This window comes from Streptococcus sp. A23, from assembly GCF_043674155.1.
In the GTDB taxonomy this organism is placed as follows: domain Bacteria; phylum Bacillota; class Bacilli; order Lactobacillales; family Streptococcaceae; genus Streptococcus; species Streptococcus suis_V.
In genome coordinates, this window is record NZ_JBIMJP010000011.1 from 1 (window position 1) to 57,671 (window position 57,671).

Consider the following 57,671-nt stretch of genomic DNA (forward strand, 5'->3'; position numbering starts at 1 on the left):
GCCGAACACAGCAGTTAAGCCCTAGAACGCCTGAAGTAGTTGGGGGTTGCCCCCTGTTAGATACGGTAGTCGCTTAGCAAGTTGGAGAGAAATCTCCAAATGGGAGTTTAGCTCACTGGGAGAGCTGAAACAATCTAGTGATTGTTTCAGGTTGTGGATGAAGAAAGCGTAGCTTTCCACACTACAGATGCTCGACCGTTGAGTTGAATGACCAGAAGGGGAGTTTAGCTCAGCTGGGAGAGCATCTGCCTTACAAGCAGAGGGTCAGCGGTTCGATCCCGTTAACTCCCATTATATGCGGGTGTAGTTTAGTGGTAAAACTACAGCCTTCCAAGCTGTTGTCGCGAGTTCGATTCTCGTCACCCGCTTTGAACTTATTGTTCATTTTACCAAACTTAGGTTTGGGCGCGTAGCTCAGATGGTTAGAGCGCACGCCTGATAAGCGTGAGGTCGGTGGTTCGATTCCACTCGTGCCCATATATGGTCCGTTGGTCAAGGGGTTAAGACACCGCCTTTTCACGGCGGTAACACGGGTTCGAATCCCGTACGGACTATATTTTATGGAGGATTACCCAAGTCCGGCTGAAGGGAACGGTCTTGAAAACCGTCAGGCGTGTAAAAGCGTGCGTGGGTTCGAATCCCACATCCTCCTTTTTATTGTCGCGGGATGGAGCAGCTAGGTAGCTCGTCGGGCTCATAACCCGAAGGTCGTAGGTTCAAATCCTGCTCCCGCAATTTTGGCTCGGTAGCTCAGTTGGTAGAGCAATGGATTGAAGCTCCATGTGTCGGCGGTTCGATTCCGTCTCGCGCCATTAACTTAATATTTTGGAGAGATAGCGAAGAGGCTAAACGCGGCGGACTGTAAATCCGCTCCTTCGGGTTCGGGGGTTCGAATCCCTCTCTCTCCATACCTTTACGGGCATAGTTTAAAGGTAGAACTAAGGTCTCCAAAACCTTCAGTGTGGGTTCAATTCCTACTGCCCGTGTTCTATGGCGGGTGTGGTGAAGTGGTTAACACATCAGATTGTGGCTCTGACATTCGGGGGTTCGATTCCCCTCACTCGCCTATTTTAATATTGGGGTATCGCCAAGCGGTAAGGCAAGGGACTTTGACTCCCTCATGCGTTGGTTCGAATCCAGCTACCCCAGTTATAACTATATGCCGGCGTGGCGGAATTGGCAGACGCGCTGGACTCAAAATCCAGTGTCCGCAAGGACGTGCCGGTTCGACCCCGGCCGCCGGTATAGTTGTGAAAGGAACGTTGATTTGTCGACGTTCCTTTTTGTGATAGGATCGTTGTCAACTGTAGTGGGTAGACGAAAGCTATATTCTTGAGAGGACCAGCTTAATCGTAACCGCCCAATAACGGAGTATTGTTTCAGCTTCCCTATTATCCAGTATACTGTTAGAGAAAACGGAACTGGAGGATTTTTTATGTCACACCCCATCGTCCCATTGACTGTTCCCAAATCTTGTCGCTTTGAGAAGAAAGGCAGAAATTTTGTCTTTTATTCCGAGAAAATTTGTGATACTATCCCCGCTTTATTCTTTCTTGGCTCGGGGATAAACAGTCACTTCCCTGACTGTTTATCTATTCCATATGATTCCTTTCTAATGATGGTTTAGTCGCTTTTCATTATAGGTCATATGGGACTTTTTTGATACTCAAAAAGGCTCCATAATCTCCACAGGGGATTTACCAACTACAGTCTTATAGAGCTCGAAAAGCTATATTCTTGAGAGGACCAGCTTAATCTTCTCGTTTTTAATGTTTGCCGCTGTTGAAATTTCTTTTACAAAGTTTTGTTCTATTTACAATCCATATTCCCCGAATTTTCTGAAAATTTTTGGTATAATAGTAAAAAATAATCTTTAGATAGGAAATACTATGACTGCAACAAAAATGAACGCTCAAGAGATCATCCAATTTATCGCCAATGCTGAGAAGAAAACGGCTGTGAAAGTGACCTTTGAAGGTCAGTTGGTGGCAGAAGTTCCGGCAACTGTCATCAAGCTGGGCAATGTCCTCTTTGGTGACTGGAAGGATGTGGAGCCGCTTTTGGCTGGCTTGACGGAAAATGTGGATTATGTGGTGGAAAATGACGCTCGCAACTCAGCTGTGCCATTGCTTGACAAGCGCGCTATCAACGCTCGTATCGAGCCGGGGGCTATTATCCGTGACCAAGTCGCTATCGGTGATAATGCGGTCATCATGATGGGTGCCGTTATCAACATCGGTGCGGAAATCGGTGCAGGGACTATGATTGACATGGGTGCCGTTCTTGGTGGTCGTGCGACGGTCGGTAAAAATAGCCATATCGGTGCAGGTGCAGTGCTTGCAGGCGTGATTGAGCCAGCATCAGCAGACCCAGTTCACGTCGGCGATAATGTCTTGGTCGGTGCTAATGCCGTTGTCATTGAAGGCGTGCAAATCGGTAGCGGTTCCGTCGTTGCGGCAGGTGCCATCGTGACTCAAGACGTGCCTGAAAATGTGGTAGTAGCAGGTGTTCCAGCCCGCATTATCAAAGAAATCGACGCTCAAACCCAACAAAAAACAGCCTTGGAAGAGGCTCTCCGTACACTCTAAGAGGTAGTTCATGCTCGATTTAATTGCGACTAGGCGTGCCCTCCACCAAATTCCTGAAATTGGGATGGAAGAGTTCAAGACCCATGCCTATTTGATGGACGTCATTGGTCAGCTACTGGAAAATTGTGATTTTGCTCAAGTTCGGACCTGGAAAACGGGTATTTTGGTCCATCTGACAGGTTCTGCGCCGGAAAAAACCATCGGTTGGCGGACAGATATTGACGGCTTGCCTATCGTTGAGGAAACGGGGCTGGATTTCAAATCTCTCCATCCTGAACGTATGCATGCCTGTGGACATGATTTTCACATGACCATTGCCTTGGGGCTTTTGGAGAAAATGGCAGAGCAGCAACCCAAGCATAATCTGCTCTTCCTCTTTCAGCCTGCAGAGGAAAATCTGGCTGGCGGCATGCTCATATATGAGGCAGGTGCCTTTGGTGAGTGGTTGCCAGATGAATTTTATGGGCTCCATGTCCGGCCAGACCTCAAAGTTGGTCAAATGGCCACCAATCGTGCGACCCTTTTTGCGGGCACTTGCGAAGTCAAGATACGGTTTACTGGAAAAGGTGGCCACGCAGCATTTCCCCATACCGCAAATGACGCCCTTGTGGCGGCCAGCTATTTTGTGACCCAAGTCCAGTCGGTGGTTAGCCGCAATGTGGACCCGATAGAGGGGGCAGTGGTAACCTTTGGGCACATGCAGGCGGGCACGACCAATAACGTCATAGCCGAAACGGCCTTTTTGCACGGCACCATTCGGGCCTTAACGCAAGACATGAGCCTTTTAGTGCAAAAACGTGTCCGTGAGGTGGCTGAAGGTATTGCCAAATCTTTTGGTGTAGAGCTAGACATCGTGCTCAACCCAAGCGGCTATCTGCCTGTGGAAAACAATCCGAAACTAGCAGATGAATTCATGACTTACTTTGATGGTGTGGAGGGAGTTGAGATGATTGACTGCCCACCTGCCATGACGGGTGAGGACTTTGGTTATCTGCTCAACAAGGTACCGGGGGTCATGTTCTGGTTAGGAGTGGAGACGCCTTATCCCCTCCACAATCCCCGTCTCAATCCCAATGAGGCTGCTCTTCCCTTGGCTGTGGATAAGTTGAGTGGATTTTTGAAAATGAAAGTGAACTAAGGTTGGTTTTCCAGCCTTTTTTCTGAAAAGGAGAATATTCTTTGGATAAAAAAATCATTCGTAAGGAAATGTTGGCTCAATTGAAGTTCTTGTCCTCGAGTCAGCGGGAGAAGAGCAGTCAGACCATGACTGATTTGTTGGTAGAGACAGAGGCTTACAAGTCTGCAACCTCTCTTGCCACCTATCTTTCCATGCCACATGAGTGGAATACGCGTTATCTGATTGAGCAGGCACAGGCGGATGGTAAGCAGATTTTCATCCCTAAGACCTATTCACAAGGGCGGATGGATTTTGTAGAATATAATCCAAATGATTTGGTCAAGTCGGCTTTTGGTGTCTGGGAACCGGGAACTTATTCACAACCTGTGGATAAGTCTGTGATTAACTTGATTCATGTGCCCGGTTTGGCTTGGAATGAGGCCGGTTTTCGGATTGGATATGGTGGCGGATTTTATGATCGCTACCTAGCTGATTTTCATGGGCAGACGGTGTCGACTTTGGCAGATTTTCAGCTACTGGCTATTGAGCCGGAGATATTTGACCAAGCAGTAAAGGAGTTAGTGATTGTTGAGACAGATGTTTGATAGACGGTACCCTGTGACCAATGGCTTGTTGGCTGTGACGACGGCTGTATTCTTGCTCATCCAAATCTTGCGTTTTGGGCAGACGACCGCGGCCTATACGATTTTTGAATTTGGCGGTATGTATGGAGAGGCGGTACGCCAGGATCCTAGTCAGCTGTGGCGCCTGATTTCGCCGATTTTTGTTCATATCGGCTGGGAGCATTTTTTGTTTAACAGTATCACCTTGATTGGGCTGGGTTACCAGCTGGAAGGACTGTTTGGTCCGCGCCGCTTCTTTTTGCTCTATATGCTGTCGGGAATGATGGGCAATCTTTTTGTTCTCTTTTTCACTCCAGGAGTGGTCGGAGCGGGAGCGTCGACCTCCTTGTTTGGCCTCTTTGCGGCTATGGCTCTCCTGAGAAAATTTAGTCGCAGTCGCTATTTACAGGTTCTTGGGCAACGCTACATGATGCTTTTGGGGATGAACTTGTTGCTCGGGCTTTTCACACCTTCGATCTCTATGGCAGGTCATATCGGTGGCGCGGTCGGCGGTGCCCTAGTCGTCATTTTTCTTCCACCGCTTGTGGAAAAAAATCTGTTTTCTGGTAAGCAAATCTTTTACAGTTTTATTAGTTATTTAGCTATATTCATTCTCTTGTTGGGCATCTTTTATCTGGTATAAGAAAAAACTAGCGATTTGCTAGTTTTTCTTTGTTTTCTCTAATGATTTACCAAGGTCAATCAAATATTGTTTCAAATCGTCTCTGACCTGTGGGTGTTGTAGGGCGTAGTCAATGGAAGTTTTCATGAAACCAAACTTATCACCGACATCATAACGAGCGCCCTTGAATTCACGAGCGAACACGCGTTGGGTTTTGTTGAGGGTATCAATGGCATCGGTCAATTGGATTTCGTTGCCGGAACCTGGTTTTTGATTTTCAAGAATTTCAAAAATTTCCGGTGTGAGAAGATAGCGACCGATAATGGCCAAGTCAGATGGAGCATCTTCAGGTTTTGGTTTTTCCACAAATGTATCGACACTGTAAAGGCCATTGACACCTTCGCCATGAGGTGCAATGACACCGTAGGCTGACACCTCTTCGTGGGGAACCGGCATAACAGCAATGGTTGAAGCATGTGTTTTTTCAAAATCGTTCATCAATTGCTTGGTCAATGGGACAGCTTTTTTATTGGTAATATCCATGAGGTCGTCACCCAACATGACAACGAAAGGCTCATTGCCGACAAAGGCCTTGGCTTGCAAGACCGCATCGCCCAAGCCACGCGGATGACTCTGACGAATGAAATGCAGGCGGATACCAGTTGTTTCATCGACCAGTTTGAGCAATTCATTCTTACCTTTTTCTTTTAAGTTGTATTCCAATTCAAAGTTTGAATCGAAGTGGTCCTCAATAGAACGTTTTGATTTACCAGTAACCACCAAAATGTCTTCAATGCCAGATGCAAGGGCTTCTTCAACGATAAATTGGATGGTCGGCTTGTCTACGATTGGCAACATTTCTTTAGCGAGAGCCTTTGTTGCAGGCAAGAAACGTGTTCCTAAACCAGCAGCAGGGATGACGGCTTTTCTAACTTTTTTCATACATTTTTCCTTTGTATTTATTGATGATTAACAATTTTATTAGTGCCATTCATTTTCATGACGGAATTCGCCGGACATGATTTCTTGGATGGCATCTTTGATTTGGGCACCCTGGTAGATGACCTTGTAAATGGCTTGGGTAATTGGCATGTAGACCCCGAGTTCTTGGGCCAATTCGTAGGCAGCCTTGGTCGTGGAAATTCCTTCGATGACCATGCCCATATTGGTTTCGATGTCTTCCAGTTTCTCGCCCTTACCAAGCAGGTCTCCAGCCCGCCAGTTGCGGGAATGAACTGATGTACCGGTGACAATCAAATCACCGACGCCAGACAGTCCACTGTATGTCAAGGGATTGGCACCCATGGCGACACCGAGGCGAGTGATTTCTGTCAAGCCACGAGCGATGATAGCAGCCTTGGCATTGTCACCATAGCCCAGACCATGCAAGGCCCCGGCTCCGACTGCGATAATATTTTTAAGAGCGCCAGCTGTTTCTACACCGATTACGTCGTTGTTAGTATAGAGACGGAAGTAGCGATTGCTGAAGAGATTTTGGACATAGGTTGCAGTTTCCAAATCTTTAGATGCGGCAGAAATCAAGGTCAAGTCGCGGACGATGGTTTCTTCAGCGTGGCTAGGACCGGAGACAACAACGACTTCTGAACGCAAGTCAGCAGGAATTTCTTCTTCCAAGACTTCTGACAAACGTTTATGAGTTTCTGGCTCAAGGCCCTTAGATGCGTGCATGACCACGACCTTGTGCTTGAGGGTCTCGGCAACCTGCTTGGCTACCAGACGGGTAACTTTTGTCGGAACAACGAAGAGTACAGCGTCGACCCCATCTAGCGTTTCAGCCAAATCCTTGTAGGCAACAATCTTCTCGTCTAGAACAATGTCCCTGAAATAGCGCGTGTTAGTATGTTTTTCATTGATTTCATCAATCTGCTCCGGGATATTTCCCCAGATACGGACACTATGCCCGTTATCATTGAGCACCTGAGCTAGGGCTGTTCCCCATGAGCCAGGTCCCAAGATAGCAATGGTTTGCTTTTCCATAATGCTTCCTCTGAATTCATGTTTTTACCATTATATCATATATAAAATTTTTTTGAAAATAGCAGAGCGAAAAAGGCGGCTTGCAGGAAAAGGACAGGTCGGTTTTTACAAAATGAAAAAATCTATGAAAACAAAGAAAATGTTTCATTTTGCTTGACAATAGTTCTCTAGAAAACTATAATGGTTCTCATGGTCATTAATTAACAATGAAAGGAGTTTCGATGGGAGATTTTTTAGCAGAATTTCGTTCCCTACTCAATCAGGTGGAACAGATTGGTGACAAGATTGCCAAGGAACATGGTGTAGAGCATCTCGCTGGTCCTCAGGGATGGGCCTTGCTTTATCTAGCTAAGTGTTCTGACAAGGAAGTCTTTGTTAAGGACATTGAAAAAGAAATGAAAATTTCTAAATCAGTTGCTAGTAATCTGGTCAAACGAATGGAGAAAAATGATTTTATTCAAGTCATTCCATCCAAGCAGGATAAGCGCTACAAGCAGATTATCCTGACGGCGAATGGGCAGGAAAAAGTTAGTCGCCTAGATGACTTCCATCAGGAACTGCACCAATCATTGTTTAATAAGATTACAAAAGAAGATTTTCAATTGGTGGAGCAGTGGGCCCATCAATTAACTGAAAATATTAAGGAATATAAGGAGAAGCACAATGTTTAAAGAAGCGATACTGCGTTATAAGTGGTATGCCTTGGCCTCGGTTTTATTAACTGCAACGGTCGTGACAACTGCTCTGCTACAGCCGAGCTACTTGAAGGATGTCTTGACAGCTGTCTTGACCAACGATAAGACAGAGATTGTTGAAGTCGGTAAACTCTTGCTGGTTATTGCTGGGATTGGACTTTTGGCTGGTTTAGCTAATACTATCGTGGCAGCGAAGATTTCCCAAGGGGTTTCGGCGGATATCCGCGAAAAAACTTTTAGGAAAATCCAAAGTTTTTCTTATGCAAATGTGGAAGAGTTTAATGCGGGGAATTTGGTCGTTCGGATGACCAATGATGTCACTCAGATTCAAAACCTGGTTATGATGCTCTTTACCATCCTCATGCGGGTTCCTATGTTGTTTGTCGGGGCCTTCATCATGGCGGTTCGGACCTTGCCTGAATTGTGGTGGGTCATCGTTCTGATGGTTATTTTGATCATGGCGATTATGGCTGTGGTTATGGGGGTTATGGGTCCACGATTTGGGAAATTCCAGACACTGATGGACCGCATGAACGGCATTGCCAAGGAAAATCTGCGCGGTATCCGTGTGGTCAAGTCCTTTGTACAGGAAAAAAATCAATACGACAAGTTCAAGTCTGTGTCTAATGAACTCTTGGACCTCAACCTCTTTATCGGTTATGGTTTTTCAATCCTGCAACCCTTGATGATGTTTATTTCTTTCATGGCTATTTTCTTGTCCCTCTACCTGGTATCTGGGATGGTGGATACGAATTTTGAGGCGATTGGTGGCTTTACTTCCTTCATGAGCTACCTTATGCAGATTATGTTTGCTATTATCATGGCCTCTTTCATGGGCATGCAGGCATCTCGCGCAGCTATTTCCATCAAACGGATCAGCGAGGTCTTGGATACGGAGCCTGCTATGACCTTCAAGGATGTGGCGGATGAAGAATTGACTGGTAAGATTGTCTTTGACAATGTCAGCTTTACCTATCCGCATGACACGGAGCCGACTCTGAAAAATATTTCCTTTGAGATTGAGCCAGGCCAAATGGTCGGTGTGGTTGGAGCGACGGGCGCTGGTAAATCAACGCTTGCCCAACTCATTCCGCGTCTCTTTGACCCGCAGGAGGGAACGGTATCTATCGGGGGTCGTGACTTGAAAGAAGTCAATCAAAATACTCTTCGTAACACGGTTTCTATCGTCTTGCAGAAGGCCATTCTCTTCTCGGGTACTATTGCAGACAACCTGCGTCAGGGCGCGCCTGGGGCGGACTTGACACGCTTGGAGCGGGCCGCAGGTATTGCCCAGGCAAAGGAATTTATCGACCGTTTGGATGATAACTATGAAAGCCAGGTCGAGGAGCGGGGAAATAACTTCTCCGGTGGTCAGAAGCAACGGATGTCTATTGCCCGTGGTGTGATTTCTGAGCCAAAAGTCTTGGTACTAGATGATTCGACTTCAGCCCTTGATGCCAAGTCTGAGAAATTGGTACAAGAGGCCCTCAATCATGATTTGAAGGGGACAACGACGGTTATCGTTGCCCAGAAGATTTCTTCTGTTGTCAAAGCTGATAAGATTTTGGTACTTGATGAAGGTCATCTGATCGGCCAAGGTACCCACGCCGAGCTGGTAGCTACGAACGATGTCTACCGTGAAATCTACGAAACGCAGAAAGGGAGAGAAGAATAAATGAAGACTTTACGTTTCTTTTGGTTTTATTTTAAACGTTATAAACTGTCCTTTGCTATGATTTTTGTGGCTATTGTTGCGGCGACTTATTTGCAGGTGAAGACACCGGTTTTACTGGGGAATGCCATTACAGAATTGGGAAAAATTGGTCAGGCTTATTTTGCGGCGAAGCAAATGGGACAGACTGGTTTTAAGCCGGACATAGCTGATTTTAACGGGGTTATGCTCAACCTTCTCATGGCCTATGTGGTGACAGTTGTGTCGACCTTGATTTACACGCTCTTGTTCACTCGGATTGTGGCGCATTCGACCAACCGTATGCGTAAGGGACTTTTCGGTAAGCTGGAGCGTTTGACGGTTGCCTTTTTCGATAAGCATAAGGATGGAGATATTCTGTCACGCTTTACATCGGATTTGGACAATATTCAAAATGCCTTTAACCAGTCGCTGACCCAGGTTGTGACCAATATTGCCCTCTATATCGGTATGGTCTGGATGATGTTCCGTCAGGATGTCCGTCTGGCCTTGGTGACCGTTGCATCAACACCGATTGCCCTACTTGCTTTGGTGATTATTATCCGTCTGTCTCGTAAATACACGGATTTGCAGCAGGCAGCCGTTTCTAAGCTCAATGCCTATATGGACGAGAAAATTTCTGGTCAGAAGGCCATTATCGTCCAAGGGGTGCAGGAAGAAACGATCGATGGCTTTATGGAGCTCAATGAAGAAGTGCGTCGGACGACCTTCAAAGGGCGTCTCTTCAGTGGGGTGCTTTTCCCCTTCATGAACGGGATGAGCCTGGTTAATACGGCCATCGTTATCTTTGCAGGCTCCAGCATAGTACTCAATGATTCTTCCTTGGAAACAGCAGCAGCTCTTGGTTTGGTGGTGATTTTTGTTCAGTATTCGCAACAATACTACCAGCCAATCATGCAGATTGCAGCCAGCTGGGCGGAGTTGCAACTGGCTTTCACGGGTGCTCACCGTATCCAGGAAATGTTTGACGAACCTGAAGAAGTTCGCCCTGAAAATGCACCGCATTTCACCGAACTCAAAGAAGGAGTGGAAATCAAGAACATTGACTTTGGCTACCTGCCAGGTCAGAAGGTTTTGGACAAGGTGACTATCTCTGCTCCTAAGGGCAAAATGGTGGCGGTCGTTGGGCCGACGGGATCTGGTAAGACTACCATTATGAACCTGATTAACCGTTTCTACGATGTCAATGGGGGTAGCGTGGCATTTGACGGTCGCGATATCCGTGAATACGACTTGGATAGTCTGCGTGATAAGGTTGGTATCGTCTTGCAGGAATCTGTCCTCTTCTCTGGTACCATTGCGGACAATATTCGCTTTGGCGATGAGACTATTTCGCAGGAAATGGTGGAAACAGCGGCGCGTGCCACCCATATCCACGACTTTATCATGAGTCTGCCAGAGGGCTATGAGACATATGTGACTGATGATGAAAATGTCTTTTCAACTGGTCAGAAACAGCTGATTTCCATTGCCCGTACCCTTTTGACAGACCCTCAAGTCCTGATTTTGGACGAAGCAACCTCAAACGTGGACACGGTAACGGAAGCCAAAATTCAAAAGGCTATGGAGGCCATTATCGCAGGACGGACCAGCTTCGTCATTGCCCACCGCCTCAAGACTATCTTGAATGCGGATGAAATCATCGTCCTCAAAGACGGTAAGGTCATCGAGCAGGGCAACCACAGCCAACTTCTCAAACTCAACGGCTTCTACGCCGAACTCTACCACAACCAGTTTGTGTTTGAATAAAGTTGAAAACCCCAGCCACTAGGTTGGAGTTTTGCTTTACCCTGTATTTCCTGTATAATAGACCTATGAAAAGACAGAGTGTTCGAGTTGAACTGTTTCCCCTAAAAAAAGAAGAAATCCTTGCCTACTTAGATGACAAGGGTGTTTTAGTGAATGACTATTTCAAGACCTACCTAGCTCATCCTGCTTATCAAGAAGTGGTGGAGAAACAGAAGTGTTTAGTTGAGATTGTCAGCCTAGCCGACATGGGATTTGATAGGGAAGCAACTGCTCCTCAGATAGAGGAGAGAGCCGTGGAGATGGGTTATCAACTACCACCAGCTCATCTGGGAGTTTATCTTCGGTTGGCTTTGTTGGAACAGGAAGTTAGTCAAGATGCCATACTCTCCCAAGGAAAATCACCAGATGGAGCCATTTGCCTGCTGTCGCCTCAGTTGGAGAAAGAGTTTAACTTCCCCCGTAGTGTCTATCTTCGCAAGGTTGACCAAGACTTGTGGCTACGTGCAGCCCGCTTTGATGACGAGTATGCTTTCCCCTTAACAACACTTTTTGCATTTGTGACGAAAAATGCGAATGAATACAATGAATAAAAAGAAGAAAATGATGTAAGGAGTTCTTATGAAAATCCGTGGTTTTGAACTGGTCAGCCAGTTTACTGATGAAAATTTATTGCCAAAACGTGAGACGGCCCACGCAGCAGGCTACGACCTGAAGGCTGCAGAAACCGTCAGCTTGGAGCCAGGCGAGATTAAGCTGGTGCCAACGGGTGTCAAGGCCTATATGCAGGCCAACGAGGTTCTCTATCTTTATGACCGCTCGTCCAATCCTCGCAAGAAAGGCTTGGTCCTGATTAACTCGGTTGGGGTTATTGACGGCGACTACTACGGCAATCCAGCCAATGAAGGTCATATCTTTGCCCAGATGCGAAACATCACAGAAGAAACCGTTGTGGTGGAAGCTGGCGAACGCATTGTGCAAGCCGTTTTTGCCCCCTTCCTACTAGCAGATGGCGACCAGGCCGACGGTGTGCGGACAGGTGGATTTGGGAGTACGGGGAAATAGGAGGAGATTACCATAGCTAAGAAAAAAACAACCTTCATTTGTCAGAACTGCGAGTATCATTCGCCCAAGTACCTGGGGCGCTGTCCTAACTGTGGTTCTTGGTCTAGCTTTGTTGAAGAAGTCGAAGTGGCGGAGGTCAAAAATGCCCGCGTCAGCCTGACTGGTGAGAAAACCCGACCAATGAAGCTCAATGAAGTTTCGTCTATTCAAGTCGCTCGCACCAAGACCAATATGGAAGAGTTCAACCGCGTCCTCGGTGGCGGCGTGGTGCCGGGCAGTCTAGTTCTCATTGGAGGCGATCCAGGGATTGGCAAGTCCACCCTGCTCTTGCAGGTTTCGACCCAGCTTTCCACCATCGGCACCGTTCTCTATGTATCGGGGGAAGAGTCTGCCCAGCAGATTAAGCTCCGTGCCGAGCGTTTGGGCGACATTGACAGCGAGTTCTATCTCTATGCGGAGACCAATATGCAGAGCATTCGGACCGAGATTGAGAAAATCAAGCCAGATTTCCTGATTATCGACTCTATTCAGACCATTATGAGCCCTGACATCTCCAGCGTGCAAGGTTCTGTCAGTCAGGTCCGTGAAGTGACCAATGAGCTTATGCAGATTGCCAAGACCAACAATATTGCAACATTTATAGTCGGCCACATGACCAAGGAAGGGACCCTGGCTGGACCGCGGACCTTGGAGCACATGGTAGACACCGTTCTCTATTTTGAGGGCGAGCGGCAACACACCTTTCGTATCTTGCGGGCGGTCAAAAACCGTTTTGGCTCTACCAATGAGATCGGCATTTTTGAAATGCAGTCGCAGGGCTTGGTCGAAGTTCTCAATCCAAGTGAGGTCTTTCTGGAAGAGCGTTTGGACGGGGCGACAGGCTCTGCTATTGTCGTGACCATGGAGGGCACCCGCCCTATCCTTGCCGAAGTGCAGGCCCTGGTGACTCCGACCATGTTTGGCAATGCCAAGCGGACCACGACAGGACTGGATTTCAACCGTGCCAGCTTGATTATGGCGGTTTTGGAAAAACGGGCAGGCCTGCTCCTCCAAAACCAAGATGCCTACCTTAAGTCAGCAGGCGGTGTCAAACTGGATGAGCCAGCCATTGACCTAGCGGTCGCAGTTGCTCTTGCCTCCAGTTACAAGGACAAGCCAACCAACCCACAAGAGTGCTTTATAGGCGAAATTGGCCTGACAGGTGAAATCCGCCGCGTCAATCGGATTGAACAACGGATTAACGAAGCCGCCAAATTGGGCTTTACCAAGGTCTATGCCCCTAAAAATTCCCTGACAGGAATCAAGGTACCAAAGGAAATCACGGTTATCGGTGTGACAACCATTGGCGAAGTCCTGCAGAAGGTGTTTGGGTGATATAGGCGTATGACCTGTATCAATCAATATGATAAGAATTAGTATTATAGAAGAGTTTGGCGTTTTCCAAACTCTTTTAATCTTTACTATCTGACAAATTTAGCTGGTATTATGTTTATTAGTTATTCTTGAGCCCAGTCTGAATTTGATTTCAAGAGAAGTAAATTGGGCTCAAATTGGGTAGAAATTATTTTTGAAAGGGTTTACAATGTTGTTAAGGAGGAACTTATGATTGATAATCGTACACTTGCAATCCTCATGGAATTATTTGCTACTAGTCAAATGAACCTATATGAATTAAGTATTCAGACGGGAATCGACAAAGGCACACTTCAATCCAGTATCGAAATTGTCAATCAGTTATTAAAAGAGCAGTCATTAGACTCTATAGATTTTAATGAGGAATACTATAGTGTTCCAGACTCGTTATTAAAGAGTAAGGATCAAATATTTCAGTTGTTTAGCAATAGGCAAATCTATTTATCTCAGGAACAGCGCCAACTAGTTATTTATCTCTATACTTTTATTCGAAAAGATTTTGTATCCAGCTTTTTATCTTGTCGCCTTCTCACCTGACTTGGCTTGAAAAATTCCTTGAATTATGGGACACTAGGTCTATGGATAGAATACGTCGTGAATTTCAAAAGGTTTATTATAATCTGGATAAAATCCTGCTCTTGTTTTTTGTCTCCTTTACTGTTATGGAGTTTGTATGGATTCCGCTCAATTCCTGGTTGGCAGAATTTCTTCTGTCGCTGACAGGCCATGCCTACCTATCTCCAACAAATGTCCTCCAAGTCCTATCTAGCAATCTTTTTGTTACTGTTCTTTTTGCTCTGCTGATCATTCTAAATATCTTGGTTGCCTATCTGGAAATTGCCCTCATCTTTACTGGGGTTAGGCAGTTGTTGGACAATCGGGTCAAGCATTTGAGAGATTATATTAAGGATGTTGGACGGGATATGGTGGGGATTATCAGCCATACCAGTCTCCCTAAAATTAGCTTTCTCCTATGCTATGCAACGGTGTTATTGCCCTTTTTGCGTAGGATTTTGAATATTTATTATTTTAATAAGCTAGTCATTCCTCAGTTTGTGCTGGATTACCTTGAAAAGAACAATCTTGTAGCCTTAGTGATTGCTCTAAGTTTGTTGGTCTTTTCTTGGTTATCTGCTAGGCTCATGTATGCTATACCTAAGATTTATTTTGAACACCGTGGGGTCAAGGAATCAGTAGCTCATTCCTGGCATCAAACCCGGGGGTGGCAGCAGTTGGCATCCTACGCCCGCCTCTTGTGGACAATGACCTTGCCTGGTCTGGTTATACTTGGTGTTGGGCTCACCCTCTATCTGTTCCAGCTTTTGGTGGACAAGACTCTGCCTTCCCTGGCCTATCCCCTGGCCTTGCTGAGCTTCATCTTCTTCAGACTGACCTACTATGGGGCTATTGCCATGTTTATGACCAAGTTTGTGACTCTCTTGACTGGTCAGCATTTACCAAGCTACCGACGAAAGCGCCTGCGTCACCGCCTCCGTTTGCTGATTGTGGTAAGCTCTGCCTTACTCTTTGGTTTAGACGGGGCTCTCAGCCTTTATTATCCCTTTGAAAGCCTGCCAGTGACCATTTCTCACCGAGGTGTGGATGATGAAAATGGTGTCCAAAATACCCTTGAATCTCTGGAGTTAACTGCCCAGCTCAGGCCGGATTTTGTGGAGATGGACATTCAGGAGACCAAAGACGGTCAGTTTGTCGTCATGCATGATACGAATTTGTTGGCCTTGACGGGAAATACCGGAGGTACGCACGATTATAGCTTGCAGGAGTTGACCTCCATGACCGCCTCGGAAAACGGTCAGTCTGCACCAGTTCCGTCCTTCGATGCCTATCTGGATAAGGCAGACCAATTGGGTCAGAAACTCCTGGTCGAAATCAAGGAGACCAAGCAAGATAGTCCTGATTTAGCTAAGAATTTTGTCAAAAAATATGGAAAACGCCTCTTGGCCAAGGGGCATCAGTTTCATTCGCTAGATTATCAGATCATTGTAGAAATCGAGAAGGTTCTGCCCCAGCTAAAAACCTATCTGATTTTGCCCTTTAACAGTATCTATCCTCAGACAGTAGCGGATGGCTACACCATGGAATATACTTCTCTGGACCAAAATTTCATGATGAAGTCTTGGTTACGCGGCAAGTCGGTCTATGTCTGGACGCCCAATGATGAGGACGAAATGACACGAATGGCTATGCTTCAGGTGGATGGGATTATCACCGACCAGCTTGAGAGCTTGCAGAGGGTTGAAGACAGTCTGCGGTCAACCACTCGCTATGCAGATTTGTTCCTCTTGCAGGTCGAGTCATTGTTATATGGATTGTAAAAAACGTGAGTTCGGATGGAACCCACGTTTTTAATGTGAAATGGGAAGGAATTCCCATCGAAAGCAAGTTTTGAGAGCTTCATACTAGCCTAGGAGTTGTGCCATTCTTCTCTGAGAATGCCGTATTTGACAGAGTCATAGTAGTATCCCTGCCAGTAGCGAACCTTGCGAATCTGTCCTTCTTTTCGCATGCCAATCTTTTCAGCTACCCGCATCATGCCAGGATTACCAGACCAGGTGGTCAGTCCGATGTGTTCCAGTTCTGGCATGCTTGTGAAAATCTGACGAATCCATTTCTGGAGGGCTAGGGTTGCGAATCCTTTTCCCCATTGGTTCTCATTATAGATTTCGATACCAACTTCTAGCCAGCGTGTGGCTTGATTTTCCCAATAATAACTAACAATTCCGATTGGCTCTCCATCTACCAAGATGCCTCGAACTTCTTCTGTTTGGAACCAAGGATAGCGCGGTGATTCTTGGAAATTGGTGAAGTCTTTATAAGCCTGATAGTCATCGAAATAGGGTGCTGCGAATTCTTTCCAGTAGGGTTTTTCGTCAGAGAAGCCTATTTTCCAAATAGTTAGGAGTGCTTGTTCTGTAAGAGGGAGGAGTTCTAGGTTGGACATGGGAGTGTTCCTTTCTAAAACGGCAATTTCCCTGCGAAGGCACCGAGTTTCTTCTTGGTTGCCTCATCAATTTGTTCCAGCGCTGCATTAACCGCCTGAATGGTCATATCCTGCAAGGTTTCGATGTCGTCAGCGTCAACAACTTCAGGCTTGAAGTCGATGGCAACCAATTTCTTGTCGCCTGTCAAAGTTGCGGTGACCAAGTCTTGTGCAGAAGTGCCTGTAAACTGGGCTGCAGCCAGTTCAGCCTGGCTTTGCTCCATTTGCTTTTGCAATTTCTGGGCCTGTTTCATCATTTGTTGCATATTCATCATAGTGTCTTTCCTCCAAAAGTATTCTGGAAGTATTATAGCATGAAAAGTGCCGAATTGAGTAGGAAAAAAGTTAGAGAAAATTAAAATATTAACCTACTTTAAGTTGACTTTGTGGAAAAAATCGCTTATAATAAAAGAAAAAACTGGTTATAACCAGATGAAACGAGGAGGACCTATGTTCCGTTTAGCAAAAGAAGAACTTGAAAAGTTGGGTGCCCATATTACAGCGGGTGAGATTTTCCAACAGCCTGGACTCTGGCGCGAGGCCTACCAGCTCTATCTCGATAAGCTTGAAGTCATAGAGCGCTTTGTGGCTAACATCAAGGAGAAACATGATTTTGTCCATGTCATTTTGACGGGGGCAGGGACATCTGACTTCGTTGGTCAGAGCATCGCCAACTACCTCAATAATGTCAATGACTTGAAACGCATTCGCTTCTCAGCCATTGGTACGGTAGAATTGGTTGGTCGTCCGCATGATTATCTTCAGGCTGATGTACCGACTATCCTGGTATCCTTTGCCCGTTCTGGAAATTCTCCAGAGAGTGTGGCAGCGGTGGAAATTGCCAAGACACTGGTTGACACCCTTTACCAAGTAACGATTACCTGTGCACCTGAAGGGAAATTGGCTCAAGCGGCAGAGGGAGATGCAGACAATCTCTTGCTCTTGCAACCAGCCGGCTCCAACGATAAGGGCTTTGCCATGACAGGTTCTTACAGCTGTATGTCCTTGACGGCCCTGCTTGTCTTCTCGCCAGCTAGCCAAGAAGAAAAAGCTGCATGGGTCGACACCATAGCTCGCCTTGGCCAGGATGTCTTGGACCGTGAGGACTTCATCCAAGGGATTATTGATCTGGATTTTGAGCGCGTGATTTACCTGGGAGCAGGCGGTTTCTACGGGGTTGCCCACGAGGCTCAGCTGAAGATTTTGGAATTGACCGCTGGTAAGATTGCGACCATGTACGAGTCTCCGCTCGGTTTCCGTCATGGACCAAAATCCTTTATCAACGACAAGACCTTGATTTTCCAATTTGTCTCAAATGATGCTTATACACGTCAGTACGATGTGGACCTCTTGAATGAGGTGCATGGGGACGCAATAGCAGAGCGAATTGTTGCCCTTTCTGCATCGAAATTGGAAGGCACTGAGGCACCAAATTTCGTCCTCGCAGAAGGCGGAGCAGAGCTACCAGACGTCTTCTTGACCTTCCCTTACATCATCTTTGCACAGACAGTGTCTATCATGGCAGCCATCAAGTGTAAGAACTTACCAGATACACCATCCCCAACAGGCACCGTAAACCGTGTAGTGCAAGGTGTGATTATTCATCCTTTAGAAAAATAGGCAGTAAAAAAAACGAGTTGCAGGTGCAGCTCGTTTTCTTTTCTTGCAATCGGAGGAAAATTTAGTTAGACTAAATTAGTAACCGCTTTCAATTTTGCCCTGGAAGGAGAAGAAATGGACAGATACTATCGTTTACTCAAGGAAAAGTTTCCAACTAAATCAGCCGTTATGACAGAGCTCATCAATTTAGAAGCTATTCAGCATCTCCCTAAGGGGACTGAATATTTCGTCAGTGATTTGCATGGTGAATTTGAGGCATTTGACTATTTGTTGAGAAGTGGAGCAGGTCTTATAAAACATAAGATCAATGATTGTTTTGCGGCGGAACAAAATGATAAAAGGGTATTGGAGGAACTCGCCTTATATATTCTGTATCCAAAAGAAAAGATGGAGAGGGATGTGAGCCAGTTCGGCGAAAGTGGTCTAGAGACTCGTCTGTTAGCTATCCTTCCTTTGATGTTGGAATTTACCCGATTTTTAGGTGAAAAATACAGTCGTTCCAAAGTTAGAAAGGCAATGCCAAAAGAATTTGCTTATATTATCGAAGAATTGCTGACAGAGAGTGAAAATAGGGCTGCAAAGCAAAAATATGTTACCGCTATTTTAGCCAAAGTTGCTCAATTAGATCAATTGGAAGAGTTAGTAGGGGCCTTATCAATGTTGATTCAGCGACTCAATGTGGACCATTTACATGTGGTTGGGGACATCTATGATCGTGGTAAAGATCCTGATCGAATATTAGATACCCTTCTCCAACATCAATCGGTTGATATTCAGTGGGGTAATCATGACATAACTTGGATGGGGGCAATTTCGGGCTCACTTGTCTGTTTAGTTAATGTGATTCGGATTGCTGCTCGCTATAATAATTTAGAATTATTGGAAGAACGATACGGGATTAACTTGCGTCCCTTAGTCGCTTATAGTCAAAAATATTTTTCTTATCAACAAGCTTTTGAACCAGTTTTAGATGGGGAAGTATTAAGTCAAGCAGAGTCAGTCGTATTAAATCAATTGCAGCAGGCAACAGCACTATTGCAATTTAAATTGGAAGAACAGTTAATCAAACGTAGACCAGAGTTTAAATTGAACCATCGAAGACTCTTGAGTCAGGTAGATTTTGTTACGAATACCATTTGTTTGAACGGAGTAGAGTATCCATTGGATGGTCTAACCACAGAAACCATTGATCAAAAAGAACCAACCCAGCTCAGCTTGGAAGAAGTAGCGCTTCTGCAACAGTTAAATCACAGTTTTCAGCAGTCTGAAAAATTACGTCGCCATGTTGATTTTTTATTTGAAAAAGGTAGCATGTACCTGGTCTACAATCAGAATTTGCTCTTTCATGGCTGCCTGCCTCTTCACGAAAATGGAGATTTCAAGTCTTTGAGAATAGATGGAATAGCTTATGCAGGTAAGGACTTGCTTGATTTTTATGAAGCATCCATTAGAAGGGCCTATAAGAATCCAGAAATTCAGGATGATCGTGAGACAGACCTCTTTTGGTACCTCTGGGTGGGTGAAAGTTCCTCTTTGTTTGGAAAGAAAGCGATGACGACCTTTGAGCGATATTATATTTCTGATAAAACGACCCACTTTGAGGAGAAGAATGCCTATTATCGCTTGCGCAATCAAAAGGATATTTGCCAACTGATTTTAGAGGAGTTTGGTTTAACTGTTGACGGTCGTATTATCAATGGACATACACCAGTGCGCGAGAAAATTGGGGAAAGTCCCATAAAAGCAGATGGCCAGATGTTGGTGATTGATGGTGGCTTTGCAAAAGGCTATCAGGCCAAGACAGGATTAGCTGGCTACACATTGGTTTCCAACAGCTATGGATTACAACTTGTTGCCCACAGGCCGTTTACAGGTGTTGATACAGTCTTGGCTGGTGGAGGAGAGATTATTTCTGCTCAACGTTTAGTAGATGAGGTGCATCATCGGATATTGGTAAAGTCCACTACAATCGGTTCTAAGCTAGCTAAAGAAATTCAGGAGTTGGACTATCTTTACCAGAACTTTGAAGAATTCTAAATACAAAAACGAGTTGCAGGTGCAACTCGTTTTCTTGTCTTATGGTCTTGGGAGATGGATGGTCGAATGGTCCAAGTCAATCGAAATAGTCCAGTCACTATTATCCCGAACAGTGCATTCAAAGTCTGTCGTGTAGAGAATGAGTTCTAGCACATCGCCTTTTTTCAGCTGGTAGATAGTCGGTTGCAGCTTCCAGCTCAGGTCCATCCACTGGTCTGGCACCACTTCCTCAATTTTCATCAAGTCAGTACGGTTTTGTAGGTTCATAAAGCCCTTGGTCACCAAGCGTTGCGGCATCTCCACATAAGGCAACTCCATCAGATTTTCTTGGGCATGGTAACGGCCGTTGTCCAGGGTCAACCGCATTTTTGGCGTTGGAATCGGGGCTAGGCGTTTTTTGTTTCCCTTGTCCAATAGCTGAGCAGATAAGAGGCCTTGGGCTACACTAGAAGCTACACGGAGTTTCAGCGTGACCTGTCCATTGAGCAGGAGGTCCTCCGTTACAGGCAGTTCGATGCTGACTTGGTTGGCCTTGCCTGCATAGAGGTCTTGGTGGAAACTTGGGTAAGATTTGCCGTAGCGGTCAAAATCTTCTTGGGCATACTGATTGGAAATGGTCTGGCTTCCAGTACCTAGTGGCAAGACAGCCTCGTTTTCGCCGCCAAAGGTGTCCAAGGTCGTCCAAGTCTGCTCACCGCTGTTGTCCTGCCAGATGACCGTTGGCAGTTGGTAGTTACTCTCGTAGCCCAGCAGTTTTTGACTGAGCAGGGCGTTCATGGACTCGCGGAAGTCGATAGACTGCCAGTTGTTCATATACACGTGGGCACCGTTGTGGAAGAAGAGGTGCTTTTTGATCTGGCTTGGTAGGGCATGAAACATATTCCAGACGTGAATCGGCTTGACATTCCAGTCCTGTGAGCCGTGGGTAAAGACCACCTCACACTTGACCTTGTCAGCCTGGAGCAGATAATTGCGGTCCTGCCAGTATTGGTTGTAGTCACCGCTAGTGCGGTCCAGAGCAGCTCGTTCTGCTGCCAGTCCTTTTTCGTAGGCTTCTTTACTGCGGAGGAAGTCCCCTGCTTGCAGACTTTTAGAGTAGGTCAGGGCAGTCAAGCTGTCCAGATCCTCGCCTGGATAGCCACCAGGGCTGGTCACCAGCCCGTTTTCACGGTAGTAGTCATACCAAGAGGAGATCCCAGCTTCTGCGATGATGACTTCTAATCCGTCCACGCCAGTTGTTGCCAAGGCATTGGACATGGTACCGAGGTAAGAAAGTCCCGTCGTCGCTACCTTACCATTGGCCCAATCGGCCTTGACCTCTAACGAGCGAGTGTGGTCTGTGTAGGCCTTAGTGCGACCGTTCAGCCAGTCAATCACCGCTTTGTAGCCCTCAACCTGCTGGTAGTCGCCAGATGTCATGTAGCCAGTCGAGCCCAACGTGCCGATACCAGACACATGGAGGCTGGCGAAACCACGAGCAAGGAAGTAATCATTGAGGGAGTAAGAAGTGATGTGGCCCAGTTTTTCGGTGGCAGGGCTGACAGGCAGGTCCCGCTGGTCTAGCTCAAGGGTCTTGTAGCTTGGCGTGCCCACCTCAATTTTGCCGGGAGTCTTTTTAGCCAGCTCCGTTTCCATTTTGTGAAGAGCCTTATCGCTTGCGACATCATTGGTTCCTTGGTGATAAGGGCTATTGGTAATGATAGCGGGAATGCCCCCCTCGTGGTGAGGACGTAAAATAGAAACCTTGACAATGTCCGTCTGCCCAGTTCCTGCTGTGTCCACAGGCGTTTCGACATAGACGACCTCGCGAATTAGATTCTTGGTCGAGAAGGTCGCAAGGGCTTTGCCATTGAAGAAATGATACGCATTATCTTCAGGAATCAAATCATCCGCTACCAGCTGGTCAATCAAGGTATTGCCTGACTTGGTGCGCGCATTGAGCAGCTGATAGAGATTTTCAATGATGTCGCCAAAGACAATTGGGAAATTGGTTTTCTCGGCAAAAGCTGCAACATCAGTATAGTCAAAGTTTGGCACAAAGCCCAGCAATTGAAAGGCTACTTGGTAGAAAACTTCCGCAGTGACTTGGCGGTCCGACTGAAAGAAGGTCAAGAGGTCTGTCTCCCAGTCTGCAATCATATTGGACAGGGCAAAGTCTGTGTTGGTTGTCAGAAAATGACAGGTTCTTACAAAAATTTCCAGGATTTCTTTTATTTCTGCTTGACTATCGACCGCAAAGCCGATAGAATGGAGTTCGTTTACAATGGTTTCCCGATTTTGTGGGATGTATGAGAATTGATTAAAACGCATAGGAGCTCCTTATTTTCTGAAATTATCTACCTTCCATTATAGCGGAAAAGGGGCAAATTTGTCTAAGAATAGTTAGAAATTCTGTAAGGAAAAATGTCGAAATCTACAGGAAATCATTTGTAAAACTAAGTAAAATTCTATATAATATCTAGGAATGATATTAGGAGGGAAATGATTGTGTTAAGGGAAAATCAAGCCGTAGTACCTGTGCTGCGGGTCAATAATAGAAGTGTTAATCAAGCCTTCCTAGAAGATAATTTGGGGATGAAAACCAAGCTGGAAGACGGCCCATTTGCGGAATTTGCTGGTCATCAAGACAGCGAGATTAGGCTGGTTTTGCAGGAATCGCCAGGCAATCGTAGCCGGGCTGTTCGTGGACTGAAGAAGCTCAATAAAATCATTATCAAGGTCGAGAAGGTTCACGAAATTGAGGCTCTGTTGGCTAATGGAACGGTTTATAGCAAGCTCTACAAGGGACACAATGGCTATGGTTTTGAGGCAGTATCGCCTGAGGGAGATACTTTTTTGCTCCACAGTGAGGCAAGCATCGATGATTTAACAGCTATTCTGCCACCAGTTCCTTTTAAGGGGGATGCTGATTTCGCTGGTTTAAGTCATTTTGAGGTGGAGTCTGTTTGGATTAACAGCCCTCATCCAGTAGTTAGCCAGGATTTTTATGAGACTATCTTGCCCAACCAGGTCTTTTTGCGTTTTGTTGGGGCAGAGGGTGAAGATTTACTGACACCAGCAGAAGAGATCTGGGACTTGGACAGCCTCCGTTTTGCGGTAGAGAGTGATTATGATTGGTCTGATTTGGAGAGCAAGCTGGACGTTCCATTTTTCAAAGACAAGAAAGCGACCTTTATCCAAACAACAGACCCAAGCGGTATTGAATTGTGGTTTGAAAAATGAGAAAAACAATCTTAGACAAGATTTCAGAGCAGATTGCGACAGGAGTCTATCCTGGTGCCAGTCTGGCTCTTTTTTCTAAGGGTCAGTGGCAGGAGTACTATCTGGGGACCCAGGATGGTCAGACACCAGTTGAGGCGGGTTTGACCTATGATTTGGCCTCTGTGTCAAAGGTAGTTGGTGTAGGCACTCTTGCGACTTTTTTGGTCAATAGCGGAGCTTTGGAGCTAGATAGGACCTTGCAGTCTTACTATCCTGCTTTTCAGAATAGTCAAGTGACCATTCGGCAATTATTGACCCACACCAGCGGTATTGATCCTTTTATTCCCAATCGGGATAGTCTGGATGCAGACCAATTAAAAGAAGCGATTTTGAAGATTAGGGTGACGGAGAAGAAGGACTTTTTCTATACTGATATCAATTTTCTCCTGCTGGGCTTTTTGCTGGAGGAACTGGGTGGAGCTAGTCTGGACCAGCTAATCAGTCAAGGCGTTCTAGAGCCCTTTGGCATGTCCCAAACCTCTTATGGACCAGTCAGTCAGGCGGTGCCGACGGTGCGTGGTATCGAGGCGGGTGTAGTGCATGATCCTAAGGCGCGTGTCTTGGGGCTCCACGCGGGGAGTGCAGGCCTGTTTTCGACGGTTAGGGATTTGGAAATCTTCTTGGAGCATTATCTGACAGCGGACTTTGCAGCAGATTTGACCCAGGATTATGGCTTTGACGACAAGCGCAAGCGGTCGCTAGCCTGGGATAAGAAGGGGAACTGGTTGTCTCACACAGGCTATACAGGCACCTTTATCATGTACAATCGTCCCTTGCAGCTGGCGGCTATTTTCCTGTCTAATCGGACCTACGATAAGGACGAGCGGGCTCAGTGGAAGCTGGATCGCAATCAGGTCATGAAATTGATAAAACAGGTTTTGGAGGAGGAGTGATTTAGTGAGGAATAATCCTTCCACAATGTGTGGGAGGATTTTTACTTATTGCCCATCAAGTAAGTGGTAAGAAAACGATAAAAAATCTCTTGCTAAACGCTTCGTGCTTCCTATAGTAGTGTACGATTTTTGATATAATAGAGATATATTTTAGACGAGTGTTAGGAGAAATTATGGTCGATATAAAAGGGAAACTCCCTCTGTTTCAAGCAAATGATATCAACATCAGCAAGGATGTCAATTTAGTCTGGTCTATTGCAAACACCCTACGAGGAGCTTACCGAGCGGATAAATACCGTGATGTCATTATTCCCATGTTTGTATTGGCTCGCTTGGAAGCTGCCCTTTTACCGACCAAGGAAAAAGTGTTGGATCAGTTCCAGTCAAATCCGTCAACACCAGAGAAAATCTTTGAGTCTCTTACAGGCTATAAATACTACAATACCAGCAAACATACTTTGAAGAATCTCTTGAACGAACCCGATGCCATCAAAGATAATTTTTTGGATTACCTAGATGGTTATTCCAAACGAGTCAAGGATATTATTGAGAATTTGAAATTTAAGGAGCAGGTGGATACCTTGGCAAGTACAGGGCGTCTCTTTACAGTAGTGAAGAAATTCTCGGAACTTGATTTATCACCAAGTTCCATTGATTCTATGCGGATGGGTTATATGTTTGAGGATATTATCCGTCGCTTTTCTGAAAACGAGGAGGCAGGTTCTCACTACACACCACGGGAAGTCATCGCTCTTATGGTCAACCTGCTCTTGATGGAGGCAGATGAAGAGCTTTTTGTTGACAATAAAGAGATTAAGGTTTTAGATATGGCGGCAGGTACAGGCGGTATGCTGGCAACTGCCAAAAGCTATATTCAACAGCTCAATCCCAAGGTCAACGTTCGCTTGTTTGGTCAGGAGTATCTAGCTGAAACCTATGGTATTGGCAAGGCGGATATGCTGATTCGTCAGGAAGAGTCGGATTATTTTGTTAAGACGGATACGCTCAAGGATTCAGACCCATTTCACGATAAGAAGATGAACTTTGTCATTGCCAATCCACCCTTTGGTCAGTCTTGGGGAGGGAAGGATGCGGATGACGGAGTAGAGCAGGCGGTCAAGGCTGATCAGACACTCTTTGAGTCGACAGAAGGTAGGGAAGGTCGTTTTGTCAATACTCCCACGACAGGTGATGCTCAGTTGCTCTTTCATCTACATGCTTTGGCGAAGTTGGATGAAAATGGCAGAGCTGCTATCATTTCAAACGGTTCACCCCTATTTTCAGGAGGAACGACATCTGGGGAAAGCCAAATCCGACGGTATATCTTAGAAAATGATTTGTTGGAGGCCATTGTTGCCCTACCAGGTCAATTTTTCTACAATACAGGAATCGGGATTTACATCTGGCTTTACAATAAAAATAAGAGTCCAGAAAGACAGGGTAAGGTACAGTTTATCGATGCGACCAATGAATTTGTTCCCTTGCGGAAGTCGCTGGGGCAAAAACGCCGTGAGCTGTCACAGGACAATATCAAGGATATTCTCCAGTGGTACCATGACTTTGCGGAAAATGACCGTGTGAAAATCTTTGACAGCAAGGAATTTCTTTATAAAGAATACCTGGTCATGCAGCCTCTACAACGTCGTGGAGAAATTACAGAGAAAAGTCTTGAAAGTGTCCAGTCGGTCCAGTTTTTTGCCAAGCTCTTTGATGAGTACAAGTACCAAGAATTACTGGAAATGGAGCCACGCACAGCCAAGCAAGATAAGGAACTGCAAAAGCTTGAAGAAGGTAGAAAAAAGCAAGAGGAAATCCTCCAAGCCCTCCGTCAAGGTCTGTCGGAAGCTACCTATCCAAACTTTGAGACCTTTACAGCTGTACTGAAAGACCTCTTGTCAGAAGTCAAGCTGACCCCAGCCAATCTCAATGCCCTGGCCCTTGCTATGAGTGAGATGGACAAGACTGCCGAGGTTATCACAACTAAGAAGAAAGACAAGCTGGGTGAGATTGCGGACGGTATCGTCTATGACAAGACTACTAAGGATTCTGAGATTGTCAAGCTCTCGGAAGAAGTGGAGACTTATTTTGAACGGGAAGTCTATCCCCATGTGCCAGATGCTCACTACTGGTGGGAGGAAAACAAGCTGGGAGCAGAAATCCCCTTTACCCGTTATTTCTACCAGTACCAAGCCCCAGAAAATGCAGAAGACCTACTCAAACAATTCTATGACCTAGAAGACCAACTACAAGCACTCTTGGAGGACCTCAAACATGACTAGGATGAAAGATAGTGGTATCGAGTGGATTGGGGAAGTGCCAGAGGAGTGGGGGATTACGAAGTTTAAGTATTTTTTAGATACGAATAAAGGTTTGACTATCACCAAAGAGAATTTAATTGAAGATGGAATACCAGTTATTAACTATGGTCAAATTCATTCGAAATATGGCAAGTCAGTAAGTGCGGATAGAGATGAATTACCGCAAGTTTCAGCTAATTATCTAAAATTCAAGCAATCACTTCTAAAACCAGGTGACTTTGTTTTTGCAGATACGTCGGAAGATATTGATGGTTCGGGAAATTTTTCGACAAGAATTGATGATAATGGAGAACTATTTGCTGGTTATCATACAATTAAAGCCAAACTCAAAAATGCTTTAGAACATGACTTTAGATATTTTATGCACTACTTTGACTCTTTGGCATTTAGAAAACAAGTTCAAAATAAGGTGAGTGGAATTAAAGTCTACAGTATTACACAATCAATATTGCAAGAAACTTGTTTGATACTGCCAAGTTTGTATGAACAAACCCAAATTGCTAACTTTCTTGACAAAAAAGTCGCTCAACTGGATAGTGTCAAAAGTCTTCTGGAAGAGCAAATTAAGACCTTGGAAGACTACAGCCAAAGCCTCATTTACGAAACCGTCACAAAAGGACTGGATAAAACCGTTCCCCTAAAAGACTCAGGTGTTGACTGGATAGGACAGATACCAGAGAGGTGGAGAGTGAAGCCGATAAAGTATTTGAGTGAGTTTGTAAATGGTTACGCATTTAATAGCAGTGACTTTACTAGAGAAAATACAGAGGTTAAGGTGATTCGGATCGGTGATTTTACACAAGCAGGCATTGATTTTGTAAGTGCTGTATTTTTGAATAACGTAAATATAGAAAATTTATCTCACTTTAGAATTGGAAAAAAACAAATTTTGATTGCAATGAGTGGAGCTACGGTTGGAAAAATTGCTTATGTAGAAAGTAATCCTAAAAATGCGAACTTAATAAATCAGCGAGTAGGAATAATAAAGTCCAATATAGGGAAATATTTATACTATTGGCTATATACAACAAGCTTTACTGAATATATCTTGCTTAATTCCAATGGTTCTGCACAGCCAAATATTTCTAGTGGTCAAATAGGTAATTTTTTGTCACCTTTACCAAGTATTGAGGAAGCCAATGAAATTGCTGACTTCTTAGATAAAAAGACAGAGCAAATCAACCAAATGATTGCTATCAAAAGAGAACAAACTGAAAATATCAACAAACAACGCCAAACACTGATTTATGACTATGTGACAGGGAAAAGGAGGGTGTGAGGATGTATGATGATTCATTAACTAGACAGTCTTTACCGTCAGAAAGGTATAGATTATTATTAGGAACTGCACTTAGTGTATTCGGTTCTAATAATGGTTTTGTGATCGAAAATATTTTAAATACAGACTTAACGTATTCATGGTATGAATTGATTGATAAAGAATCGGGAAGACTGATACCAATTATAGCAACAACTATTACTAAAAAAGCTGGAGATGAAATTGCTATTTTATTTTCAGAAATTATTGAAATGAGAAATCGCATTATACATGGTTTCAGGATTACATCCTCTAATAGTGAACAAGTAATAGCAACAAAATGTAAAAAATCGGGAGTACAATTTGAGATAACTGAAGAATATCTAATGACATTCATAAAACTCAATGAGGAGCTATCAGATAGACTTCATGCTTACCGAGGTTACTAGTAAAGTTTAAAAGGAGAATAGCGATTGACTAAAATTTATCATTATACATCGTTAGATACATTACTATATATTTTAAAGTACAAAACATTACGCTTTACCAGTTTGGGGTGGGTGGATGATTTATATGAGTCAAAAACTAGCGATTATGGTTTTTTAGCAGAATATTGTTATGTTTCTTGTTGGACAAAGATACAAGAAGAATCAATCCCTCAGTGGAGTATGTACTCTAGAGATATGACTGGTATTCGAATAGGCATTGAATTTGATAGTGTAGAAGATATTTTTGATTTAATTGAGTATAAATTTGATGATAAAGAGGATAAAATTTCTAGTTCGCTTATCCCAGAAAATATGGAAATAATGGGAAGTAATCCACCATATAAACCAATTTACAAAGAAGTGATTTATACAGATGACGAGAGCTATCTCATCCCGAATGTCTATTCAAGGTATGGATATGATGAAAAAAATTATGAAGAGAGGGTTGATTTTACCCAAATTGGGATTTTCAAACCAACAGCATGGGATTTTCAAAAGGAAACTAGGTTCAAGGTAATGTTGACTCCCTGGACAATGAAAGATCATTTGGAGATATTAGATAGGCGCGATATGGAAGCTCATTTAAAAATGATGAGTAGAGCAAGAGAAGAAAAGCCTTTACTGTCACACATTGACATTAAACTGAATGAAAGTATATTTGAAAAACTCTCGGTACTGACGGGACCTAAGTGCTCAGATGCTCAGAAAGAAATGTTGCAAATGATTTTAGATAAATACGCACCAAATGTAAAATACACTGAAAGTATTTTACAAATTCAATAATTAAGACCTATCCATCCTTTCTCCTCTATCCTTTCGAACTGTATTAGAATAAGCACCAGTTTAGTTAGGAGCTCTAACTGCCAAGTAGGATCTCGTTTGACTATTTTTTCTAGTTAGGTTATAATGAGAATAGAAAAGGGTAGTTGCACTCACAACTACCCAATGCAGAACCGTTTAAGACGGTGACTAGTTTTATAATTACTAAAAAATAATCGTCAACCGGTCAAAGTTTAGACGGTTATTTTTTATTGCTCATTTTTACGATGATAATCACTAAGCCAATAAGGGAGAGTAGGAAACTACCGAATCCCAGCATCAGTCGCATCGTCTCGTAAACTGACAACAATCTGCTCCTTTCTGTTAGATTTTGATGAGTTGCCCATAGGCACCACCTACCTTTCAGAAATTAGAGCCACCGTCTTCGAGAGGTTATTATGCTTTAGAAACATAAAACCTCCCCACTCATTTGAGAAACTCTTCTGCATAAATAATTATAGCATACCTACATAGAAAATAGTTGCATTTTTGATGATTGATTATTCTGTCAAAATTATTACGCTATCCCTATCCTTCCGAAAATCTGCTAAACATCCTTCCGTTTGTCGTCTATCCTTCCGAACTGTGCTATAATAGTATTAGAAAAAGGGACTGTTTTGGTTAGAAGGTGAGGTGTCCTATGTATATGTCTGTCAAGCAGGCGGCGGAGCTCTGGGGGATTTCAGACCGCCGTGTTCGTGACTTGTGTAGTCAGGGAAAGGTGGAAGGTGCTATCCGTGAGGGGCGTTTATGGAAGATTCCTCAAGATACCCCAAAGCCAGTTGATGGTCGTTATAAAAGGGTGGAAAGCCTCCTGCCCTTGATTGATGAAAAGATGGCAAGGTTAGCGACCCTTCGTCCCTTGACCAGAGGAGAGATTGAGCGGCTCAATGAAGAATTTACAGTGGAGTTCACCTATAATTCTAACGCTATTGAGGGAAATACCCTGACCCTGCGTGAAACGGACATGGTTTTGCGAGGTTTGACCATTGACCAGAAGCCCTTAAAGGATCATCTTGAGGCTATTGGTCATAGGGAAGCTTTTGAATACGTACAGACCTTGGTGGCAGAGGGCACACCTTTGACGGAGCAGGTTGTAAAGGATATTCACTATCTGGTTTTGTCCGATAAGAAGGACGATAGAGGTGTCTATCGAAAGGTGCCCGTTCGTATCATGGGTGCTGCCAACGAACCTGCCCAGCCCTTTATGATCCGTCCCTTGATGGAGCAGTGGCTGGCGGACTATGCTCAGAGTCAGGAAAATATCGTGACCAAGATGGCTCGTTTTCACATTGCCTTTGAAAGCATTCATCCCTTTATTGATGGAAATGGTCGAACTGGACGGCTCTTGGTCAACTTGGAGCTGATGAAGGCTGGTTATCCTCCCATTGATATTAAATTTTCAGATCGATTAGCCTATTATCAGGCCTTTGATGACTTCCATGTTAAGGGAAGCCTGTCAGCAATGGAAGATTTGTTTGCCCGCTATTTGAACGAGAGATTGGACATGTATCTGTCTATCCTCTCCCTCGATGGTGTAGAGTAAGTACAAGGAAGAATAAGGAATACCTATGGCTCATTTTGACCTTACAGAACGTTATGATTTTCAGCAGTGGATTATCAAGGATTTAGAAACAGAAAATGGTTTTACTCACAGACCGCAGAGTAAGTATAATCAACGCTTGGCAATGGATACAGACATCTTGTGGGAGTTTCTGCGAGCAACCCAAGAAGACGAGATGGACTATCTCTTGAAGAAGTTGGACAAAGAGGTTATTCTCAACTTGATTAACCAAGAAATTATCAAGGGAGGTCTTCTCTTTGCCTTGAAGTCGGGGGTTTACATTGAAAATAAACAATTGAAACTGGTCTATCCCAAGCCTGCCACTTCCTTTAATGCCAAGGCAGTCAAGCGGTATGAGCAAAATCGTTTTACAGTTATGGAAGAGGTTGTCTACAAGGATCAGGAACGTGTAGACTTGGTTATCTTTCTGAATGGTCTAGCTTTGTTTGCGATTGAGTTGAAGCTCAATTCCAGTGGTCAATCGGTAGATGATGCCGTTCGTCAGTTGAAAAAGCGAGACAGCAAAAATCGCTTGTTTAAGTTTAATGCGGGCGTTTTGGCTTCTTTCGCGGTAGATACCTTAGAAGTCTACATGACGACCGAAATCAAGGGGCAAGATACCTATTTCCTTCCCTTCAATATGGGAAATGGTGAAGGGGTTGATCAGGGGGCTGGAAATCCGCACAATGAATCTGGTCCAGACACAGCCTATTTTTGGAAGGAAGTGCTGACTAAGGATAGTATTCTTCAGTTGATTGAACGCTTTATCTTTTTGAAGATTGATTGGGATAAAAAAAGCAAGAAAACACTGATTTTTCCTCGTTACCAGCAAAGACGGGCAGTAAACCGTGTCCTAGAGGATATGAAGGTCAATCACACCGATAGCCATTACCTGATTCAACACTCGGCAGGGTCTGGCAAGACCAATACGATTGCTTGGTTGGCACATAGTTTGGTCAGTCTGCATGACTACGAAGACCGAAATGTTGTGGATACGGTCTTGATTGTGACAGACAGGATTGTTGTGGACAGGCAGCTACAGGATGCTGTTCAGGCTATCCAGCATCAGCCTGGGGTTATCAAGGTGATGGATGACAAGGCGACTTCCAGTGACTTGGCGGATGCCTTGGCTGGAAATACCAAGATTATCGCAACAACCATTCATAAATTTGCCCAAATCAATAAGTCAGATTGGATGACAGCTGGTCCAACTGCCCAGAAAAGATTTGCCATTCTGATTGATGAAGCCCACAGTTCGACGACGGGCTCCTATATGAGTGCTGTCAGTCAAGTTTTGACAGAAACAGATGTGGAAGACGGAACGATCGATGAGGTGCAGGAGGTTTCAGTGGCGGACGCCATTGAACAAGAAATCGCTCGGACAGGAAAGCAAGACAACATTTCGATCATCGCTTTTACAGCTACGCCTAAAGCGACAACCCTCCAGTTGTTTGGAAAAACCTTACCAGATGGTTCAAAAGGTCCTTTTGATGTCTACTCTATGAAACAGGCTATCCAGGAAGGCTTTATTCTGGATGTCTTGAATAACTATACTACTTACAAGACTTACTACAAATTGAACAAGGCTGTTGAGGAGGATCCTCAGTTTAAGAAAGGTCTTGCCAAGAGAAAGATTGCCAAGTTTATTGAATTATCTGATGAAAATATTGACCAGAAAGTTGAAATCATCATGGACCATTTCATCAGTCATGACATTATGGCTGAGTTGGGCGGTCAAGGTAAAGCTATGATTGTTACATCGGGTCGTGAAGTAGCGGTCAAGTATCAAAAGTCCTTTAAACGTTATTTCAAAGAGCATCATATCACCAGTATTGGAGCTTTAGTTGCTTTTTCAGGTAAGGTGAGTATGGATGATAAAGAGTATACTGAAACTTCTATGAATGGATTTGCGGAAGACAAACTCAAAGGAAAATTTGATACAGATGATTATCAGGTCTTGATTGTGGCCAATAAATACCAGACAGGTTTTGACCAACCGAAATTGGTGGCTATGTATGTAGATAAAAAGTTGCGAGATGTAGCAGCTGTACAAACTCTATCTCGCCTCAATCGTACGGTGGGAGGCTACAATAAGAAAACTTTTGTACTAGACTTTAAAAATACCTATGAGGATATAAACAAGGCTTTTGCTCCTTACTATAAGGAAACGATTTTATCAGAAACGATTACGCCAAGTGATGTATTTGACTTGGTGCGTAAGATAGACGAATATGGTATTCTTGACAGTGATGTTATCCATGAGTTTAATCAATTCCTTTATCAAGAGAAACGCTCTAGTCGGGACAAACAAAAAATGACAGCATTGTTGAATAAAGGTTGCAGTCGTGTTCGGGAGTTTGATGCGAAGGAGCAGTTGGAAATCAAAAAAGTTTTCCGAGGTTTTCTTCGAATGTATACTTTCCTGATTCAAGCTACTGCCTATCAAAATGAGGTTCTGCATGAGCGTTATAATTATCTACAAGAATTGGTGAAGATGATTGATGTTCGGCTTGGTGGGACGGATTTTACCATTGCGGATAAGATTGTGGTTGATTACATGAAGCACAAGCAAACAGGTATCCATACTGTAGCTGACTTGGAAGGAGAATACACTCTTTCGCTTAATAAACCTAAAATCGGACCTATTGATGAAGAACAGGAAAAACGTCTTTCAGAGATTATTGATGAAATCAATGAGCAACTTGATTTGACGATTGATCCTCAAATCGGTGTTAGCGGAGCAGTTTCTATTCGTGAACTCATGAAGAAAAATGAGAAACTTAAGCAGTCTGCTAAGGTAAATTCTCGTGAAGATTTCGAGTTTTCTTTTGAGGATGAGATTGACAATGCTTTGACTGAGGGTTATATGCAAAATCAAGATTTCTTTGGTGTCTTGCTTAATAACGATGATTTTAAAAAGAGAATTGCCAAGCTGTTTATAGACGATGTTTATAGAAGTTTGAAGGATGACAAATGATGATCCCTGTATAACAGGGATTTTTTTATGAACTGGTTCTGTATTCTTCCGTAAATCCTCCATAATTCCTTCCGAACATTGACAATCCTTCCACAATGTGCGGGAGGATTTTTTGATACAACAAAAAGGACCTGCATTGCAAGTCCTTTTCAGTTTGTTTTGATTAAGCATTCACACCTGAAACTTCAGCTGCGTGGTCGTCCATTGAGAGAACTTCGTGGAAGACACGTTGGGTCAATTCCATTTTTTGCTCCTTAGTGAGGTATTTAGTGTTTACGCAGTATCCAGAGATACGAACGATAACGTCCTCACCAGCCATGATTTTCTCATAAACGTCGTTCAAGTCCATAACGTTCAAGTTAACGTGCTGACCACCTTGTTCGAAGTAGCCGTCAAGGATTGTCACCAAGTTTGTTACTTGCTCATCGAAGGTCTTACCAAGCGCTTTTGGAGAAACCTGAGTTGTCAATGAGATACCGTCGTTGGCATGGTTGAAGTCCAATTTAGAAAGGGTATTCAAGTTTTGCAACCAACCACCACGAGCTTTAGAAGTTGGGTTGGCACCTGGTGGGAAGAATTCTACTTTAGAAGTGTTGACTGAGCCATCTTCGTTGAGGAATACCCCACGGTGAACTGGTGAGTTACCAGTTTGTTTAGAGTAGGCAACGTTTGAAGTGATAGTCAAGATAGACACGGCAGCTTCCGCATTCTTATAGAGTTTCTTGCTTGCAAGACGAGTATAGAATGCTTCCATGAGCCATTTCGCAATATCATCTACACGGTCATCATCCTCACCGTAGCGTGGGAAGTCACCGATTACTTCATAGTCATAGATAAAGCCATCTTCGTCACGGATTGGTTTAACCTGCGCGTGCTTGATAGCTGACAAGGAGTCGACTGTATTAGCAAATCCACAGATACCGAAGCCCATGTTTGCACGAAGGTGAGTTGGCAAGAAGGCCATTTGAACTGCTTCGTAGTTGTACTTGTCGGTCATGAAGTGGATGATGTTCATGGCATCCACATAGGTATCTGTCAACCAGTCAAGGGCAGTTTCAAAGTCTTTGATGACACGGTCGTAGGTGAAGATTTCTTCTTGGTTTGGCTCAACACCGTCAAATACCTTGTATTCTTTGTGGACATCATCGTAACCAGCGTTCCAGCTTGAAAGAAGACCTTTCAAAACGTTGACACGAGCACCGAAGTACTGGATGTTGTGGCGTTTGTCTTCGCTTTCTGGGTCAAGTGGTGACACACAGCAAGAGATACAAGACATTTCGCCGTAGCCGTCTTTGGCCATGGTTGTTACACCTTCGTATTGGATAGAAGAGTGCTTGTGGCTCATAGCCATACAGTAGCGACGGAAGGCATACGGCAATTTGTCAGACCAGAGAACGGTCAAGTTTGGTTCTGGCGAGTTGCCGATATTGTCAAGCGTGTTGAGGAAACGGTAGTCCATCTTGGTAACACGGTGGCGACCGTCGTTACCCATACCTGCCATAGAAGTGGTCAAGAAGGTAGGGTCACCAGAGTAGATTTCGTCGAATGATTTTGTACGAGCAAATTTAACGGTACGAAGTTTCAATACGAAATCGTCAACAAATTCTTGGATTTCTGATTCTGTAAATGTTCCGCGAGCCAAGTCACGTTCTGCATAGATATCAAGAACGATTGGTACACGACCGAGGGAAGTTGCAGCACCGTTGATGACACGACATACTGCCATGAAGGCGATGTTGGTCCACTGGATAGCTTCCTTGGTGTTCATGGCTGGTTTACGGACGTCAACGCCGTAGTGGTCACCCAAGCGAACAACTTGTTGGAGAGCTTGATACTGCATGTTGATTTCTTCGCGGAGACGGATGGATTCTTCATCAATCTCAGTGATAGCATTCCAGTCGGCTACCTTTTCTTCCATGAGGTAGTCAGCCCCGTAAAGTGCCAAACGTGCGTACATACCGATGATACGACCACGAGAATAAGCATCTGGCAGACCAGAAACGTGGTGTGAGTGGCGGGCGCGGCGGATGTTAGCTGTATAGGCGCGGAAGATACCGTCGTTTACAGTGGTTGCGTGTTTGGTGTAAATTTCATGCAAGAGTGGATCTGGAGTGTAGCCGTTTTCGATGAGAGTAGTCTCAGCCATACGGATACCGCCTTTTGGCATGAAGTTAAGCTTGAAGAGTTCATCATTTTGGATACCAAAGATGAGCTCATTTTCTTTATCGATGAAGCCAGGGCCAATATCAGCGATAGAAGTTGCACGGTCGATATCCATAGGGAAACGAGTGTCTTCGTAGCCTGCTTTTGTCTCCTCGATAATTTTTTTAATATGTAGTGAACGCTCAGTTGGGCCTGCAAGGAAGCTTTCATCACCATCATATGGCGTGTAGTTAGCTTGTACGAAACGAGTTACACTAGCCTTATCTTGCCAGTCGGTACCTTTGAAGCCTTCCCAGGCTTGGGCGAAAATGTCTTCAGTAACGTTTTTAGTTTTTACTTTTGTTGACATGAGGGTTCTCCTTTGAGTTTTTGCAAATAATATGCTTGTGATTATTATAACACTATAAAACGCTTTCTTCAAGGCAAAAATCAATGAAAGTTTGTGAAAGTTGTTTCGGAATATTTCAGAAAACGCCTGAGTATGCGGATTGTAAGTGTTTGGTAAGAAATATGATTTTATGTGTTGTTATAATAAGATTCTTTGTGAAAAAATCGATTGTGATGAAATATTGTGCGGAAAGGGGTATAATGGTTGAAAATAGATTTCACCAGAAAGGAGCATCATGTTAGTTTTTCCGCTCATCAATGACCTATCCCGCAAGATTATTCACATTGACATGGATGCTTTTTTCGCTGCTATTGAGGTGCGGGACAATCCCAGTCTCAAGGGCAAGCCGGTTATCATTGGGGCGGATCCGAGACTGTCTGGTGGTCGGGGGGTGGTGTCCACCTGTAGTTATGAGGCGCGTGCCTTTGGAATTCATTCGGCTATGTCCTCCAAAGAAGCTTATGAACGCTGTCCCCAGGCGGTTTTCATTTCAGGGAACTATGATAAATACCAGGAAATTGGTCTCCAGGTCCGCGAAATTTTCCACCGCTATACGGATTTAGTCGAGCCCATGTCCATCGATGAGGCCTATCTGGATGTGACGGAAAATAAGCTGGGCATCACTTCGGCTGTCAAGATTGCCAAACTCATCCAGTACGATATCTGGAAGGAGCTACACCTGACGGCATCAGCTGGCGTCTCCTACAATAAATTTCTGGCTAAAATCGCCTCGGACATGGAAAAGCCGCATGGATTGACCCTGATTAAGCCGGAGGATGCGGTGCCGGTTTTGGCCAGTCTCCCTGTCGAGAAATTTCACGGAGTTGGTAAGAAGACCGTCGAAAAACTGCATCAGATGGGAGTCTATACTGGGGCAGATTTGTTAGATGTATCGGAGATGACTTTGATTGACACTTTCGGTCGCTTCGGCTTTGATCTCTACCGCAAGGCCAGGGGTATTTCCAATTCACCCGTAAAAACCAATCGCATCCGCAAGTCTATCGGTAAGGAGCGGACCTACCGCAAGTTGCTCTATCGTGAAGAGGATGCTCTGCAAGAGTTGGGTAAGCTCTGTCAGAAGGTGGCGGTTAGTCTGACCAAGCACCAGAAAAAAGGACGGACCATTGTCCTCAAAATCCGCTACGGAGATTTTTCGACCCTGACCAAGCGCCATAGTTTTTCGGAGGCGACTGACCAGGCCGATAGGATTGAGAAGGAAGTCCGACAAATCTTTGAAGAAGTCGGCCAGCCAGAAAAGGGCATTCGTTTGCTGGGTGTGACCGTTACCAATTTCAAATAGGGAAATCAGAAAATTTCTGGTTTCTTTTTATAATTTTTTCAACCATATATCAACATATTTGTTATAATAATCATAGAACATCACATCAAAAAAGGAGATTGCTATGATTCATCTTGTCTGTCCCAACCCTGCTCTTGACCGAACCCTCTTGGTTGAGGCTATTGAGAAAAATATTCCCCTACGTCCCTTTGAAGTCCGGGATTATCCAGGTGGCAAGAGTTTCAATGTGGCCTATGCCCTCAAGGAAAACGGCCAGACGGACTATGTTATCCATACTATTTTAGGTGGAGCGATTGGTCGCTACATCGAGGAGCTCAATGCTGACAAGGGCAATGCCCTCAAGGTGGTTCAGTCTGGGCAAAACACCCGCACCTGCAATATCTACGTTGAAACATCGACAGGGGATGTGGTTCTCTTTTATGAAAAAGGCCTGGAATTGACTGTAGAACTTCTGGATCAATTTACTAAGCAAATCGAGGAAAGCCTGCAACCAGGTGATACCTTGGTCTTTTCAGGCAGTCTGATGAAGGGGATGCCGGATGATTATATCCAGCGGTTTATTGAAAAATTCCCTGCGGTCCGCACCATTGTGGATACCAGTAGTGCAGCCCTTCGTGCCGCTTACGAAGCTCGTCCAGCCCTGATTAAAATTAACAATGAGGAGCTCAAGGACATCTATCCAGAGTTGGATGAACATGACCCAGAAGATGTACTGCGTATCCTCAAAGAAGTGACTCCTCACGAAAATCTTATCGTGACCCTGGGCAGCAAGGGAAGTCTGGCCAAAATCGGTCAACGCTTTTTCCGTATCCAATCCCCTAAGAAAGAGGCTAAAAATCCAATTGCAGCTGGAGATTTCTATCTGGGTCTCCTTGTCAAGGGGATCAGCCAAAACCAAGAGCCAGAAATCTTCCTCAAGGAGGCTGCTGCCTATGCAACTGCCAACTGCCTCAATTATTTCCCAGAAGTTGCGCCAGAGCAATTCGCAGAAATCTTAGCAGAAGTTCAATTTGAAGAATTAGTCTAGTCATTCCTTATCGCATCCTCGGAAACGGGGATGCTTTGCTTTATGTTAAAAATTTTCAGAAAAAATAAATATATCGATAATGGTAAAAAACTATTGACAAAAAAGCCAATAAGTTTACTATATTGATATACAAGAAAACGTTTACAAAAATTGCTTGCAATACAGGTTTATGCTTCTCATAAATAGAAAGGAATAGGGAATGAAAAAAGTATTGAAATTTTTAGCAATTGCTTTTGTAGGTTTGGTTTTGGTTGCTTGTGGCCAGGCAGCTCAAAATTCGGGTTCAGATTCTGACGGAGGTTCAGGTGGAACTGGAGAAACCTTTGAAGTCGGCGTTGCTATCTATCAATTTAACGATAACTTCATGACACTCTATCGTGAAGAATTGGACGCATATTTCAAAAAATTAGGCGAAGAAACTGGTAATACCTACAACTTGGATATCCAGGATGGTAAGCAAGACCAGGCTACCCAGACAGAGCAAATCAATAACTTTATCGCTCAAGGTAAAGATATTATCCTTGCAAACTTGGTTGACCCAACAGCGGCAGGTACCATCATTAACTCAGCAAAAGCTACAAATATCCCTGTTGTCTTCATCAACCGTGAGCCTGAAGTAGCTGAGTTGGAAATCTGGCCTGGTAAGACTGCCTATGTCGGTGCTGATGCAACTCAATCAGGTACTTATCAAGGTGAAATCATCGCAGCAACTGATTCTAAAGGGGATATCAACGGTGACGGTACTGTGACCTATATTACTCTCTTCGGTGACCCAGCTAACGTAGATGCCCAACAACGTACTACTTACTCTGTCAAAGCTCTTGACGACGCAGGTATCAAACGCGAAGCCTTGGCTGAACCATATCTTGCAAACTGGGATACTGCTAAAGGTCAAGAAGTGACTGCAGCTGCTTTGGAACAATTCGGCGACAAATTGGAAGTTGTATTTGCTAACAATGACGGTATGGCTGTCGGTGCGGTAACGGCTATCAAGGCTGCTGGCCGTACAGTTGGTAAAGATATCCTAGTAGTCGGTGTAGATGCTATTCCAGATGCTATGGAACTTCTTGGTAAAGGCGAGTTGACAGGTACAGTATTGAACGACCACTTCAACCAATCTCACACCGCAGCAAATATCGCAGTTGAGTTGATGAGTGGTAAAGACGTTTCACCTTACTACTGGGTTAACTATGTGAAAGTTACAAAAGCAGAAGATGCTGAACTCAAAGAAGCAGAAGCTAGAAAAGAAACCATCGACGAAATCAAAGAGCGTTATGCAAAACGTGATGCCGATAAATAAGCAAACTAACTAGTGTAATCAATTTTGGTAAACGACAGTGCGTTCTCACTATTCTATGATATCCAGTAACAATGGTCCTGATTAGTATAGAGAGAACTTAGAACCTGTATTCGCAACCCGGCACTTTTAGCTAAGGCCAATTTTCTGCCACTCATCGTTCGTTTTTCACTGGAATACAGCCAGTATTCCAGTGAAAAACGGCCTTGATTAGCAAAAAGCTATCTCTTATCTAAATGTGCCTTACTTGTGAATGCAGGTTCTTATTTTTTGAAAAGGAGACCTAGGAGAATGAGTGAATATATTTTAGAAATGAAACATATTACCAAGACATTTCCGGGTGTTAAGGCCTTGGACGATGTGACCTTCAAGCTCCGTCCGGGAACCGTTCATGCCCTGATGGGTGAAAATGGTGCAGGTAAATCCACCCTCATGAAATGCTTGTTTGGAATTTACCATCGAGATGGTGGCACTATCATCTTTGATGGCAAGGAAGTGGATTTCAAGGATTCCAAAGAGGCCATTGATGCAGGTGTGTCCATGATCCACCAGGAATTGCAGCCCATCCGCATGATGACCATCGCTGAAAATGTCTTTTTAGGCAATTACCCTCTGGGCAAGTTCAATCTGGTTGACCATACCAAGATGAACCAGGATACAAGGGCTTTGCTGGAAGAGGTCGGTCTCTACATGGATCCCAAAACCTTGCTTAATGCCTTGACCGTATCACAGATGCAATCGGTGGAGATTGCCAAGGCCATTTCGCATAATGCCAAGGTTGTCATTATGGACGAGCCGACTTCCTCTCTGACTAGCTCAGAAGTGGAGAAACTTTTTGAAATTATTGCTCAGCTTAAGGCCAAAAACATTGGAATCATCTACATTTCCCACAAGATGGATGAGATTTTGCGGATTTCAGATGACATCACAGTCATGCGGGATGGTCAGTACGTTGGTACCTGGCCAGCTGCTGAGATGACGACGGCTAAGATTATCCAGGCCATGGTTGGTCGGGAATTGACCAGCCTCTTTCCACCTAAGACCAACAAGGTTGAGGAGGAAGTCGTTCTTCATTTAGAAGAGATGACCTCGCCAAATCCTCTATCCTTCAAGCAAGCCAGCTTTGACCTCAAAAAAGGTGAAGTGCTTGGAATCGGTGGTCTGGTTGGTGCCCAACGGACCGAGCTTATGGAGGCCCTTTACGGTATTCGGGCCCTCAAACAAGGTAAGATTTACATCAAGGGCAAGGAAGTCAAGATTAAAAATCCAGCCACAGCCATTGCCAATAAGATTGCCCTGGTGACAGAAGACCGGCGTTTCAACGGTATCTTCGGCGTTCTATCGGTCTCTGATAATGCCGCTGTAGCTTCTCTCAACCAATACCTGGGTGCCTTCGGTCTCTTAGATGACAAAAAGATTAAGAATGTTGTTGATCACAATGTTGATCGTCTGCGCGTCAAGACACCGTCGACCAAGACCCACATCGAAAGCCTGTCAGGTGGTAACCAACAAAAAGTTATCCTGGCTCGCTGGTTGGCCAATGACCCAGATATTCTCATCCTGGACGAACCGACCCGTGGTATCGACGTTGGTGCCAAGTACGAAATCTACCAAATCATCAACAATCTGGCTGCCGAAGGTAAGTCCATTATCATGATTACGTCTGAAATGTCTGAACTTCTGGGCGTGTCTGACCGCATCATGGTCATGTGTGAAGGACGGATTTCTGGTTTCTTGGATAAGGAAGAGGCAACCCAGGAGGCTGTGATGCAACTGGCAACTAAATTTATGACTGGCAATCAAGGAGGAGATGACAATGCCTAAATTAGAAACAAAAGCCACTCAATCCTTTAACCTAGGAGAATTTCTAACCAAGAACTCCATGTACATCGTGGTAGCGGCTATGATTCTCTATACAGGATTGACCCAAAACAACTTCTTTACCCTGGGGAACGCGGCCAACATCATGGCCAATACCTCTGTTCGTTTTATCATTGCCCTGGGTGTGTCGGGCTGTTTGATTATCCGTGGTACTGACCTGTCAGCTGGTCGTATCGTCGGCCTGACAGCTATCATCACAGCAACTCTGGTGCAGCGTCCTGATTTTGCTCAGAAATTCTTCCCAAATCTGCCGGATTTACCGATTTTTGTCCCTCTCTTGGCAGCTTTAGCGGTGGGTGCCATCCTCGGTCTGCTCAATGGTGCCATTATTTCCTTCCTCAGTGTGCCGCCATTTTTGGCAACACTGGGTACCCAAATCATGACCTATGGTTTTGTCTTGATTTATTCCCAGTCTAAGCCGATTGGTACCTTTAAGGATGAGTTTGTAGCGATTGGGCAAGGCAAGCTCTTCGGCTTTATCCCTTACATTACCATTATCGCAGGTCTGGTCGGCCTGGCTATGTGGGTGCTCTACAATAAGACTCGCTATGGTAAGTACATGTACGCTATCGGGGGTAATGAAAATGCGGCTGAGGTGTCTGGTGTCAATGTCCGCATGTCCAAAATCAAGATCTTCCTTCTAGCAGGTCTGCTCTACGGATTGGCAGGTTTCCTTCTGTCAGCCAAGACAGGTTCTGCTGGTGCGGGTGCAGGTATGGGTTACGAGCTGGATGCCATTGCCTCAGCGACAATCGGTGGCGTTTCAACGGCCGGTGGTCAGGGTACCGTTCCGGGCATTCTCTTAGGGGTATTCGTCTTTGAGCTCCTTAAGGTCTGCTTGACCTACCTGGGTGTCACACCAGATATGACCAACGTCATCCAAGGTATCGTTATCGTGGTGGCAGTTGCCCTCGATATTCGTAAGACCTTGGTGAAGAGATAGAATCTGTTTATAAAAAGGCGGATAAGGTAGTTTTCCATTGGTGGATGACTGCCTATCGCCTTTTTTTGCTTGCCTGATATTCTAAAATTTCTTATATCAGCTCTTTTCTAATGATAAATGCTTGTTTTGACCAAGTAAATCAGCTATACTAGTAGAGTTATGACAAGAGAGAATGAGCAAAGAAAATCTCGGCGACAGGTTTGGACCAAGTCTGCCAAGCGAAAATATCCCCGAAGAGTTCCATCTAAGAGAAATCGTGGTCAGATTCATCAGCGTTTTCCAAGAACGATTGCGCTAGATCAGTCTAGAGAGAAGCAGATTGTACCAGGAAGACTTGCAGAAAAGCGTCTTCTTCCAAACACAGACAGGATTAAGGGAGTTGTCAAACCGACTGTGGATAAATTTCTTTCATTTTGGAAATTGCCAAAAAGAAGAAAAAAACGTGGGTCGCGGCATGGTAAAAAGCAGGTTTGGACAGACTATATTCCTATCGCTCTAGGTTTACTAGTCCTCCTTACGCTTGGTATGGTTGCCCTTTTCAATCTGGATTCGACCAAGAAAGGGATAGGCAAAGCCGATTCTTCCAACCAAGCAGCGACGAGTGGATCGAAGGAAACAGAAACCAAAAAAGAAGTGGTCAAGCCTGTCCATAAGTCTCAGGAGGCCAAAGACTTGGTCATGCAGGAAGATTTGGCTTACATGAACAGTCTCTATCTCTATTATGATTATCCTAATCTGAGTTTAGAAGATACGGTCAAGGCCTATCTCTTGGAGCAGGGATTGGACCCATCACAGGTGGCCTTTACCTATAAGAATCTCAAAACCAATGAAGTCTTCTCCATGAACGATACCCAGCCTATGACAGCTGGCTCCACCTATAAGTTACCCCTCAATATGTTGGTGGTAGATGCGGTGGAAAAAGGTGAAGTTTCAGCGACAGAGGCTTACGATATTACTGGCACAACTTATGAATACAAGCCTGAGCATGACGCCTATGTTGCCAATTATAATGGGATGATGACAATCGCAGATATGCAATACGGCTCCATTGTAGTGTCTGAAAATACTCCAGCCTATGCCTTGGCGGAGCGCATCGGTGGTATGGACAAGGCCTACACCATGTTTGGCCGCTATGGTAAATCGAAAAATCCTGACGTGCCAACTATTTCTGCTAATGGTAATCAGACGACAACGAGCTACTATTCGCAGGTCTTGGATTACCTTTATCAGCGTCAGGACAAATACGCAGACCTGATGAAGTACCTAGATGATGCCTTTCCGGGAACTTGGTTTGAAGAGTATGTTCACGGGGTGACCATCTACCAAAAACCCGGCTATGTCCGTGAAGCCCTCAATCTGGATGCCATTGTCATGGAGGCAACACCTTACAGCATTGCCATTTATACAGCTCATTTTGGTGGCGCATCTGAGGACGATACCGAAATCGATCCTATGGGTTACAATCAAGTGGTCGCCCTCGCCTACGTCATCAATGAGTGGCACAGAGTCAATATGAATCCTGCTAAGGAACTTCCTTCACAAGAGGTGACAGCATCTTCAGAAGAAACAAGCAATGGAAACTAGGTTTAGGCCTAGTTTTTTTGTACTCAGATTGGTCATCGAAAAAAATGAAAAAGCCCGACAGGTCTAGTCGAGCTTAGTTGGTAGGACTTATTGTTCCTTATTCAGGGTTGCCATTATTTGAGCAGGTGCAGTTAAATCAATAGTTGTTGGAAATGCTGGGTTGGTTGAAACACCTTCCATAATGACCTTGTATTGTCCATTTTCTAGAATGAAGCCTGGCAAGAGTTGAAATCCAGCACCACCAATGCCTGTTACACCAGGAAGTAGAGCTACTCCGTCTCCTGTTGACTTGCGAACTAGGTAATGGTTTGGTTTGGGTGAAATCAAGTCTGTAATGACAGCAGTCCGGTGTTGGACATTCCAGTCGGTTACTTCCTCATCTTCGCTTTGACGGAAGTCCTGAGTAACAGTGAAAGTCCCATCAGCTGCGACGGTTACCTCGACCATACGTGCTTGTGGACTAGTGCCTGTCCAAGTACCGACAAGTTCTGTCGGAAGAGCTACTGATGGCAAGGCCAATAGCTGGTCTCCTGTCATAGTTGTTGAGCTAGGCTGGCTAGCAGTTTCTTCTTGCTTGGTCTGGCTTGAAGATGAGCTACTTTCTGCTTGAGACGAAGTAGTTGTTGCAGTACTAGATTCGGTTGCTTGGCTAGAGCTTGTATCAGTTTCTTTCTTAGTAGAATTGTCTGTAGCTTTTTTACTAGAGCTGGTTTGTTCTGTTTTCTCACTGGTCTTAGTGGATGTAGCTGGGGTAGTTTCTTTTCCACAGGCTGTTAATAAAATAGCTGCAGATAAGAGTAGAATACCGTTTGTTATTTTCTTTTTCATATAAAAATCCTCCTGTTTGATTTTAGTATAGCAAAACAGAAGGATAGTGTCAACACAATTTTGTAACATTTGTAATATTTCTGTAACAAAAGGCGGTTTATTTGAAAAATAGAGCAATATCTTCATCGGTCAGGCCAATCATGGGGTCAATGGTGAGGATATTTTTTTCGTTCAGAATGTAGCTAGTGGGCTGGATGGGGGTGTTTTCCACAGGTTCTTGGTACAGTAGGGAAAGTTGACTGGGTGCAGATACATTTTTTTCCACAGGCACTTTGGTTGGTGCGGGCTGTTCAGACGAGATAGACTGGTCAGATTTTGTAGGCAGATTTGGTGAAATCTGCTCTGGCCGCTCTGCCTTTTCTTCAAGATCCCCTTGGAAACGGGGAACCAGATAGGTTTTGCGCAGGGTACCGGCATTCTTGACCGCGTAGTCAAAGGCGGAGATTTCTCCCAGCAGGATGAGCTTGCTCTTAGAGCGGGTGATGGCCGTGTAGACCAGATTGCGCTGGAGCATGCGGTGGCTGGTACGGGTGATGGGCAGAATGACCACCTGAAACTCGCTCCCCTGAGATTTGTGGATGGACATGGCATAGGCCAGAGTGATTTTGTACCACTCATTGCGGGGGTAGGTCACTTCGCTACCGTCAAAATTGATGGAAATCTCGTCCTGCTTGCTGTCGGTATACTTGGCAGGCAGGAGGTCGGTGATGTAGCCCAAGTCGCCATTAAAGACATTGCTTTCAGCGTCGTTGACCAAGTGGATGACCCGGTCGCCCTGGCGGAAAATCTGATCGTTATGAGCAAATTCCAATTGCCCCTCGCTTTTTGGGTTGAGCAGGTTTTGGGTTATGATATTGAGCTGGTCAATACCTGCTGCTCCTCGGTACATGGGAGCGAGGATTTGGACTTCGTTTGCGGGGATACCGGACTTGATAGCTGCGCCGACAATGCGTTCAATCAGGGCAGGGATTTGTTCGTTTTGCGCCTCGAAATAAGACCGGTCTGCCTTTTTCTCACGGAAATCAGCTGGAAGGCTGCCTTGCCGAATTTGACTGGCAAGAGTGACAATGGTCGAGTCGTCGGACTGGCGGTAGATTTTCTCCAGCGTTAGGCTGGGTAATTTTTTAATCTTGAGCAGGTCGGCCAGGACCTGACCGGGGCTGACCGATGGCAATTGCTCCGCATCTCCGACAATGAGGACCTGCGTCTGAGAGGAAATATTCTGGAAGAGCTGGTTGGCCAACCAAGTATCGACCATAGAAAATTCATCGACGATGATAAATTCCGCATCCAGATAATCATCGCGGTAGGATTCTTCTTGACCTTCAACCAAGCCCAGATGGCGGTGGATGGTCGCAGCTGGCAGGCCGGTCAATTCATTCATCCGACGGGCGGCTCGGCCGGTTGGAGCAGCTAAGAGGACAGGACATTCGTCACGGCTTTTCGTCAAATCAATCTTGTGCAAGATAGCGTAGACCGCGATGATACCGTTGATGACTGTGGTCTTGCCTGTGCCGGGTCCGCCAGTTAGGATAAAGAGCGGATTGGTAATAGCTCGGACAATAGCCTCTTTCTGAATAGCATCGTAGGTCAGTGATGACATGCTTTCCAGCTCTGCAATGGCAGTCTCGACGTCCTTGAGTGGGAAGGGCTTGAAACCATTTTTGCCCATGAGGCGGCTGAGGTTCTTGTGAATACCTTCCTCAGCAAAGTAGAGACTGTTGTCAAAAATTTTGGTGCCTGCCTGCTGGACCTTGCCGTCATTGATGAGACCGGTCAATTCCTGCGCTACGGCAGCCGGGTCCAACTCGACATGGCGGGATTTTTCCAGCACGTCAATGCTGGCCTCTAGCAAATCACGCGCCTCGACATAAGTGTCGCCCGTCTCCATAGAGCGCTGGAGCAGACAATAGAGCATGCCGGCTCGGAAACGCTGCGGTGAGTCGCTCTCGATGCCCAGATTTTCAGCGATTTTATCGGCAATGGTAAAGCCCATTCCTTGGACATCTTCGACCAGCTGGTAGGGATTTTCCTCGATGATTTGCAGAGTTTTCTCCTTGTACTGGTCTTGGATTTGAAAGGCGAGTTTGTTGGGAATGCCGTATTCGGCTAGTTTGGACAAAATCATCTCTGTGCCGTAGTTGAGGCGGAGTTTTTCCACAAAAGCCTGCCGATTTTTGCTGGACAATCCTGTAATCTGGGTCAATTTTTCAGGTTCGGCTAGGATTCTATCAATGGTATCCTCGCCGTAGAGCTGGACAATTTTCTCAGCTGTCTTGCGGCCGATGCCCTTGAAATGGTCGCTGGAAAAATACTTGACCAGTCCAGAGGCAGTTGGTTTACTGCGTTCGTAGCGGGAGATTTGCAGCTGCTGACCGTATTTGGGATGGGTAACCAAGTTGCCGTAAAAGCGGTAATCTTCGCCTTCAATAACGTCTGCGATGGTGCCGGTCACAATAATTTCGTAGTCGTCATAATCCGCATTGGTCTCCTCGATTTCCAAGAGCAGGATTTTATAAAAATTGCTGGGATTTTCAAAAATAATCCGGTCGATAGTTCCGGTGAAAGATACTTCTTGCATGATTTTTCCTTATCAAAATGGAGTGGGACAGTTGTCTCACTCCTAATTAGTTTATTTTACGGTACCAATGCGGTTGAGGGGCCACATGCGGAAAACGACTTCTCCCTTGATATTGGCCTTGGTGAATGGACCAACATTACGGCTATCTAGAGAAACCAGGCGGTCGTCTCCCATGAGGAAGTAGTGTCCTTCGGGTACGACATAAGACAGGCTTGGGTAGCCATTGGCATCCAGTGTGAAGGCAGTAGCAGCTGCCGCACGGTTTTGGAAGCTCTTATTATAGGAGTAGGTGGACTGGAGTTTATCTTCCTTAAAGGCTGCCAGGTACTCTGCTAAATAAGGCTCATCCACCACCTCTTCATTGATATAGAGAACGTCATTCTCAAAGCGGATGGAGTCACCAGGCATACCGATAACCCGCTTGACAATCAGCTTCTCCTTGCCTTGCGAGTCCACTTCGCTGGCCACGACAATGTCAAAACGGTCAATGGTCGTCGTGCGCGCCATGATCAAGCGCTCCTTGTCATGAAGGGTTGGATCCATAGAATGTCCATCGACAGAAACAGGCTGCCAGATAAAGAGCCGTGAGAGCAAGAAGCCGATAATAATCAGAGAGAAGATGCCCCACTCAGCTAGGAAGCGAGCAAGGGAATTTTTTTTAGTTGAACGCATGTGGTTTCCTCTTATTTCAATAATTTTTCTGCTTTTTGTGTGTTGGCAAAGTGGAGTTTGGCGGCCTGGCTGAGCCCCGCCATTCCGTATCTCTGCAAAATATTGGCTGCGACCTGGTCGGACTTGCTGCCGGCACCGGATGGCAGATTCATGCCTAGTTGGTCCCCTAGTTGAGCCAAATTTTCCAAGAACATGGCGCGTGCGATAATGGATGATACCGCGACGGCCAGGTATTTGCCCTCAGCCTTTTCTTCCAAGGTGACAGGGTTGGCAAAGTGATTGGCCTCTTTTTTGAGATATTTCTGATAATTTTGGCTAGATGTAAAAGCGTCAATGACGATTTTCTCCGGCTGTACCCCTTTTTGGAGTAGCAGGTAGATGGCCTGATTGTGGAGTGCTACCTTGACTGATACGGCATTGTAGCCTTGCTCGATGACCTCGTTGTATTTTTTCGGGGACAATAGCAGAGCTTGGTGGGAGATTTTCTCTTTTAAGAGAGGGGCGATTTGGCAGATTTTTTGGTCTGTCATTTTTTTAGAGTCATTAACGCCCAGCAACTTGAGAAAGGCATGGTCATCAGGTGTGACGTAGCTAGCCACGACAGCCAGACCGCCAAAATAAGACCCGTTACCCACCTCGTCCGTCCCAATCATGGGCAGGTTCTGCCCGGAGATGGTCTGATCAGTCTGAGCCTGCTCATAGCCCCAACGACTGGCTTCCTGCTCTGCCATTTCCCCTTGGAAAACGACTTTTCCAGAAGTGTAGATGGAAAGGCTGGCGCCAGGAAGTTTGAAAAATGCTTCGATGTAAGGATTTTTACTGGCCTGCTGGTAGCGGGCGTAGTGGTGGAGCATCTGTGCCTTGTCTGAGGCAGTCACTTTAAGTACAGCGGTCGTCATGTTCTTATTGTATCATAAATGCGACTTGGAGTGTGCGGAAAAGAGTAGAATCTACTATAATAGTTTTAGAACCTGTATGCACAGTAAGAAACTTGACTATGCATAGGAAAGTGAGGTTAAGATGGAAAATCAAGTTCAATATAAGTGGGCGACTCTGGGAACAGGTGTCATTGCCAACGAATTGGTTCAGGCCTTGCAGGCTATGGGAGGGAATATCTACTCCGTTGCCAACCGTACCTATGACAAGGGTGTAGAATTTGCGCAAAAATATAGCATTGAGAAGGTCTATGAGGACATTGATCAGGTGTTTGAGGATCCAGAAGTGGATATTATCTACATTTCAACGCCGCACAATACCCATATTAACTACTTACGTAAGGCCTTGGCTGGGGGCAAGCATGTTCTCTGTGAAAAGTCCATCACGCTAAATAAGGATGAGTTGGCAGAAGCCATTCAACTGGCGGAGGAAAACCAGGTCATCTTGGCAGAAGCCATGACCATTTTCCACATGCCAATCTATCGTCAGTTGAGCGAAGTGGCTGCAAGTGGCAAGCTGGGAGAGTTGAAGATGATTCAGATGAACTTTGGCAGCTACAAGGAATATGACATGACCAACCGCTTTTTCAATAAGAACTTAGCTGGAGGTGCCCTTTTGGACATCGGTGTCTATGCCCTGTCCTTTGTTCGCTGGTTCATGACTGAAAAACCAAATCAAGTCGCTTCGCAGGTCAAATTGGCTCCAACGGGTGTCGATGAACAGGTCGGTATTCTCCTGTCCAATGATGCGGGTGAGATGGCTACGATTGCCCTCAGTCTCCATGCCAAACAGCCTAAGCGTGGGACCATTGCTTATGATAAGGGTTATATCGAACTCTATGAATACCCTCGCGGGCAGAAGGCGGTTATTACCTATACTGAAGACGGTAGTCAAGAGGTAATCGAAGCGGGCGAGACTGCCAAGGCCCTCTCTTATGAAGTGGCGGATATGGAAAAAGCTGTCGCGGGCATCGAAAATACTATGCACCTAGCCTACACCCAAGATGTTATGGAGATCATGACCCAACTCCGAAAAGAGTGGGGCTTGGTGTATCCGGAGGAGATGTAGTTAGTCTAGGTTTTGAGAGGTTGGAGAAGTCCAACCTTTTTTCTTTATGGCAGGAGATAGTCAGTCTTGAAGCCACATATCAGGTCACTATGACAATCTTGTGACAAATATAATGCTTAAGTGACAATCAATTTGGTTTGTTTACAGCTTGTTTAAAAGCCTGGGAAAGGCTTGTTTTGCAAAAAAAATTCCGCTATCATAGGTCTATCTCAAAAGAAAGAAGGAATGTTTTGTGAAACGTAAACAGACAAACAAACCGGTTTATATGAAAAGAAAGAGAAAAAGATCTGTACTGAAAGAGAATAAGAAAATGTTCTACGCATCCTCTGTAGCCTTGTCACTCTTGGCAACTGGCCTGGCAGCTCCGACAATTTCCGCCTTGGAATGGACACCACGCAATGTCTCTGAGATTAGCGCTGAATTGGTCAATCAAGGGGGCCAACTCACGTACACCATCAAGTATGGCGATACCTTGAGTGCCATTGCTGATGCCATGAATCTGGATATGGAAATCCTAGCCAAGGTCAATCAAATTACAGATGTCAACCTGATTTTCCCAGATACGGTATTGACCACGACAGTTGACCAAAATAACCAAGTGACCCAAATCGAAATTGAAGCACCTGCCCAGACAGCCAATCAAGAGCCTGTTCAAGCGACGGTGGATTTGCAGACAAACCAGGCGACCATCGACGATACAGTTGTTCATCTCGACGAGGTAGAAGTCCCTGCTCCAGCGACAGAACCGACTGCTCCAGTAGCTGAAACAGAAGTCCCTGCCGATATTCCAGCCGAGGTGGCTACAGTAGAAGTGCCCCAAGTTTCTATACCCGAAACAACAGAAGCGGTGGCAGCTCCAGCAGCAGAACAGGTTGCTCCAGTTGAAGCACCAGTGGCAGAGCCAGTAGCTGAAACTCCAGTAGTGGAGCCAGCAAGTGAGTCTGTTGTAGCAGAAGAGCCGGTGGTAGAGACTCCAGTGGCTGAAACACCAGCACCAGTTGCTACGGTAGTTTATGATAATAGTGGCCTCCAGCCCCAGGTTGCAGCATTTAAAGAAGAAGTTGCAAATACTTTCGGTATTACTTCTTTTTCAGGATACCGTCCTGGAGATCCCCAAGACCACGGTAAAGGATTGGCTATTGATTTCATGGTGCCAGTGAGCTCAGCCCTCGGTGACCAGGTTGCTGACTATGCCATTGCCAATATGGGTGCCCGCAACATTTCCTACATCATTTGGAAGCAACGTTTCTACTCACCATATCCAAGCATTTACGGACCAGCCTATACCTGGAATCCAATGCCAGACCGCGGAAGTGTAACAGAAAACCACTATGACCACGTCCACGTGTCTTTCAATCCATAAAAATACGGGAAATCGAATCGAAACAGGTTCGATTTTTCTGTTTTTGATTGCAAAAATAGGATATACTGTTTAAAAATAAGAGGAGGGCTGGTTGTGCCAAATTTTGTATCTGGCTTATGGAAGGAATATCTGGAAACCCGGACCAATGCAGGAGAGGATTTTCTCTATTGGTTACTTCAGCGTAAGATGACCTGGGGACAGCGCTGGCTGGTGGTATTGGTTCTGACGTTTATGGTCCAACCATCCCTATGTTCTGTACATCCTCTTTCTGATTGGCACAATCTTGTTTGTGATTTATGCTTTTGGTAGCCTTTATTTTTTTATCAAAAGGCGATTACAATCAAAGAAACACTAAAAAACTCGGGAGAAACTTCCGAGTCTTGGTCTTTAATCGGCCCAAATGGCAAGGGATTGATAAAGTTTCAGTCGAATGGTTTTTCCGAGTTTGGTGTCGCTGTAGTTGTCAATGAGGACTTGGCCGTGGGCGTAGTCGTCTGCTAGGTCTAGTTCAACCTCTTCTGCAAAGAAATTGTTGAGGACCAATAGTTTCTCGCCACTTAGCAAGCGTTCAAAGGCATAGATTTTCTGGCTATCCTTGTAGGCTGCCTTATAGTCCCCTTCTGAGATGAGAGGAAGTTCTTTCCGCAGGCGAATGAGTTCTTGGTAGAAGGTAAAGATTGGGCCAGTTTTTTCCTGCTCAACGTTAATCGTTTGGTAGGACTTGCCAGCCTTCAGCCAAGGGGTGCCTGTTGAGAAGCCTGCATTGTCAGAAGCGTCCCATTGCATCGGGGTGCGGGAATTGTCACGGGACTTGGCCTGGATAATCTTGAAGGCCTGCTCAGGTGTGTGACCTTGGTCCAAGAGCATCTGATAGGCATTGATAGACTCCACATCGACATAGTCGTCCATGCTATCGTAGTCAGGGTCAATCATGCCGATTTCCTCGCCCATGTAGATGTAAGGTGTGCCACGTGATAGGTGGATAGAGGCAGCCAGCATGGTTGCTCCTTCGTTTCGGAAATTCTCCACATCAACAAAGCGGTTGAGGGCACGAGGCTGGTCGTGGTTGTTGTAAAATAGAGCATTCCAGCCATTTCCAACTGACATCTCCTCGCCCCAAGTGTGGAAGAGGCGTTTGAGTTCTTCAAAGTCGAAGTCCATAATGGTCCATTTTTGCCCGTCCTTGTAATCCACTTTCAAGTGGTGGAAGTTGAAGGCCATGGACAATTCTTCCCGTTCAGGAGCTGTGTAGAGAATGCAGTTTTCAATGGTGGTGGCAGACATTTCCCCAACGGTCATGAAGCCTTTTTCTGCTCCAAAAGTGGCGTTATTCATCATCTTGAGGTAGTCGTGGGTGATCGGGCGGTCGGTGTAAGCAGGCTTACCGTCATTGATTGGGCAGTCTTCGAGGACTTCGTCCTTACCAATCAGGTTAATGACATCGAAGCGGAAGCCTTTAACACCCTTGTCTTTCCAGAAGTTGACCACCTTGAACAGTTCTTCGCGGACATGAGGATTTCGCCAGTTGAGGTCTGCTTGGGTCACATCAAAGAGATGAAGATAATATTTCCCAGTCTCTCCAAAGGGAGCCCAGGCATTGCCACCAAACTTGGAAACCCAGTCAGTTGGCTGGTCACGTAGGATAAAGAAATCTTGGTAGTATTTGTCGCCAGCTAGGGCTTTTTGGAACCATTCGTGGTCGGTTGAGCAGTGGTTGAGGACCATGTCTAGCATGAATTCGATACCCAGCTCTTTACCAACGGCCACCATTTCTTCAAAGTCAGCCATGGTGCCAAAATCAGGATTGACAGCTGTGTAATCGGAAATGTCATAGCCGTTGTCCCTTTGCGGACTTGGGTAGAAGGGATTGAGCCAAATCATATCAATGCCTAGCTCTTTTAGATATGGAAGTTTTTCAATAATTCCTCGTAAATCCCCGACACCATTTCCGGTCGTGTCCTTGTAAGATTTGGGGTAGATTTGATAGACGACTTTACGTTTGTCAATGGTCATGATGATAGTAGCATTTCCTTTCTCAAAAATGATGTAATCAACGGCAAAGAGTTGGGGTCACCAACTCTCTACACTTTTTGTTTATGCTTTTGTTGCTTTCAAGATAGCTTGGCCACGTTCTACTGAACGAGGAAGGTTTCCAAGAACCTCTGTATTGAAATCCGTTTGGTTGGTCACGATAACTGGTGTTTCAGCGACGAGACCAGCAGCCTTGATGACGTCGATGTCAAAGCTGATCAATTTATCACCAGCTTTTACCTTGTCACCTTGTTTGACATGGGCTGTGAAACCTTTGCCTTCCAATCCAACAGTATCCATACCGATGTGCATAAGGAGTTCAACTCCGTTTGTAGCAGTGATACCAACAGCGTGGTTAGTAGGGAAGAGGACAGATACTTCACCGTCAACAGGAGCAACTAAGAGACCTTCGCTAGGGTCAATAAGGACACCTTGTCCCATAACACCTGATGCAAATACAGGGTCAGTAGCTTGTGACAATTCTTTTGCTTGACCAGTTAGGGGGCTGATCAATTCGATAGCAGAACCAGTTTCAACGACAGTTTCAGTTACGACTACAACTTCTTCAACAGTTTCTTCTTTTTTTGAAAATGCACCTGTACGTTTGAAAACAGCTGTCAAAATCATTGGGACAACAATCGCAACAATCATTGTCATAAAGAATGCACCCCAGTATTCAGCCTTGATAGACAAGATACCTGGAAGACCACCGATACCGATAGAAGCAGCTTGGATGTTGAAGGTTACAGAGAGTAAGCCTGCGATACTTGAACCAATCATAGCAGCTACAAATGGGTAAACGTATTTCACGTTGACACCAAAGAGGGCTGGTTCAGTAACACCAAGATATGCAGAAATTGTTGCTGGAAGAGAAACTTGCGCTTCTTTTTCATTGTGACGGTTCATGAGGAAGTAAGCAAATACTGCAGAACCTTGAGCGATGTTAGAAAGAGCGATCATTGGCCAGAGACCAGTTCCACCAGTATCTGCAATCAATTGTGTATCGATGGCGTTTGTCATGTGGTGAAGACCAGTGATAACGAATGGCGCATAGAGAGCACCAAATACAGCACCGAAGAGCCATTTCAATGGGCCAGTCAAACCAGCCAATACGATAGTTGACAACCATTGACCGATTGTCCAACCGATAGGACCAAGGACAGTGTGAGCCAAGATAATTGCTGGAAGAAGTGATAGGAATGGTACGAAAATCATCGATACCACTTCAGGAACAACCTTGCGCCAGAAGATTTCTAGGTAAGAAAGGGCCAATCCTGCCAAGAGGGCTGGGATAACCTGTGCTTGGTAACCGATACGAGCGATTGAGAAGAATCCGAAGTTCCAAGACCAGTCGCTAGCAATGGTTGCAGCATCTGTACCTGGTACTGCGTAAGCGTTGAGCAACTGAGGAGAAACCAAACAGATACCAAGGACGATACCAAGAATCTGTGAAGTACCCATCTTACGAGATACAGACCAAGTGATACCTACTGGTAGGTAGTGGAAAATCGCCTCACCTGGCAACCAGAGGAAGTGGTTGACACCGTTCCAGAATGGTGATACTTGAACAATGGTATTCCAGATTGGCTTGCCGCTTGCATCGAAGAGAAGTTCTCCGTCTTTCATAGCTTGACCAAGTGCTTGGAATTGTACGCCTTCCAATACGTTGCGGAAACCGAGGATCAAACCGCCGACGATAAGGGCTGGGATGATTGGTGTAAAGATCTCCGCCAGCATCGTCATGACACGTTGGATGGCATTTTGGTTGCTTTTAGCAGCAGACTTGGCTGCTTCTTTTGAAACGCCTTCTATACCAGATACGGCAGTGAAGTCGTTGTAGAAAAGAGGGACATCGTTACCGATGATGACTTGGAACTGACCTGCGTTTGTAAAGGTTCCTTTTACAGCAGGAATGTCTTCGATGACTTTGACGTTTGCTTTTTTGTCATCCGCAAGAACAAAGCGCATACGTGTTGCACAGTGAGTAACTGCGTTAACATTTTCTTTTCCGCCAATAGCGTCCAAGAGCTGTTTGGCTTCTTTTTCAAATTTTCCCATATATTTTTCCTTCTAGACGGCTTATGGAATCCGTCACCTTATATTTTTAGACATCTCCCAAAAGTATGTCTTTTTTAAAATTTGTACGAACAAATTTTGTTTACAAAGACCATTGTATCCGATTTCAAAAAATATTGCAAGCGTTTTTAACATTTTTTTATAAAATTTCATAAAATTTCTGTTATACTAGAGTAGTTGTATGATAAAGTGGCTACAAATTAAGGAGACATCATGAAGAAATACCAGGAAATTTACAATGACTTAAAGGAAAAAATCCGTACAAATACCTACCCTGCTGAAACCAGTCTGCCGACCGAGCAGCGCCTGCAAGAAATTTACGGTGTCAGTCGTGATACTGTCCGCAAGGCCCTGTCTATGTTGACAGAAAGAGGTATGATTCAGAAAGTTCAGGGCCGAGGTTCCCTAGTTCTCAAGCAAGAAATGCTGAATTTCCCTGTTTCTGGTCTGACTTCCTACCAGGAATTGGCTGAGTCTTTGCAGCTGGAGACCAAGACAGAAGTAGTCAGCCTGGATCAGATTGTTATCAGTAGCAACTTGGCGAATTTGACTGGGTTTGAACCCCATAGCAAGGTCTGGAAAGTTGTCCGTACACGTTCTATTGATGGCAAGGTGTCGGTTGTGGATACTGACTACCTGTCTGCGGATATTGTGCCGACCATTACCAAGGAAATTGCTGCATCTTCCATTTACAATTATCTGGAGAAGACCCTCAAGCTGGATATTGCCTATGCCCAAAAGGAAATTACTGTTGAGCCGACCAGCCGTGAGGAGCGAGAGCTCATGAAAAATGAAGATGACTATCTGGTCCTCATCAAATCCCGCGTCTATCTGGGAGATACCAAGCAATTCCAATACACTGAAAGCAAGCACAAAATCGACAAATTCCGCTTTGTAGACTTTGCGCGTAGAAAATACTCTATATAGTAGGAATTGGCGAAAATAGCCATTTTGAGGTATAATAGGAAGCGAGGTGTACAATGGCAAATCTGAATCGATATAAATTTACATTTGGTGAAAAACAATTAACCCTGACGACCGAGCATGACAATCGTTTTATGACGGAAGTGGAGAAGCTAGCCCAGGAAAAATACCAGGCCATCAAGGAGAAAATGCCCAAGGCAGACCCTGAAACCCTGGCCTTGCTGTTGGCTATCAATTCCCTCTCAGTCCAGCTGACCCGCGAGATGGCCTTTGAAAAGACAGAGGCAGAATTGGCGGCCATGAAAGAAAAGGTCTTAAAAAAGAACGTGACCCTGCTGGACCTAGATGAGCTTGAGGAGTAGACATGGTATCAATTGCAATTCTTATCCTCCTAGCCTGGAGTTTTTATATCGGCTATAGTCGAGGACTGGTCCTTCAAGGCTTTTACGGTGTTTCTAGCCTCTTTGCTATCTTGGTGGCGGCCTTGACCTATAAGAAGTTGTCAGGGATTCTCTATCTATGGGTACCCTTTGCCAATGCAACCCAGGGTAGCTTTAACTATTATTTTGATGAAAAATACCTGTTTGATTTGGACCAGGTCTTCTATGCAGGCTTGGCCTTTCTGACAGTCTATCTCCTGGTCTATGCCATCATGCGTTTTGTTGGAATCTTTGTCCACCTCTTGGAAGCCTACAATCCTGATACAATCCAATCAAACCTTATCAGTGGTGCCATTGCGGTAGTGGTGGCCTTGCTTTCTCTGCAAATGGTCTTGGTCCTGGTGGCGACTATTCC

Annotated in this window: 46 protein-coding genes, 12 tRNA genes and 1 pseudogene (1 of these 59 running past the window's edge); 46 read left to right on the forward strand and 13 right to left on the reverse strand. The window is 45.0% G+C overall.

Annotated features, from left to right (window positions below):
• The first annotated feature begins 218 nt into the window (after window positions 1-218).
• The 16 genes from ACHBIE_RS07050 to ACHBIE_RS07125 all read left to right on the forward strand — a co-directional run bounded on the left by ACHBIE_RS07050 (window position 219) and on the right by ACHBIE_RS07125 (window position 4,971).
• Window positions 219-291: transfer RNA gene (locus ACHBIE_RS07050), tRNA-Val, on the forward strand.
• Between the two features lie 6 nt (window positions 292-297).
• A tRNA-Gly gene (locus tag ACHBIE_RS07055) sits at window positions 298-368 on the forward strand.
• Between the two features lie 35 nt (window positions 369-403).
• Window positions 404-477, forward strand: a tRNA-Ile gene (locus ACHBIE_RS07060).
• A 5-nt stretch (window positions 478-482) separates the two neighbouring features.
• Window positions 483-554: transfer RNA gene (locus tag ACHBIE_RS07065), tRNA-Glu, on the forward strand.
• An 8-nt stretch (window positions 555-562) separates the two neighbouring features.
• Window positions 563-652: transfer RNA gene (locus ACHBIE_RS07070), tRNA-Ser, on the forward strand.
• Between the two features lie 9 nt (window positions 653-661).
• Window positions 662-735, forward strand: a tRNA-Met gene (locus ACHBIE_RS07075).
• Window positions 736-739: 4 nt separating this feature from the next.
• Window positions 740-812: transfer RNA gene (locus ACHBIE_RS07080), tRNA-Phe, on the forward strand.
• 15 nt (window positions 813-827) lie between these two features.
• Window positions 828-908 (forward strand) — tRNA-Tyr (locus ACHBIE_RS07085).
• Between the two features lie 7 nt (window positions 909-915).
• Window positions 916-986: transfer RNA gene (locus ACHBIE_RS07090), tRNA-Trp, on the forward strand.
• A 7-nt stretch (window positions 987-993) separates the two neighbouring features.
• A tRNA-His gene (locus tag ACHBIE_RS07095) sits at window positions 994-1,066 on the forward strand.
• An 11-nt stretch (window positions 1,067-1,077) separates the two neighbouring features.
• A tRNA-Gln gene (locus tag ACHBIE_RS07100) sits at window positions 1,078-1,149 on the forward strand.
• Window positions 1,150-1,161: 12 nt separating this feature from the next.
• A tRNA-Leu gene (locus tag ACHBIE_RS07105) sits at window positions 1,162-1,245 on the forward strand.
• A gap of 644 nt (window positions 1,246-1,889) precedes the next feature.
• Window positions 1,890-2,588, forward strand: a complete 699-nt coding sequence (gene dapD / locus ACHBIE_RS07110) for a 2,3,4,5-tetrahydropyridine-2,6-dicarboxylate N-acetyltransferase (protein ID WP_257104939.1) — start codon at window positions 1,890-1,892, stop codon at window positions 2,586-2,588.
• Window positions 2,589-2,598: 10 nt separating this feature from the next.
• Window positions 2,599-3,726, forward strand: a complete 1,128-nt coding sequence (locus tag ACHBIE_RS07115; protein ID WP_394733043.1) for an N-acetyldiaminopimelate deacetylase — start codon at window positions 2,599-2,601, stop codon at window positions 3,724-3,726.
• Between the two features lie 41 nt (window positions 3,727-3,767).
• A complete protein-coding gene (locus ACHBIE_RS07120) occupies window positions 3,768-4,310 on the forward strand; it encodes a 5-formyltetrahydrofolate cyclo-ligase (RefSeq protein ID WP_394733044.1) in 543 nt (180 codons plus the stop codon).
• Window positions 4,303-4,971, forward strand: a complete 669-nt coding sequence (locus ACHBIE_RS07125; protein WP_394733045.1) for a rhomboid family intramembrane serine protease — start codon at window positions 4,303-4,305, stop codon at window positions 4,969-4,971. Before ACHBIE_RS07120 ends, ACHBIE_RS07125 begins: the two co-directional genes overlap by 8 nt.
• 18 nt (window positions 4,972-4,989) lie before the next feature.
• On the opposite strand, the gene galU is transcribed toward ACHBIE_RS07125, so the two are convergent.
• A complete protein-coding gene (galU, locus tag ACHBIE_RS07130) occupies window positions 4,990-5,892 on the reverse strand; it encodes a UTP--glucose-1-phosphate uridylyltransferase GalU (RefSeq protein WP_105122343.1) in 903 nt (300 codons plus the stop codon).
• A gap of 39 nt (window positions 5,893-5,931) precedes the next feature.
• Window positions 5,932-6,948, reverse strand: a complete 1,017-nt coding sequence (locus ACHBIE_RS07135; protein WP_105160260.1) for an NAD(P)H-dependent glycerol-3-phosphate dehydrogenase — start codon at window positions 6,946-6,948, stop codon at window positions 5,932-5,934.
• A gap of 221 nt (window positions 6,949-7,169) precedes the next feature.
• Between ACHBIE_RS07135 and ACHBIE_RS07140 the strand changes: the two genes are divergently transcribed.
• The 8 genes from ACHBIE_RS07140 to ACHBIE_RS07175 all read left to right on the forward strand — a co-directional run bounded on the left by ACHBIE_RS07140 (window position 7,170) and on the right by ACHBIE_RS07175 (window position 15,914).
• Window positions 7,170-7,619 carry a MarR family winged helix-turn-helix transcriptional regulator gene (locus ACHBIE_RS07140; RefSeq protein WP_105122345.1) on the forward strand — a complete coding sequence of 150 codons (450 nt, stop codon included), beginning with the start codon at window positions 7,170-7,172 and terminating at the stop codon, window positions 7,617-7,619.
• A complete protein-coding gene (locus tag ACHBIE_RS07145) occupies window positions 7,612-9,318 on the forward strand; it encodes an ABC transporter ATP-binding protein (protein ID WP_125266529.1) in 1,707 nt (568 codons plus the stop codon). The genes ACHBIE_RS07140 and ACHBIE_RS07145 overlap by 8 nt, the downstream gene beginning before the upstream one ends.
• On the forward strand, window positions 9,319-11,103 hold the full coding sequence (locus ACHBIE_RS07150; protein ID WP_172073899.1) for an ABC transporter transmembrane domain-containing protein: 1,785 nt from the start codon (window positions 9,319-9,321) through the stop codon (window positions 11,101-11,103).
• Window positions 11,104-11,168: 65 nt separating this feature from the next.
• Window positions 11,169-11,693, forward strand: coding sequence for a hypothetical protein (locus ACHBIE_RS07155; RefSeq protein WP_394733046.1), 525 nt, complete (start codon window positions 11,169-11,171; stop codon window positions 11,691-11,693).
• 28 nt (window positions 11,694-11,721) lie between these two features.
• Window positions 11,722-12,165, forward strand: a complete 444-nt coding sequence (locus ACHBIE_RS07160; protein WP_002939955.1) for a dUTP diphosphatase — start codon at window positions 11,722-11,724, stop codon at window positions 12,163-12,165.
• A gap of 6 nt (window positions 12,166-12,171) precedes the next feature.
• On the forward strand, window positions 12,172-13,539 hold the full coding sequence (radA, locus tag ACHBIE_RS07165) for a DNA repair protein RadA (protein ID WP_172059839.1): 1,368 nt from the start codon (window positions 12,172-12,174) through the stop codon (window positions 13,537-13,539).
• Window positions 13,540-13,767: 228 nt separating this feature from the next.
• Entirely contained in the window at window positions 13,768-14,115 is a 348-nt protein-coding gene (locus ACHBIE_RS07170) for a hypothetical protein (protein ID WP_105110614.1), read from the forward strand.
• A gap of 41 nt (window positions 14,116-14,156) precedes the next feature.
• Entirely contained in the window at window positions 14,157-15,914 is a 1,758-nt protein-coding gene (locus ACHBIE_RS07175) for a glycerophosphodiester phosphodiesterase (RefSeq protein WP_105110615.1), read from the forward strand.
• An 89-nt stretch (window positions 15,915-16,003) separates the two neighbouring features.
• On the opposite strand, the gene ACHBIE_RS07180 is transcribed toward ACHBIE_RS07175, so the two are convergent.
• Both ACHBIE_RS07180 and ACHBIE_RS07185 read right to left on the reverse strand, forming a co-directional pair.
• Complete coding sequence (locus ACHBIE_RS07180; RefSeq protein ID WP_105160747.1) at window positions 16,004-16,540, reverse strand: GNAT family N-acetyltransferase; 537 nt, start codon at window positions 16,538-16,540, stop codon at window positions 16,004-16,006.
• A gap of 14 nt (window positions 16,541-16,554) precedes the next feature.
• Window positions 16,555-16,854, reverse strand: coding sequence for a YbaB/EbfC family nucleoid-associated protein (locus ACHBIE_RS07185; protein ID WP_172095654.1), 300 nt, complete (start codon window positions 16,852-16,854; stop codon window positions 16,555-16,557).
• 175 nt (window positions 16,855-17,029) lie between these two features.
• On the opposite strand from ACHBIE_RS07185, the gene ACHBIE_RS07190 reads away from it, so the two are divergent.
• On the forward strand, window positions 17,030-18,199 hold the full coding sequence (locus ACHBIE_RS07190) for an SIS domain-containing protein (RefSeq protein WP_394733047.1): 1,170 nt from the start codon (window positions 17,030-17,032) through the stop codon (window positions 18,197-18,199).
• Window positions 18,200-18,313: 114 nt separating this feature from the next.
• A complete protein-coding gene (locus ACHBIE_RS07195) occupies window positions 18,314-20,236 on the forward strand; it encodes a fructose-1,6-bisphosphatase (RefSeq protein ID WP_394733048.1) in 1,923 nt (640 codons plus the stop codon).
• A 39-nt stretch (window positions 20,237-20,275) separates the two neighbouring features.
• Here the strand turns inward: ACHBIE_RS07195 and ACHBIE_RS07200 are convergent, their stop codons facing one another.
• Window positions 20,276-22,546, reverse strand: coding sequence for a Xaa-Pro dipeptidyl-peptidase (locus ACHBIE_RS07200; RefSeq protein ID WP_394733049.1), 2,271 nt, complete (start codon window positions 22,544-22,546; stop codon window positions 20,276-20,278).
• Window positions 22,547-22,717: 171 nt separating this feature from the next.
• On the opposite strand from ACHBIE_RS07200, the gene ACHBIE_RS07205 reads away from it, so the two are divergent.
• The 6 genes from ACHBIE_RS07205 (at window position 22,718) to ACHBIE_RS07230 (ending at window position 29,237) form a co-directional block, all read left to right on the forward strand.
• The gene (locus ACHBIE_RS07205) at window positions 22,718-23,458 is read left to right on the forward strand and encodes a CppA N-terminal domain-containing protein (RefSeq protein ID WP_394733050.1); all 741 of its coding nucleotides are present in this window, start codon (window positions 22,718-22,720) and stop codon (window positions 23,456-23,458) included.
• Window positions 23,455-24,390: a serine hydrolase domain-containing protein gene (locus ACHBIE_RS07210; RefSeq protein ID WP_394733051.1), complete on the forward strand. Its 936-nt coding sequence runs from the start codon at window positions 23,455-23,457 to the stop codon at window positions 24,388-24,390. The genes ACHBIE_RS07205 and ACHBIE_RS07210 overlap by 4 nt, the downstream gene beginning before the upstream one ends.
• Window positions 24,391-24,563: 173 nt before the next feature.
• On the forward strand, window positions 24,564-26,669 hold the full coding sequence (locus ACHBIE_RS07215; protein ID WP_394733052.1) for an N-6 DNA methylase: 2,106 nt from the start codon (window positions 24,564-24,566) through the stop codon (window positions 26,667-26,669).
• A complete protein-coding gene (locus ACHBIE_RS07220) occupies window positions 26,662-27,987 on the forward strand; it encodes a restriction endonuclease subunit S (protein WP_172059805.1) in 1,326 nt (441 codons plus the stop codon). Before ACHBIE_RS07215 ends, ACHBIE_RS07220 begins: the two co-directional genes overlap by 8 nt.
• Window positions 27,988-27,989: 2 nt before the next feature.
• Window positions 27,990-28,415 (forward strand): hypothetical protein, encoded by a 426-nt coding sequence (locus tag ACHBIE_RS07225; protein WP_394733053.1) that lies wholly within the window; start codon window positions 27,990-27,992, stop codon window positions 28,413-28,415.
• 24 nt (window positions 28,416-28,439) lie between these two features.
• Window positions 28,440-29,237 (forward strand): DUF2971 domain-containing protein, encoded by a 798-nt coding sequence (locus tag ACHBIE_RS07230; RefSeq protein WP_172059801.1) that lies wholly within the window; start codon window positions 28,440-28,442, stop codon window positions 29,235-29,237.
• A 238-nt stretch (window positions 29,238-29,475) separates the two neighbouring features.
• On the opposite strand, the pseudogene ACHBIE_RS07235 reads toward ACHBIE_RS07230, so the two are convergent.
• Window positions 29,476-29,595, reverse strand: a pseudogene (locus ACHBIE_RS07235) (putative holin-like toxin); the annotation flags it as partial.
• A 318-nt stretch (window positions 29,596-29,913) separates the two neighbouring features.
• On the opposite strand from ACHBIE_RS07235, the gene ACHBIE_RS07240 reads away from it, so the two are divergent.
• Complete coding sequence (locus tag ACHBIE_RS07240) at window positions 29,914-30,819, forward strand: Fic family protein (RefSeq protein WP_394733054.1); 906 nt, start codon at window positions 29,914-29,916, stop codon at window positions 30,817-30,819.
• A gap of 25 nt (window positions 30,820-30,844) precedes the next feature.
• The gene (locus ACHBIE_RS07245; RefSeq protein ID WP_394733055.1) at window positions 30,845-33,814 is read left to right on the forward strand and encodes a type I restriction endonuclease subunit R; all 2,970 of its coding nucleotides are present in this window, start codon (window positions 30,845-30,847) and stop codon (window positions 33,812-33,814) included.
• Window positions 33,815-33,977: 163 nt separating this feature from the next.
• Here ACHBIE_RS07245 and pflB read toward each other — a convergent pair whose 3' ends face one another.
• Window positions 33,978-36,326, reverse strand: coding sequence for a formate C-acetyltransferase (gene pflB, locus ACHBIE_RS07250; protein WP_172095344.1), 2,349 nt, complete (start codon window positions 36,324-36,326; stop codon window positions 33,978-33,980).
• A gap of 274 nt (window positions 36,327-36,600) precedes the next feature.
• On the opposite strand from pflB, the gene dinB reads away from it, so the two are divergent.
• The 6 genes from dinB (at window position 36,601) to ACHBIE_RS07280 (ending at window position 44,397) form a co-directional block, all read left to right on the forward strand.
• Entirely contained in the window at window positions 36,601-37,665 is a 1,065-nt protein-coding gene (dinB, locus tag ACHBIE_RS07255; RefSeq protein ID WP_105160114.1) for a DNA polymerase IV, read from the forward strand.
• Window positions 37,666-37,768: 103 nt separating this feature from the next.
• Complete coding sequence (locus ACHBIE_RS07260; protein WP_394733056.1) at window positions 37,769-38,692, forward strand: 1-phosphofructokinase family hexose kinase; 924 nt, start codon at window positions 37,769-37,771, stop codon at window positions 38,690-38,692.
• Between the two features lie 199 nt (window positions 38,693-38,891).
• Entirely contained in the window at window positions 38,892-39,992 is a 1,101-nt protein-coding gene (locus ACHBIE_RS07265; protein WP_172022637.1) for a substrate-binding domain-containing protein, read from the forward strand.
• A gap of 288 nt (window positions 39,993-40,280) precedes the next feature.
• Window positions 40,281-41,813 carry an ATP-binding cassette domain-containing protein gene (locus ACHBIE_RS07270; RefSeq protein ID WP_172073616.1) on the forward strand — a complete coding sequence of 511 codons (1,533 nt, stop codon included), beginning with the start codon at window positions 40,281-40,283 and terminating at the stop codon, window positions 41,811-41,813.
• A complete protein-coding gene (locus tag ACHBIE_RS07275) occupies window positions 41,806-42,813 on the forward strand; it encodes a beta-methylgalactoside transporter (protein WP_105110628.1) in 1,008 nt (335 codons plus the stop codon). Before ACHBIE_RS07270 ends, ACHBIE_RS07275 begins: the two co-directional genes overlap by 8 nt.
• A 525-nt stretch (window positions 42,814-43,338) precedes the next feature.
• Entirely contained in the window at window positions 43,339-44,397 is a 1,059-nt protein-coding gene (locus tag ACHBIE_RS07280) for a serine hydrolase (protein WP_394733071.1), read from the forward strand.
• An 87-nt stretch (window positions 44,398-44,484) separates the two neighbouring features.
• Here the strand turns inward: ACHBIE_RS07280 and ACHBIE_RS07285 are convergent, their stop codons facing one another.
• From ACHBIE_RS07285 to rnhC, 4 genes are all read right to left on the reverse strand, one after another.
• Window positions 44,485-45,225: a hypothetical protein gene (locus ACHBIE_RS07285; protein ID WP_394733057.1), complete on the reverse strand. Its 741-nt coding sequence runs from the start codon at window positions 45,223-45,225 to the stop codon at window positions 44,485-44,487.
• A gap of 97 nt (window positions 45,226-45,322) precedes the next feature.
• Complete coding sequence (locus ACHBIE_RS07290) at window positions 45,323-47,806, reverse strand: ATP-dependent RecD-like DNA helicase (protein ID WP_394733058.1); 2,484 nt, start codon at window positions 47,804-47,806, stop codon at window positions 45,323-45,325.
• 51 nt (window positions 47,807-47,857) lie between these two features.
• Window positions 47,858-48,478, reverse strand: a complete 621-nt coding sequence (gene lepB, locus ACHBIE_RS07295) for a signal peptidase I (protein WP_105111737.1) — start codon at window positions 48,476-48,478, stop codon at window positions 47,858-47,860.
• 11 nt (window positions 48,479-48,489) lie between these two features.
• Entirely contained in the window at window positions 48,490-49,377 is an 888-nt protein-coding gene (rnhC, locus tag ACHBIE_RS07300; protein ID WP_394733059.1) for a ribonuclease HIII, read from the reverse strand.
• 121 nt (window positions 49,378-49,498) lie between these two features.
• Between rnhC and ACHBIE_RS07305 the strand changes: the two genes are divergently transcribed.
• From ACHBIE_RS07305 to ACHBIE_RS07315, 3 genes are all read left to right on the forward strand, one after another.
• Window positions 49,499-50,482, forward strand: a complete 984-nt coding sequence (locus tag ACHBIE_RS07305; protein WP_105122370.1) for a Gfo/Idh/MocA family protein — start codon at window positions 49,499-49,501, stop codon at window positions 50,480-50,482.
• A 232-nt stretch (window positions 50,483-50,714) separates the two neighbouring features.
• Window positions 50,715-51,845, forward strand: a complete 1,131-nt coding sequence (locus ACHBIE_RS07310) for a LysM domain-containing protein (protein ID WP_105122371.1) — start codon at window positions 50,715-50,717, stop codon at window positions 51,843-51,845.
• Window positions 51,846-51,938: 93 nt separating this feature from the next.
• Entirely contained in the window at window positions 51,939-52,154 is a 216-nt protein-coding gene (locus ACHBIE_RS07315; protein ID WP_238140694.1) for a hypothetical protein, read from the forward strand.
• Window positions 52,155-52,232: 78 nt separating this feature from the next.
• Here ACHBIE_RS07315 and treC read toward each other — a convergent pair whose 3' ends face one another.
• Both treC and treP read right to left on the reverse strand, forming a co-directional pair.
• On the reverse strand, window positions 52,233-53,858 hold the full coding sequence (gene treC / locus ACHBIE_RS07320; RefSeq protein ID WP_394733060.1) for an alpha,alpha-phosphotrehalase: 1,626 nt from the start codon (window positions 53,856-53,858) through the stop codon (window positions 52,233-52,235).
• Between the two features lie 81 nt (window positions 53,859-53,939).
• On the reverse strand, window positions 53,940-55,934 hold the full coding sequence (gene treP / locus ACHBIE_RS07325; protein WP_394733061.1) for a PTS system trehalose-specific EIIBC component: 1,995 nt from the start codon (window positions 55,932-55,934) through the stop codon (window positions 53,940-53,942).
• 231 nt (window positions 55,935-56,165) lie between these two features.
• Here treP and treR point away from each other — a divergent pair, with 231 nt between their 5' ends.
• The 3 genes in view from treR to ACHBIE_RS07340 are tightly spaced (at most 53 nt apart) and all read left to right on the forward strand, a layout consistent with a single transcriptional unit that may run on beyond the window.
• Complete coding sequence (treR, locus tag ACHBIE_RS07330; protein WP_394733062.1) at window positions 56,166-56,879, forward strand: trehalose operon repressor; 714 nt, start codon at window positions 56,166-56,168, stop codon at window positions 56,877-56,879.
• 53 nt (window positions 56,880-56,932) lie between these two features.
• Window positions 56,933-57,238, forward strand: a complete 306-nt coding sequence (zapA, locus tag ACHBIE_RS07335) for a cell division protein ZapA (RefSeq protein WP_105111743.1) — start codon at window positions 56,933-56,935, stop codon at window positions 57,236-57,238.
• Between the two features lie 2 nt (window positions 57,239-57,240).
• A protein-coding gene (locus ACHBIE_RS07340; protein ID WP_105111744.1) for a CvpA family protein crosses the window boundary here: on the forward strand, window positions 57,241-57,671 show its 5' portion. The gene runs 115 nt beyond the window's last position; the window shows 431 of its 546 coding nt (coding positions 1-431); its start codon is at window positions 57,241-57,243; its stop codon lies off the right edge, out of view.

Excerpts from the sequence above, each read along its gene's own strand:
- treC (WP_394733060.1), bottom strand. The coding sequence starts at position 53,858 with ATGACCATTGACAAACGTAAAGTCGTCTATCAAATCTACCCCAAATCT.
- ACHBIE_RS07285 (WP_394733057.1), bottom strand. The coding sequence starts at position 45,225 with ATGAAAAAGAAAATAACAAACGGTATTCTACTCTTATCTGCAGCTATT.
- ACHBIE_RS07170 (WP_105110614.1), top strand. The coding sequence starts at position 13,768 with ATGATTGATAATCGTACACTTGCAATCCTCATGGAATTATTTGCTACT.
- ACHBIE_RS07280 (WP_394733071.1), top strand. The coding sequence starts at position 43,339 with ATGGTTGCCCTTTTCAATCTGGATTCGACCAAGAAAGGGATAGGCAAA.
- dapD (WP_257104939.1), top strand. The coding sequence starts at position 1,890 with ATGACTGCAACAAAAATGAACGCTCAAGAGATCATCCAATTTATCGCC.
- ACHBIE_RS07145 (WP_125266529.1), top strand. The coding sequence starts at position 7,612 with ATGTTTAAAGAAGCGATACTGCGTTATAAGTGGTATGCCTTGGCCTCG.
- ACHBIE_RS07185 (WP_172095654.1), bottom strand. The coding sequence starts at position 16,854 with ATGATGAATATGCAACAAATGATGAAACAGGCCCAGAAATTGCAAAAG.
- galU (WP_105122343.1), bottom strand. The coding sequence starts at position 5,892 with ATGAAAAAAGTTAGAAAAGCCGTCATCCCTGCTGCTGGTTTAGGAACA.
- rnhC (WP_394733059.1), bottom strand. The coding sequence starts at position 49,377 with ATGACGACCGCTGTACTTAAAGTGACTGCCTCAGACAAGGCACAGATG.
- ACHBIE_RS07160 (WP_002939955.1), top strand. The coding sequence starts at position 11,722 with ATGAAAATCCGTGGTTTTGAACTGGTCAGCCAGTTTACTGATGAAAAT.
- ACHBIE_RS07240 (WP_394733054.1), top strand. The coding sequence starts at position 29,914 with ATGTATATGTCTGTCAAGCAGGCGGCGGAGCTCTGGGGGATTTCAGAC.
- zapA (WP_105111743.1), top strand. The coding sequence starts at position 56,933 with ATGGCAAATCTGAATCGATATAAATTTACATTTGGTGAAAAACAATTA.
- ACHBIE_RS07210 (WP_394733051.1), top strand. The coding sequence starts at position 23,455 with ATGAGAAAAACAATCTTAGACAAGATTTCAGAGCAGATTGCGACAGGA.
- ACHBIE_RS07245 (WP_394733055.1), top strand. The coding sequence starts at position 30,845 with ATGGCTCATTTTGACCTTACAGAACGTTATGATTTTCAGCAGTGGATT.
- ACHBIE_RS07205 (WP_394733050.1), top strand. The coding sequence starts at position 22,718 with ATGATTGTGTTAAGGGAAAATCAAGCCGTAGTACCTGTGCTGCGGGTC.
- ACHBIE_RS07180 (WP_105160747.1), bottom strand. The coding sequence starts at position 16,540 with ATGTCCAACCTAGAACTCCTCCCTCTTACAGAACAAGCACTCCTAACT.
- dinB (WP_105160114.1), top strand. The coding sequence starts at position 36,601 with ATGTTAGTTTTTCCGCTCATCAATGACCTATCCCGCAAGATTATTCAC.
- ACHBIE_RS07260 (WP_394733056.1), top strand. The coding sequence starts at position 37,769 with ATGATTCATCTTGTCTGTCCCAACCCTGCTCTTGACCGAACCCTCTTG.
- ACHBIE_RS07190 (WP_394733047.1), top strand. The coding sequence starts at position 17,030 with ATGTTCCGTTTAGCAAAAGAAGAACTTGAAAAGTTGGGTGCCCATATT.
- treR (WP_394733062.1), top strand. The coding sequence starts at position 56,166 with ATGAAGAAATACCAGGAAATTTACAATGACTTAAAGGAAAAAATCCGT.
- ACHBIE_RS07175 (WP_105110615.1), top strand. The coding sequence starts at position 14,157 with ATGGATAGAATACGTCGTGAATTTCAAAAGGTTTATTATAATCTGGAT.
- ACHBIE_RS07135 (WP_105160260.1), bottom strand. The coding sequence starts at position 6,948 with ATGGAAAAGCAAACCATTGCTATCTTGGGACCTGGCTCATGGGGAACA.
- ACHBIE_RS07215 (WP_394733052.1), top strand. The coding sequence starts at position 24,564 with ATGGTCGATATAAAAGGGAAACTCCCTCTGTTTCAAGCAAATGATATC.
- ACHBIE_RS07220 (WP_172059805.1), top strand. The coding sequence starts at position 26,662 with ATGACTAGGATGAAAGATAGTGGTATCGAGTGGATTGGGGAAGTGCCA.
- ACHBIE_RS07150 (WP_172073899.1), top strand. The coding sequence starts at position 9,319 with ATGAAGACTTTACGTTTCTTTTGGTTTTATTTTAAACGTTATAAACTG.
- pflB (WP_172095344.1), bottom strand. The coding sequence starts at position 36,326 with ATGTCAACAAAAGTAAAAACTAAAAACGTTACTGAAGACATTTTCGCC.
- ACHBIE_RS07265 (WP_172022637.1), top strand. The coding sequence starts at position 38,892 with ATGAAAAAAGTATTGAAATTTTTAGCAATTGCTTTTGTAGGTTTGGTT.
- ACHBIE_RS07290 (WP_394733058.1), bottom strand. The coding sequence starts at position 47,806 with ATGCAAGAAGTATCTTTCACCGGAACTATCGACCGGATTATTTTTGAA.
- lepB (WP_105111737.1), bottom strand. The coding sequence starts at position 48,478 with ATGCGTTCAACTAAAAAAAATTCCCTTGCTCGCTTCCTAGCTGAGTGG.
- ACHBIE_RS07140 (WP_105122345.1), top strand. The coding sequence starts at position 7,170 with ATGGGAGATTTTTTAGCAGAATTTCGTTCCCTACTCAATCAGGTGGAA.
- ACHBIE_RS07195 (WP_394733048.1), top strand. The coding sequence starts at position 18,314 with ATGGACAGATACTATCGTTTACTCAAGGAAAAGTTTCCAACTAAATCA.
- ACHBIE_RS07270 (WP_172073616.1), top strand. The coding sequence starts at position 40,281 with ATGAGTGAATATATTTTAGAAATGAAACATATTACCAAGACATTTCCG.
- ACHBIE_RS07200 (WP_394733049.1), bottom strand. The coding sequence starts at position 22,546 with ATGCGTTTTAATCAATTCTCATACATCCCACAAAATCGGGAAACCATT.
- ACHBIE_RS07125 (WP_394733045.1), top strand. The coding sequence starts at position 4,303 with ATGTTTGATAGACGGTACCCTGTGACCAATGGCTTGTTGGCTGTGACG.
- ACHBIE_RS07305 (WP_105122370.1), top strand. The coding sequence starts at position 49,499 with ATGGAAAATCAAGTTCAATATAAGTGGGCGACTCTGGGAACAGGTGTC.
- ACHBIE_RS07155 (WP_394733046.1), top strand. The coding sequence starts at position 11,169 with ATGAAAAGACAGAGTGTTCGAGTTGAACTGTTTCCCCTAAAAAAAGAA.
- ACHBIE_RS07115 (WP_394733043.1), top strand. The coding sequence starts at position 2,599 with ATGCTCGATTTAATTGCGACTAGGCGTGCCCTCCACCAAATTCCTGAA.
- ACHBIE_RS07225 (WP_394733053.1), top strand. The coding sequence starts at position 27,990 with ATGTATGATGATTCATTAACTAGACAGTCTTTACCGTCAGAAAGGTAT.
- ACHBIE_RS07275 (WP_105110628.1), top strand. The coding sequence starts at position 41,806 with ATGCCTAAATTAGAAACAAAAGCCACTCAATCCTTTAACCTAGGAGAA.
- treP (WP_394733061.1), bottom strand. The coding sequence starts at position 55,934 with ATGGGAAAATTTGAAAAAGAAGCCAAACAGCTCTTGGACGCTATTGGC.